Raw genomic sequence first — 41,298 nt, forward strand, 5'->3', positions numbered from 1 at the left:
CGAAGAGGGTGTGTCAGCTACATTCATGTTGACTGACACGCCCTCTTCGCGAGCAAGCCCGCTCCCACATTGGTTCGGTGTGAGGGTGTTAAGGGGTATCTGGCTGATTCGCCGGATGCGCCTTGATGAATGCCGGATGCGTCGCCGCCAACGCCGCCACTCGACGAATCCGCGGGTACGCCTCAAGTGAAATGCTGAAGCGCTCGGCCGCGTACAGCTGCGGAATCAGGTAAACATCCGCCAGCCCAGGCGTCGGACCAAAGCAATAACCCTCATCGCCGATCAACTGCTCCACCGTCGCCAATCCCTGGCTGATCCAGTGCCCGATCCACTCCACCACTTGCGGTTCATCGTGCCCCAACTGCCGCAGCTTGTTGAGTACGCTGACGTTATGCAGTGGATGCACATCGCAACCAATCACCGCCGCCACACCACGCTCATGGGCGCGAGCGGCGAAGTCTTTGGAGAGCAGCGGCACCTGTGGATAACGTTCCTCCAGGTATTCAATGATCGCCGGCGACTGGATCAGCAGTTCGCCTTCATCGGTGCGCAAGGCCGGCACCCGGCCTTGCGGATTGATGCCGAGATACGGCGGCTGTCGATGTTCGCCACCTGGCGGCGCGATCAGGTTGATCGGCAGCGCCTGGTAGTCCAGTCCCTTGAGCGCCAACGCAATACGCACCCGAAAGGACGAAGTCGAACGGTAGTAGGTATAGAGTTCCATGACCCGATCCTCTTACTGTGCCGGCAGCACTTTGCCGCGGCACTCGCCGAAACCGATGGAGGCAAAACCCTCGCGGTTGCAACGGGCACGCAGGATGATTTCGTCGCCGTCCTCAAGGAATTTACGCACCTCGCCAGACGCCAGTTCGATCGGCTTTTTACCGCCCTCGGTGATTTCCAGCAGGCTGCCGAACTGACCGTTCTCCGGTCCCGACAACGTACCCGAACCGAACAGGTCACCGGCCTGCAACTGGCAGCCGTTGACGCTGTGGTGCGCGACCATTTGCGCCACGGTCCAGTACATGTGTTGGGTATTGCTGAGGGTCAGGCGATGGGCCGGCAGGTTTTGTTCGCGCAGGCCTTCGGTGAGCAGCAGCACTTCCAGTTCGATGTCGAAGGCGCCAGCGGCTTGATCGCGTTTGTCGAACAGGTACGGCAGTGGCTGTGGATCGCCTTCCGGACGTGCCGGCTGAGCGCGACGGAACGGCTCCAGCGCTTCAGCAGTTACCACCCAAGGCGAGATGCTGGTGATGAAACTCTTCGACAGGAACGGCCCCAGCGGCTGGTATTCCCAAGCCTGGATGTCCCGCGCCGACCAGTCGTTGAGCAGGCAGAAACCGGCGATGTGATCGGCCGCGTCACCGATGGCGATCGAGTCGCCCATGTCGTTGCCCTGACCGATCCAGATGCCCAGCTCCAGCTCATAGTCCAGACGTGCGCACGGACCAAACGTCGGCTCGGTCTGGCCGGCTGGCAGCGTCTGGCCTTTCGGACGGCGAACCTCGGTGCCCGATGGGCGAATGGTCGAAGCGCGGCCGTGATAACCGATCGGCACGTACTTGTAGTTCGGCAGCAACGGGTTGTCCGGGCGGAACAGTTTGCCGACATTCTGCGCGTGCTCGATGCCGACGTAGAAGTCGGTGTAGTCGTTGATCTTCGCCGGCAGGTGCATCTGGCACTCCGCCGCAAGCGGCAGCAGTTTTGCGCCTTGGGCTTCGATCTTGCCGCGCTGGGTGCTGCCTTCCTTGAACAACTCGATCATGCGTTGACGCAGCGCGACACGAGCCTCGCGACCCAGCTCGAAAAATGCATTCAACTGGCCGCCACGGGTGGCTTCAACGGCGGTCCGCGCAGCACCGTCGTCGAACAGCCCGGCATCGAGTGCCGCTCCCAGATCAAAGATATGGTCGCCGATCGCCACGCCACTGCGCGGCGCGCCGCCCTTCACGCTGAACACGCCCAACGGCAGATTTTGCAGCGGAAAATCCGCGTGGCCGTTGGCGGAGGCAACCCAGCTACGAGTGATGGAAGTCTGAGTCATGGGTTATCTCCGGGTCGGGTCGAAAGTGGCGGGCAGCGTGGCCCAGCAGGCATCGTAGTTGTTTTGCAGTTGCGGGCAATCCAGGGCGAAGCGGCTCGGGCGCAGCACCTGGCTGGTCTCGAACATGAAAGCCATGGTGTTGTCGATTTTCGCTGGTGCGAGTTCGGCGTTGATCGCCTTGGTGCAGGTTTCGCCATCCGGGCCGTGGGCGCTCATGCAGCTGTGCAAGGACGCGCCGCCGGGCACGAAGCCTTCGGCCTTGGCGTCGTACTCGCCCTTGATCAGGCCCATGAATTCGTTCATCAGGTTGCGGTGAAACCACGGTGGCCGGAAGGTTTTCTCGGCGACCATCCAGCGTGGCGGGAAGATCACGAAGTCGAGGTTGGCCAGACCGTGGACGCTGGTCGGCGACGTCAGGACGGTGAAGATCGACGGATCCGGGTGGTCGAAACTGACCGTGCCGATGGTGTTGAAACGACGCAGGTCATATTTGTACGGCACGTTGTTGCCGTGCCAGGCGACCACATTCAACGGCGAATGATCGAGCTCACAGCCCCACAACTGGCCGAGGAATTTCTGCACCAGCGTGGTCGGTTGCTTGAGGTTTTCGTAATGCGCGACCGGGGTCAGGAAGTCCCGCGCATTGGCCAGGCCATTGCTGCCGATCGGCCCCAAGTCTGGCAGGCGCAGTGGCGCGCCGTGGTTCTCGGCAATGTAGCCGCGGGCATGCGGATCGAGCAGTTCGACGCGAAATTTCAGGCCGCGTGGCAGCACGGCGATTTCCAGCGGCTCCAGTTCCAGTACGCCCAATTCCGTTGTGATGCGCAGACGTCCCAGCTCCGGTACCAGCAGCAGTTCGCCATCGGCGTTGAAAAACATGCGCTCCATGGAACGGTTGGCGCGGTAGGTATAAATGCTGATCCCGGCCGGTTTTTCCGCGCCGGAGTTGGCAGCCATGCTCACCAGCCCGTCGATGAAATCGGTTGGCTCGCTCGGGATGTCCAACGGGTTCCAACGCAGACGATTGGGGGTCACTTCACCCAACGGGCCGCCGGCCAGTTGCCGATCCAGTTTGACGAACGCCGGGTGATTGGCCGACGGCTGAATACGGTACATCCAGGTGCGCCGCGCTTCACTGCGGGCCATGGTGAACGCGGTGCCGGAGAACAGTTCGGTGTAGAGACCGTAAGGGGCTTTTTGCGGGGAATTCTGGCCGACGGGCAGTGCGCCAGGCAACGCTTCGCTGCTGAATTCGTTGCCGAAGCCGGACTGATAAGCCAGCTCGGGCGCCGTTGAATCGAGGTTCATGGAGCCTCCTGAACAGGGAGTAGGCATGGCCTGTCGCTCCATTCAAGAGGTCTGGGCACGCCCGGGTTATTTTTATCGTAATTCGATTACGCTTAACGTAATTTGATTGGTATTGACCGTCAAGCTATAAAGACGCCCATTCGTCCCGGGATCAGACCGCCTCCATGGAAACGCCGCGCAGCAACGATAAACAGAAAGTCCGCTCGGCCGAGGTCGGCACCGACATCCTCAAGGCCTTGGCCGAGTTATCGCCATCGACGTCACTGTCGCGCCTGGCCGAACACGTACAGATGCCGGCGAGCAAGGTTCACCGCTATCTACAGGCGCTGATCGCCAGCGGTTTTGCTGAACAGAATGCGGCCACCAACCATTACGGTCTGGGCCGCGAAGCCTTGCGCGTCGGTCTCGCCGCACTCAACAGTATGGACGTGCTGAAAGTCGGCGCCCTGCCCCTGGCTGAATTGCGCGATGAGTTGAACGAAACCTGCTTTATAGCGGTGTGGGGCAACCAGGGCGCGACCGTGGTGCACATCGAGCCAGCAGTGCGCGCGGTGACGGTGGTGACGCAATTGGGTTCGGTATTGCCGTTGCTCAGTTCGTCCACAGGGCTGGTGTTCGGCGCCTATCTGCCCAAGCGTGAAACCGTCGAATTGCGCGAGCGGGAACTGCACAGCAGCGCTTCACATACGCTGGCGGACGATCAGGCCTACCAGGCGTTGTGCGAACAGATCCGCGAACGCGGTCTGCATCATGTGCATGGTTTGTTGATGCCGGGCGTGGACGCCTTGTCGGCCCCGGTGTTCAACGCGGTCGGACAGATCGCCGCCGTGCTGACCATCGTCGGTCCGGCTTCGTTGTTCCACGCCGACGAAAACGGCCCGGCGGCGCAGCGGTTGTTGGCTGCGACGCGGGCCGTGAGTTGGCGGATGGGGTATCAGCCGGAGTAATGGCTAACCCGGCAGGATCAATCTGTGATTCGGGCTTTACTGTCCTGAAGCAGGTACGTGGACGTCACCGCAGTGACATAGTCGACGCCCACCGGAACGCCGCTCGCGGTCGACACAATATCAGAGATGTCTTTGATCCGCGTCAGAAGGCCCACTGCCGAAGTGGATGTGCCAACCCCCGAGACGATGCCAATATACAAGAGGATGGTGCTTCTCCAGGCCGAGGCGAGGTAGGCTTTTCCGGCATCTTCATCGCCCAGGCTGTAGGCAACCACACCTTGAACGATCGAGCGCGTGATACGCAGGATGCTGGCCACCAGAGCGACTGGAGGGACAAACAGCGAGATGACATCCACCACCAGTTCTGCGCCGGTCATCACATTACGCCAGAAGATTTCCGCATGCGTGCTCGTCTGATAGTCGACGTCGTAGATAAGCCGCGACACCATGCTGTTGTATTCGAACCTGAAGTGGGTCACAGGGTAACTGTCTTGCAACCTTGGCGTCGGCAAGGCACCTGAAGCATTGCGGCAGTTGTCGACATAACGTTGCACTACGCCTCTGTCCTCCAACCTGACAAGCCCGACAACATGATTGCCCAGTGAGTATCCCTTCAAGCCCTGAGTCAATGACTCAATGGGACGGAATGTCAGGCCATCCGGTGCTTTCGGAATGTAGATCAGGTATTCCAACCTGCCAGCCACGTTGCGCCCAAACGTATAGGCCCCCTCCAACCGTCGCCCTTCGAGCGCCAGCGTATACACGCCTTCGCCTGGCGCGGCACCCGTCAGGAACGGAACCGGATTGTAAGAACGATCATGATCCAGCCCCTCGATCAGCCCCTTGAGCCAATTGAAGTGTTCACCGGAAAGAGAGCCCTGAAGTTTTTGTGTCAATGCTGCCCTGAGCATTTCGTTCTGCACGATCTTGCAGTAAAGCTTCGACTTCAGATCATAAGAAGGCGTTGCCAGAAAATCCTGCTGCAGATACTGCTCATATTTTTCTCCCGGCAATAAGTCGATCAACGCAGTGACGGTGGCCTCATTCAAGCGCCCCAGCGACGAGTTATCCATGGAGCCGAACCACACCGTTCCATCAGCGCGCCAAATCTGCCACTGAATGAACACATTGGTGAGCGTCATATAGTCGTATCCACGCAACTTGACTCTCACCCGATCTGGATCGATTTCCGGATGCGGGCCGGATAGACGCAGATAATCGTTCAGCGCCTTCATGACCAATTTTCGTGAGAAGGCAGCAAACGTTTCAATATGCAGTGGTTCTTTTGATACCTGGTAGATGGCTTTGAAGTCTGTGTTCAGCCTTGTGAAAAGTTCGCGATCTTGTGCCGCAGCCTTTCTGTACCAGTTGGGTGTAACCACCTGTTCTTCGGCAATTTCCCAGTCGACAATGTTATGGATGGCGCCCATCAGCGGTCCGTCTTCCACTCCGCTCGTCCATTTCACCAAAGTGACACCGCCCCACCACCATGGCTGGAGCACCCGCTCCGGCTCGTCATAGGAGAGATAGTCCTTCACGAACTCCGCACGATCCGTGCTGAAAGCCTGCCCGATCAGGAAGTCACTGTTGCGCTGCCCGAAACCCCACGTACCGAACTGTCGCTTCAATGCCGTCAGATCGGGAAACTCATACCATTGCTGGCCCGTCGGTGCACCAGGCGCATAGAGCACATGCATCGAAAGTTCAGGAGTTGTACCTCTGGCACGGTAAACGATCATATTTTTGAAGGGGCGGTAGTAGTGGACAAAAGCAACGCTGTACGCCTCCATTCCAGGATCGCCAAACAGATAGCGCTGCATGATGTCCTGTGCTTTCGGGCTGATATGTTTTTGAAGTATCGCGGCGTAGTTACTGAGTGCAGTCTGTTGACTTAATACTTCCCGCATGGCGTCTTTAACTTGCGGATTGCTGAGGCGATAAGTTCGCTCATTGGCATATTTCAAACGAAGATCAAACTGCCGGATGGCGAATTCGATATTGGAAACTGTCAGTCGTGGATTGTAATGATGCTCTTCAAACTGAATGGTGTATCTCCCGGCAACATCATGCACACCGTACATAAACAGCTGTGTCAGATTTTTACGCTGGACATGCTCGATGTTCCTGGCGCCCATACGTACCCGATGCGTTACCTTCACCCAAACGGTATCCGGATCAACGCGATTGGCATCGCCCTGGGAAATATGTTCTTCGACGACACGCCGCACATACTCCTGGAATGAGGACAGTCCCCCCATCACCTCATGCAATTTCACCTGGCTACTGAGCAACGCCTGTTCCAAAGAGGCAAAAACTTCCTGTTCGGTGGTGGAAGTTTCCTTCAGCCATTGTGGCCTGGCATTCTTCGTCACCAATGCGAGCAGACGTGCGGTGCGGTGCTTGGCATCATCGCCCAATTCGCCCAGACGTTGACTCTGCTCAATCGATTGAATGATGGCGGGCAGATCCGCATCCGGCTCCAGCAAACGGCGAATTCCATGAGCAACTTCATGCCATTGTTTATTCAACAGATTGTCGATGACGATCTGGAAAACTTCGCCATAGATTCTGAAATAACGGATATCGGGAACACTTTTTACCTGTTCAGCGTGCTGCTGTGAAATACCTTTGAGCAACTGCATTCGGCTTTTCGGGTCGCTCAGGCGTAGCTCAAGCGAGCGATGCATTATTGCCGACGTCTGGAACGTTTCCAGCCCGTTTTCAGGGGTATAAAGAATGACCCAGTCATCATTGGCAGGCACAAGCTCATCGATGGTCCGGCCACTTGAATACATGACAAAACAACAAGCCAGCGTTGCAAATCGTCCGTTTTCCAGTTCCACAGAAAGACTGCAAGCCGGCGTCTGGAGATTGCCCCTGATATAAACTTCGCAGCTCTCTTCTACTTCCGACCTCACCCCTTGCATTTGTACTGTTGCTTTCAACTCTTGCCAGAAAAGCGCCGCATACAAGTCCCGCAGATCACTGCGGCGAGAGGCCAGCTTACTACTGTTGACGTCCTTGCCCAGAGGTGTCGTCCAGTATCGTTCCAGACCTAGCGTGTATTTTTGTTCCAGCGTACCCAGCACATCGCCGATCAGCTCCCCTAGAGCAACCACATCCAGACCGTCAACCCGGTCCGATTCATCCACGGAGTTATGCACGTCATAAACGCCGTACTGAGTCACGTCATAAACAGGAGCACGCCCACGGCTCAGACACTCCATGAACACGTCCGTGAACAGACCGGTCGGCTCCTGATTCGCAATGCCTGAACGTCGGGCATTGATGTAAGTCCTGCTGATGAAGACCTCCGGCAACAGCTGCTGAAGTTCCTTCAACAAAACCTCTTGCAGGATTAGTTTAAACGACGGGCTTTTCTTCAGCGCTTCTTCCAGCGCGGTAAAACTTTCAAACACCGGCCCCAGATGCGCCTGTGTCAGCGATACTTCCTGAACACTCATATGCATATTCCATTAATGCACTTTAAAAAATCAGACAACGAACGTTGCCTGAACCAGTGCAATTAACTTAACGTAATCAAAACCAATAAAGACACCCGCCGTCCTTTACAAAACATTAATTACCCAGAACATAAAAACAGGTTAATAATTTTATTAAATAACCATTAACCGCACAAACCCAGCATTCTTGCCCTTGCCACGGCATGCGTCCTGCGCTCAACCCCTAACTTTCCATGAATCCGCCGGACATGTGTTTTAACAGTATGCAATGAGATGAACAACTTATCAGCTATTTGCCGGTTAGAACTTCCCGACGCAATTAACTCAAGCACTTCCAACTCTCTCAGACTCAGTGGGCTTTCATTAGTCTCCCTGTCGGAACATGGCTCGTTATTATCGACAACGTGCAGTTCCGACAAGAGGCTGGGGCAACGTCTGTATAACTGCGTCAACAACTGCGGCAAGTTACAACGGCTCGCCTTCGTTTCGCCCTTTTCGAAAAACTGCCGGGCACTCCCCAGTTCGCCCACCATGAACGCCGCCTCGGCCATTGCCAGCAGAAGCTCGGCTTCCAGGCTGACCATTGCGTTCACTTGTGTATGCTCGAGTAGAGCGGCGAGTCGAGCCAAAGGATTCTCCACCCGTTGCAGTTTGACCTCGGCCAGAATCAACAAATACTCAATCCGCGGAATCAGCTCCAGTGTCGCCGGGGGAGCCTGCCGGGCCTGTGGCCCCCGATAATGTTTGAGCACCCGACTCAACGCCTCACGGGCCAGTTCGGGACGCCCCTGTTGCAACCAGCACTGACTGCTGACCTGCAGCAGAGCACCACGGTAGACCGTGTCCGGAATCTGCCGCTGTTGCATCAATCGCTCGGCATCGCGCAGACGGACGAAGGCTTGGGCGTAGTCGCCCTGATTGGCGGCCAGTTGTGCCTGCCCGAGAAACCCGTACAGCGCACGTTTATCTTGATTGCGAACACAGTCCTCCAACCCGGAGTGAAAAAAATCCGCTGCCTGTTCATCCAGCCCCTGACACAGGGCCAACCGCCCACGACGCAATGCAATTCGTCCCAACAAGGGTGCGGGTCGATCCGAACGCTGACGGAGCAGTTCATCGATATTGCAGAGCAGGCTTTCAGCGCGAGCCGGGGCACCCCGCTGCTCCAGCCATTGCGCATGATCGAGTTCCATCAGGCCTTCGAACACCAGCGAACCTTGTGCCCGCGCCAGGCACAGCGCGTCGCGGTTGTGGGCTTGCGCCACGTCGAGTTCGCCCCTTAGCAATGCCTGTTGCGTCAAACCGGACAAACACATCAAGCGTGCCGTCCAACATTCAGGATCGAGCACGCTCAACGCGTCAAGAAAGTGCGCGCGCGAAGCCTCCATTCGTCCCTGTAAATGCAGCAACCAACCCTGCAGGGCCTGCCAACGTGCAATCAGTTGACGCTCAAGCACCGCCGAGGGTTGAGGCGTGAAATGTGCCAAATGCGCGATACAGGCGGTCGCCTGTTCGAAACGTCCGGCGAACAACAGCGCAGCGGTAATCAATCCGACCAATTGCGGGCTGCCCAGCGTCAGCTCTTCACCTTGCTGCTCATGCAAACGCAACAACAGCACCACCGTTTGCTCCTCGAACAAATGCTCGAAACTGAAGTGCTGCAACAGGCTGACCGCCACTTCGTACTCCTCGGCGAGCAAGGCCTGTTCGAAGGCCGATTTCCAGTCCTGTTCGGTACAGAACCATTGGCAGGCACGCCGATGCCAGGAGCGTCCCGCCGGCCATTGCTCATCGCGCAACAACTGGGTGAACGGGGTGAATATCTGCAGCCAATCGGTGGAGTCCCCCCAAGGTTCGATAAAACAGCCCAGCGTTTGCAAGGTCCGCAAGTACTGAGCGCCCTCTCCGGCCCCGAACAGGTGATCGCACAGCCGGGCATTGAAGCGGGGCAGGTGGGCCAGCACGCGCCAGGCTTCGCTCAACTCAGGCGTCAGCGAGTTGAACAACTCATGCTCCAGGTAATCGAGCAAGGTGTCCGCCCGTCCCAGGGGTTTGTCCTGACGCGACCAGTCGCATTTCTGCAGCAATGCAATCCGCACACCGGCACACCAGCCGCCGGTGCGCAGGATGATCCGACTGGCCACTTTGCCGGCATGCTCCGGTACCCAGGGCTGCACGATCTGCTCGACTTCATTGGCCGTAAAAGCCAGCGAAGTGCTTTCGCACTCGTACAACTCATCGTCGAGCAGCAACCTTGGCCAGTTGCAGGGTGGCCGGCGGCGAGCACCCAGCCACCAGGTCAGCATCGGACTGCTGGTCGCCAGCATGCGATCGAGCAACAGGTCCAGCTCCGGATCAGGCAGGCGGCAATAATCATCCAGAAACAGCCAGGTCGGCGTCTGCAATCGCGCCAGATAGCCCAGTAGCTCCGTTTCACTCGACGTAGCCAGCCCCAGCGTCTCTGCCAGACGCTGACGAAAATCCACCGCGCTCAACACCACGCCAGACAATGGCAACCAGAACACGCGGCACTGCAGCGGGGCTTGCAACAGGCATTCGGCGAGCAGCGCAGTCTTGCCACTGCCGGCCGGCGCGCAGAGTAATTTCACCCGTGCCGTAGAGGCCAGTAACGGCTCGGTCAAGCGAGCCCGTGACAAGTGATGAGTGGACAGACGGGGCAGAAATCCAGGACGGTCCAGACACGGGATCATGGCGGTCATTGCGGCGTGCCTTTTTATAATTGTTCGGCAACCCTAGCCCTCTCTAACCCGCTTGTTGAGAAGTATTCAGCACGCTGATTGGCAGCCATAAAAAAGGCGACCACCCGGTCGCCTTTTGTACTGCCAATGTATCAAAACCCTTACCGAACGCCCTCGGCGCGTAGGGCCGATGGGGTGTAGTCGGCGGCCTTGGCTTCGAAGCCGAATTCGAAACTGTGCTTCTCTTCGTTCTTCATTCCCAGGGCAATGTATCGGCCGGCAATGATGTCGTAGAGCGCTTCGAGGGTGTAGGCCGGAGTCTGGTGATCGTAGTAGTACTGAGCGTGACCCTCGGCGACTCGCCACAGCTGACCGCGACCGTCGTAGTGGTCCGCCAGCGCCACTTGCCAGCTGTCTTCGTCGAGGTACATGTGGCGTTTGGCGTAGATGTGCCGTTCACTCGGTTTGACCGTACCGATCACTTCCCAGACCCGGTGCAACTCATAACGGGTCAAGTCCTGATTGATGTGCCCGGCCTTGACGATGTCGTCGTACTTGAGGCTCGGCGAGTCGAGTTTGTAGCTGTTGTAAGGGATGTACATTTCCTTCTTGCCGACCAGTTTCCAGTCGTAGCGATCCGGTGCGCCGGAGAACATGTCGAAGTTGTCGGACGTGCGCAGGCCGTCAGCCGCAGTACCCGGCCCGTCATAAGCCACTTGCGGTGCGCGACGCACACGACGCTGGCCGGCGTTGTAGATCCACGCCAAGCGCGGTTCTTTCACCTGATCGAGGGTTTCGTGCACCAGCAGCACGTTACCCGCCAGACGTGCCGGGGCCGTCACCGATTGCTTGAAGAAGGTCAGCACGTTGGCGGCTTTTTCCGGGTCAAGGTCCTTCATCAGTTGCGGTACGGCGATCTCTTCCTCGAAGCGGATCGGCGTGTAGCTGCCGTTCGTTTGCGGGGTCACCTGAGTGATGATGCGTCGCAGGTTGCCGCCGTGATAGCGGGTGATGTGGTTCCACAGCACCTCGACGCCGGTCTTCGGAATCGGGAACGCGTAGTAGCGGTTGCCGGTGAAGTTGGCCAGGCCGTTACCGTCGTTGATGCTGTTCACGTTCAGTGCGGAGCGCTTGGCCGACTCGTAAATCTCCGGGGGTAGAGCCACGGTGCGGTGGGTCGGGTAGACCGGGATCTTGTAGGTTTCCGGATAGCGCTTGAACATCGCTACCTGGCCATCCGAGAGCTTGTCCTTGTACTTGTCGACCGTAGCCGCGGTGATGGTGAACAGTGGTTTTTCGCTGGCGAACGGGTCAGCCAGGAAACCTTTGCTGTCGACTGCGCCAGCGTTTTTCGGGATGCCACCGGTCCAGGCCGGGATCGAGCCGTCGGCGTTGCCGGCCTTCTCGGCACCCAGCGGCGTGAGGCTGGTGCCGAGCTTGTTGGCTTCTTCCGGCGAGACCACCGCCATCACGTTGGCAGCCAGCAGACTCAAGGCCAGGGCGCCGCATTGCAGAATCATCTTGCGCATTAAATTCATCCTTCTCAGCCAGATCAGAAGTTCACGCCGAAACTCAGCGCCAGGAAGTCGCGGTCTTCCAGGGTGTTGTAGTCACCGCCGAAGAAATCGGTGTAACTGAGGCTCGCGGTATAGGTGTTGCGGTAGTCGGCATCGACACCGACGCTGACGGCCTTGGCGCCTTCGTTGAACAGACCGTTGGGGCCGTAGCCGGCGACGTCGTGGGACCAGGACAGGTTGGGCTTGAGGTTGATCCCGCCGATCACGTTGGCGTAATCGAGAATTGCCCGGGCGCGGTAGCCCCAGGAGGTCGAGGTGACGAAACCGTCGGTATCGCCGCCAAAACCGTATTGGCCATAGACCGAGTCACGGCCGTAACGCAGCTTGGTTCGCGACTCCAGGCCACCGACGTGCACCACCGCCGCCTCGCCAACCAGGGTCAGCCGCTGGGCACCCAGCACTTGGTCGAAAAAGTGCGTCAGGGTGCTCTGGACCTGGGTCACTTCCTTGCGGCGGTAGCCTTTGTTGTCGGCACCTGGCGTGGTGGCGATAGGCGATGCCGCGCCGCCTGCGATCGGGTTGAGCAAGGCCAGCGTCAGGTCGTTGGTGTTGACTTGCACCGGAGCGTTGGGGCGATAGCTGATCTCGCCGGTCCACGCCGTGCCGGTAGGCAAGGTGGTGGAAAAGCTCGCGCCGTAGAGACGAATGTCTTCCGGGTACTCAAGGTAATACTGGCCACGACCGAGCATCACACTCTGAGCCAGTGCCGACCCGGTGCCGGGCGCGATTCTGTTGGCGGCACCGACGATGGCCGGAATCCGTGCCAGCGTTGTCAGACCGGCAGTGGTGGTGCCGACCGTCGGGGAGCGACTGTGATAGTTCATGAAGTACAGGCCGTACTCGGTATCGTCGCCGAGCCAGCGCAGCGCCGTTCCCCACTGTCCCGAATCGCGGGCATCGCGGTCCCCACCGCGCGGGACGATCACACCTTCCCTGCTGACTTCGAAGCCTTGGCCAAACGCTGCAGCGATCGGTTGCAACGGTGCAATCGCCGGGCTGGCCACCGTGTAATTCTTGTTGCAGCCGTCTGCCACCACGTCGTTGCCGAAGAAGGTGCCGCAGTTGTCGACGACAGTCTGGTCCCACTCCAGTTGATAGAAACCTTCCACCGAGAGTTGGTCGGTCAGGCTTTGGGAGGCGAACAACATGTTCACCGGAATCAGGCCTTCCTTGATTTCGGCGCCAGGACGGCGGAACGCTGAAACGTCGATCGGGTTGATGCTGTTGATCGAGTTGCCGATGAAGGTACTTTCACCCCAACTCACCACCTGCTTGCCGGCGCGCACCGTGCCCGGCAGTTCAGCGATGGAATAGTTGTGATAGACGAAGGCGTCGAGCAGCTGCGCCCCGGAAGACTTGGCGCCTTCTTTACGACCGCTATCACTGATCGGTTTGAACTCGCGATCCTCGTCCTTGAGTTCGAAGTCGTACCAGTACTTGCCTCGCACGAACACCCCGGTGTCGCCGTACTTCAATTCGAGGTCATGAATACCCTTGAAGATCTTGGAGAAGGTTTCGCCCTTCTTGAAGTTCAGCCGCCCGTCATCCCCGGTCGAAGACTGGCCGGTACCGCCGTTGACCGTGCCCACCAGAGACTTGTCGGCATCGCGCATGCCCCAGCTCGCGCCGACGGACAGCGAAGAGTCAAAGGTCCCCTCGATTTCCCCAATGTTGAATGAAACAGCCTGCGCCTGGGCGCAGCAACCCAAGGCAACCGCAGCGGCCAGCGCTTGCGGCGTGAAGATGGCGCGCATTGTTGTTTTTGTCATGCGTCTTCCCCGGTGAGTGACAGAAGGCCCCACCCTACTGCCGCACGTTGGGAGCGATAAGCGCACCAAGGAGGTATTCGCGGTGTACCTCCAAAGGATGAATGCCCGCATGGGACGGGGATTTGCGCGGGTTATGGATGGGCTGGATGGGGGGTTATCAACGCAACGCATGGCGTGTGGGAGGGGTCTGTCAGCACTGTTACTCATGCTGCAACAGTTCATGTCATGAATCGCTATTTTTCCTTTTGGCTCAAAGCCTTATTCTTGCCGGGCTTTCACGGCAAACGGCCGGAAAGCAGGAAGCAATGGCGGTGTCTAGTCCACGCCATTGGTGACAGATTTCAGAGGAGTTGAAGATGTTCGACTCATCGCCCCGTGTTCACTGACGTTGATTTATTGCTCCTTGATCAATCGTCTTACTTTGGCCGCTGCGTTTGCAGCGGCCTTTTTTATGGGGGATGGTTTTGTAGCGATGGCAAAGATTTGCAGAAGTAAAAGTGGTGCAAACTACTTAATCCACTCTAAGTTTCTATTACCTACCTACTTCTCGGAAAGCGACTACATAGATCTGTAATCACGCGAAGCACCCTCGCGATTAAGGTTAAAAACAAGTCAGCCATTCTTTTGCACGCTGACTCTAACCAAATTAATTGCGAGTAATCTGTTCATGAAACCCATTGACTACAACAAATACCGAGCCACTAAAAACATCATCACCCCCGTACGTTTTCTGATCTTCCACTACACAGCCGGCAACTTCTCCAGTTCGATAAATACGCTCACCGGCCCGAATGTCAGCGTCCACTATCTGGTTCCCGACATCACCGATCCGAGCTACTTGAAAGCAGGTTATACCAGGCAGGAAGTCTTCAACCTCGTCGACGAAACCAAGCGGGCGTGGCATGCGGGCGTCAGTGCCTGGGGCAATCGAAGTAATCTGAACGACACGTCCATCGGCGTTGAAATCGTCAACCTTGCAACGTTTAGCCAAGGGGTTTTCAACTTTCCGCCGTATCAGCCGGAACAAATTGCTGCCGTAGAAGAGCTGGCGTTGGACATCCTCGAACGCTACCCGGACATCAGCCCGACCCAGGTTCTGGGGCATTCGGATATTGCGGTTGGCCGCAAGAGTGACCCTGGGCCGAAGTTCCCCTGGCATGCCCTTTACTTGAAAGGGGTGGGTGCCTGGTTCGACGAAGTCACCCGAGACACTTATCTGCAGCAATACAACGAGAGCGGCATTCCAGCCCGAAGCGACTTGCTCAAACTGTTCAAGACTTACGGATACGACGTTTCCGGCGCGTCAACCGAACAAGGCTTCGCACATCTGGTCAGGGCCTTTCAGTTGCACTTTCGCCCGGAAACTTACAACGGGATCATGGATGCGCAAACGGCCGCGAATCTGGCGGCATTGGTTCACAAGTATTTTCCTTGATGACCGCTGCAAACCAGATGTCGGGGCCGGCTATCAAGAACCGGCAAGGTCAAGAACGATGACCTTGCTGGCTTGATTAAATCGAATACTTCTGCAAATTCGCCATCATTTCCTTCAACGCTTCCAGGTTGTCCTGCGGATGCGCCGCACCTTCAAAGTCGCAGATCTGTTGCCAATGCGCCGCCACATCTTCGGGTGAGAACCCAATCCGCGGATCAAACCCCGCGCCCAGGCTTCGTTCCCAGCGCACCTTGCCCATCCAGCCGCCACCGACTTCAAACAGTCCGGAGGTTTCCTGGCAGTTCTCGCTGGCGAGGTACACCACCAGCGGGCTGACCAGTTCCGGTTTGAGTTGTTCGAAGACTTGCGGCGGGATCAGGCCTTCGGTCATGCGCGTGCCGCCAGTAGGCGCGATGGCGTTGACCAGGATGTTGTTCTTGCGGCCTTCGATGGCCAGGGTGCGGGTCAGGCCGTAGAGGCCGAGTTTGGCCATGCCGTAGTTGGACTGGCCGAAGTTGCCGTAGATGCCCGAGGTCGAAGCGGTGAAGATGACGCGGCCATAATTTTGCTCGCGCAAGTGCGGCCAGGCGGCGCGGGTGACTTTGTAGGCGCCTTCGACGTGGACGCGGTAAACCAGATCCCAGTCGCCGTCTTCCATTTTGTGGAAGGTTTTGTCCCGCAGAATCCCGGCGTTGTTGACCACTACATCGACACGACCGAAGGTGTCCAAGGCGTTCTGAACGATTTTGTCGCCGTCGGTGACGGAGTCATGGTTGGCCTCGGCGATGCCACCGGCCTCACGAATTTCCGCCACTACCCGGTCGGCTGCCGAAGCGTTTGCGCCTTCGCCCTGAGCCGAGCCGCCGAGATCGTTGACCAGCACTTTGGCGCCCTGTTTGGCGAACAACAGCGCGTGGGCCCGACCCAGGCCGCCGCCTGCCCCCGTGATGATCACGACTTTATCTTCGAAGCGCACAGACTCATTCATTGGGGGACTCCAGCAGGCCAGGGACAATAAGCTGGAGTGTCAGGCACGACAATGCGGGCCACAATGAACTGAGGTGAGGCTGAATGGTGCGCGATAAGTCAGGGGGATAATCAGGAACAAGCGACCTTGCGCGGCGGTGAAACCAGCTGATCGCGAAACTCCAGGTAATGCTTGAGTACCTGCCCCGGCGCCTCGGTCTGAGGGTAGTGACCAATACCGGGCAACAAGACCGTGTCCGGATTCGGGATCAGTTCCCGATAACGCTTGACCATGTGCGCGCCGGAGATCGGATCGACCTCACCATCGATCACCCGCAACGGCACTTCACCACGCTGCATCGCGCTGACCCAACGCTCGCGCTGAGCACGCCGTTCAGGGATGTAGGCGATCAATTTGTGCATGATCCGTGGCCCGTGATTGCTCTCGATCAGGCTCCAGAAATCGTCCATCTCGCTCTCGGTGGGGCGGCTCTGGGGGCCGAAGACCTGCCGGAAACTCTTCACCAGGCTGTCACGGGAAAAAGCTCGACCGATCATCCAGCCCAAGGGGCTGAGCAGGAGTTTTTGCATCAGTATCGGACGATGGGTTTCAGGAAAGAGGCCGCCATTGAGGAACACACAACTGGCGATATCAATGCGCGCTTCGTAATGCCGGGCCAACAGTTCCTGGGCCACGCTGTCGCCATAATCGTGGGCCAACAGGTGCACCGGCTGCTCGACCTTCACGTGCGCCAGCAAAGCCTGTTGCAGATCGGCCTGCTCCAGCAGGCTGTATTCGTGGTTCACCGGTTTGGCGGAGTCGCCAAAGCCGAGCATGTCGCAGGCAATCACCCGATAGCGCTGGGTCAGCGGTTGCCACAGGAAATGCCAGTCCCAACTGGCGGTCGGGAAGCCATGGATGAGCAACAGTGGCTCACCCTGCCCCGCCGTCCAGTAACGGATGGTCTGGCCACGGAATACGAACGTCTGGCCGCATTTGCGCCAGACACACAGTGGGATCTCGGCGAGAGGCATTAGAGTTTATAACCCGGGTCTTGTTTATCGAGTTTGCGCAGCAGCGCTGGCCAGGCCAGTGCGCCGCCCATCCCTTGAGCACTTTTGGTGACGCCGGCGATCATCGCCTTGGCGCCCGCCAGAATCTGCGGTTCGATGGCGATCAACTCGGCGCCACCGTTCTGCGCCAGCACCTGGATATCGCAGGCCCGCTGGAAGGTGAACATCATCAGGAACGTGTCGGCGATGGTGCCGCCGCAGGTCAGCAGACCGTGGTTGTGCAGCATCAGGAAATTGTTTTCGCCGAGGTCGGCTTGCAGTCGCGCTTTCTCTTCATGGTTAAGCGCAACCCCTTCGTAGGCGTGATAAGCCAGACTGGACAGGACAAATAATGATTGTTGGCTGATCGGCAAAATGCCTTGCTTCTGCGCCGACACGGCGACACCGGCAGCGGTGTGGGTGTGCAGCACGCAGACGACATCGTGACGAACCTCGTGCACCGCGCTGTGGATGGTGTAACCGGCCGGGTTGATCTCGTAAGGGCTGTCCATCAGCTTGTTGCCGGCCTGATCGACCTTGACCAGGCTGGACGCAGTAATCTCGTGAAACATCAGCCCGAACGGGTTAATCAGAAAGTCTTCGGTACCGGGGACCTTGGCCGAGATGTGGGTAAAAATCAGGTCATCCCAGCCATGCAGAGCGACCAGACGATAGCAGGCGGCAAGATCGACGCGGGTCTGCCACTCGGCGGCGCTGACCTGATTTTTGACACTGTGTGGCGGTTGGGCGGGGGCTACGTTCACGGCAAGGAACCTCTAATTTTTATTCTTGGGGTTTCTATTGTTTACCGACGTTACACCAGTCTAGTCACGCCCCGGGGATCGTGTAGTTGCATTGGCAGCCAGCTTGATGGCCTAGCGAGTCAGTACGCCGATGAACGTGGATCCATGTCAAAGTACTGCCGCCAACAAGGGTGCGGCGAACAGATTCAGCAGCCCCGTCAGAACCATGACTAACCCCGCCACCGAGCCCTCTTCACCCCCCACTTCATGTGCTCGACTGACCCCGGCACCGTGAGCACCGACACCGAACAGCGCCCCTCGAGCCAAGGCACTGCGCAGGGGCAACCACTTGAGCAAAATGCCGCCGAGCATAGCCCCGAACACCCCGGTGAACATCACAAACACCGCGGTCAGTTCCGGTACGCCGCCCAGGTCATGGGCCAGCGGCATGGCAAACGGCGTGGTGATCGAACGCGGCACCAGCGACATCGTCACCGAACTGTCCAGCGCCAGCGCCTTGGCCAGCCCGAACGAACTGCCGATGGACGCCGCGCTGCCCGCCAGCATTCCCAGCAACAACGCCGACCAATGCCGCATCAGCATCTGCCGCTGCTGCCAGATCGGTACTGCAAAAGCGACGGTAACCGGCCCCAGCACCAACATCAGCCAATGGGTGTTGCTCGAATATTCGGCATACGCGGTGTGCAGCGGCACAGCGAGTGCCAACAGCAAGGCTGGAACCAGAATCAGTGGCGACAACACATAGCGCCCGGTGCGCCGATAGATCCAGCGACTGAACAGATAGGCCAGCAGCGTGAAGGCCAGCCAGAACATCGGCATCAGCTCAAGCTTCACGAGACCTCCTCAACCGCACCACCAGTTCCACGGTAAAAGCGGTCACCAGCATCACCATCAGCGTGCTCACGCCGATCACCAGCAAAATTCGCCAACCGTCGCTGCGCAGCAGGCCGCCGTAATCGAGCAGGCTCATGAGCGCCGGAATGAAGAACAACAGCATCTCGGCCATCAACAGGCCGGCGCCCATTTGCAGCGCTGCCGGTTTGACCACACCCAAAGCGAACGCCAGCAGCAACAGCACCATGCCGATGACACCACCGGGAATAGGCCAGGCAAACCACACGGCCATCTGGCAGCCGAGCAGGTAGATGGCCAGCAGCACGGCCAATTCGGTCGCCAGTCGAGCCAATTTTTTTAAGGTTGATGCGTTCATGTCTTCGGTCCTCACAGGTGCTCATTTTAAGGAGCGGGCTGCCATACCCGAAGCGAATTGTTAGACTCGAAGCCATTCCAAAATGGAATCAGGCAGATGGAATTCAAACAGCTACGCAGCTTCGTCGAGGTCATGCATCAGGGTGGTTTTACCCAAGCCGCCAAGACCCTGCACATCAGTCAATCGGCGGTGAGCAAACAGGTCGCTCAGCTGGAACAGAGCCTCGGCACTGTGCTGCTCGAACGACAGGGTTCGCAGCTGCGCCTGACCGCTGCCGGCAGCGTGGTTTTACAACGGGCCGAAGGCATGTTGCGGCTACGCAACGAACTGCTCATTGAGCTGGATGACTTGAGCCAACTGGCCCGCGGGGAATTGCGCCTGGGTTTGCCGCTACTGGGCAGCGACGCGCTGTTCGCCGGACTGTTCGCCGAATACCGGCGACGCTACCCGAACATCAGCATTCAATTGCTTGAGGGCGGTAGCCTGAACATCGAACAGGCCGTTTTGAGTGGTGAGCTGGAATTGGGTGGCGGCCTGTTGACGAAGGACCCGCAGTTCGCCTTCCAGCCTTTCTGCGATGAACCGCTGGACGCCCTGCTGCCGGCCGATCATCCGCTGGCGTCGAAGACTGTGATTGGGCTGGAGGAATTGGCCGACACGCCATTCCTGCTGTATCAGCGCAGCTTCGTGCTCAACGACCGCTTGCTGCAAGCCTGCCAGCAGATGGGTTTTACGCCCAAGGAAGGTGGTCGCAGCGGCCAGGCTGACTTTCTTGCGGCACTGGTGGCGGCCGGTCAAGGGGTGGTGCTGTTGCCGCGCGTGGTGGCACGCGGGCTGGTGCGGCCAGGCGTGGTGCGCCTGACCTTGAACGCGCCGAGCTATCTGCGTTGGGATATCGCCTTCATCTGGCGTCAGGGCGCGTACTTGTCAAAAGCCGCGCAAGCCTGGCTCGCCTTGCTGCGCGAGCGGCCGGTCAACCCCGCAGAGCGCTGACCAACTCCGCCAGCCAAGGCTCGGCGTCGGTTTCCGGCGTCACGCTTTCGCTGGCGTCCAGGCGCAGCATGGGCAGGACTTCGCGCAGGCCCAGTTCGCCGAACAATTCGCGCATCAACTCGCCGCCGCCGCAAAACGTGTCGCCGTAACTCGCATCGCCCAGACCAATCACGGCGCCCGGCAAGCCACGCCAGGCCGCCGGCAACTGGTCGCGAATGGCGAAATACAACGGTTGCAGGTTGTCCGGCAACTCGCCCATGCCGGTGGTCGAGGTCACCGCCAGGAAGGCTTCAGGGCCAAAGGCCTGAACATCGGCGAGGCTCGCACGCGGGTTGTGCCAGGTTTCGAAACCCGCTGCTTTTAAAATAGTTGCGGCGTGGCGGGCGACTTCTTCAGCAGTGCCGTACACCGAGCCGGAAAGGATGGCGACTTTCATCAATCTGATCCTGAAGCTGAGTAAAAAGACGGGGGATATTAACAGCCGTGGCAAAAAAGCTGCGATTGACTCTCAATTAACCCGGGTGACCAGTAGAAAGTTCTCACTGTTCTTTTAGAATGCATCCCACAATCAAATTGGAAAGGACTCTCCGATGATTAACGCCCAACTGCTGCAAATGGTGATCAACGCTTCCAACGACGGCATCGTGATTGCCGAAAAGGAAGGCGAGCAGGACAACATCCTGATTTACGTCAACCCGGCATTCGAACGCCTGACGGGTTACACCAGCGAAGAAATCCTCTACCAGGATTGCCGTTTTCTTCAGTCAGGGGACCGCGACCAGGAAGCTCTCCCGTTGATTCGCGAAGCGTTGAGCAGTGGCGGTTCCTGCCGGGAAATCCTCAGAAATTATCGCAAGGACGGCACGCCGTTCTGGAACGAACTGTCCCTCTCGACGATGAAAAACCCTGATGACGGACAAACTTATTTCATCGGTGTGCAGAAAGACGTCACCCTTCAGGTCAAGGCGCAGCAGCGAGTCGCACAGTTGGAAGCGCAACTGGCCGAGGTCCAGACCGAGCTTGCCGCACTAAAAGCGACGAACGGCAAAAACAAAACGAAGAATTGATTGTCATTAACTACAATCACCGGTGACTTCGTAATTTTTTCTGTCGAGCAGATCATGCAACGCGACGCACTCCTGACGCAGGATGAGCTGGATTTTATCCAGAAAATGCAACACAACCCGCAACTCAATGTGCGGGATGCGACGTCGAGCCTGCTCGTCAACGGTGGTTCACAGATCCGTGACCTGCTCACGCGCCTTGCCGCTCATGAGCAAGTCACCATCCAGGCCAACTTCGAAAATCAGCAAATGACTTTCCCGCTGCACCTGGTGGAAGACGAATTTCACGCAATGCATTTACGCCTTGGCGTTCCCAGCATCTATGAAGACGGACCGATGGTCCGGCCATGGCGTCTGGTACTCGAAGAACCGGTTGCACTGGAGAATGCCAGTGGCCAGTCCGGTACGATGTGGGTGCACGAAGTGTCGTTCAAAGGGGTTTTGCTGGAAGTTCGCAACAAGACCAAGCCGCCAAAACATTTCGCCTTGTGGTTCAGCCCGTCTGGCTACGAGCGCATCGCGTTGCGCGGCACCTTCGAGAGAGAAACCGAGAACGGCTTCTATGCCTATCAGTTGAATCAGGATGACAAGGACGAAACCGAACGCCTGCGCCAGTACATTCTTCAACAGCATCGGCTGACGCATCCGGCCATGCATCTCTGATTCAGGTGTCCAAATTGCCTGTCAGGAACTGTTTCAAACGCTGACGCATGACCGAACCTTCGTTACCCAGACATCCAATCGACGATCCCGCCAGGCTTTCCTGCACCAGATCGGACGCATCCCCCGCCAGCAACAACTGACAGTCAAGGCTCAAGGCCAGGCGCTTCAGTCGCCGCGGCAACTCGAGCGCAGGCGCGTGATTGGAAATCAGCACCAGCGCCTGGGGCTTGACTCTTTCGCAGACCAGCGCCAATTCATCGAATGGCTGACCGATAGCCAACACTTGAATAGCCGAATCGACACTGCTCAAAAACAGCGCGGTTACCAGCACATCGAGTTCACGACACTGATCGCTCAGGGCGCAGACAATCACCCGTCGAGGTTGCAGGACACGCACCAGCAGCAGGCGTTGCAACACTCGAGAACGCAGAAAACCATCCAGGAAAAGCCACTCACTGGCCTGGCCGAATGCTTCATGGCGCTGGCGCAGTTGCTTCCAGAGTGGAAGCAGAATGTCCTGAAACACGACAGTCAGGGGATAACTGGAAAAGATCTGTCCATAGACCTGCTCCAGTTGAACCTCATCAAAGGCACTCACCGCCGACTGAACTTGCTGCTGCCATTGGGTGTGGTCAGCGTGTACGAGTTCATTGGGGATGATGTGTGACAGGGCCTGAAGCGGCGCAATCCTGGCCAGGATCTTGCCGACTTTACTGACAGCAACACCACGCTCAATCCAGCCAAGGATGCTGCGGACACGATCGATATCGGTCAACGAATACAGTCTGTGCCCACTTTCGGTGCGCGCGGGCTGGATCAGTCCATAGCGGCGTTCCCATGCTCGTAGCGTCACTGGGTTGACCCCTGTCAGGCGCGACACTTCGCGAATCGGAAACAGTTCTTCCTGCTCGAGTGGAAGACTGGGCTGCAATCCAGGGACAACGTCAGTCAAGACAGGCATTTAATTCTACGTCCATGTATAAATTGGATCCCATTCTAACTCTCCTCCCCCCACACCATTCAAGACGTTGATCGCGGCGACTATCACTGACGTACCCGACCGAATCAGGAATAATCCTTGCTTGTTCCAAGACGCAGCCCAACACCCCGGCGCTGCGCCTGGCGAAACTCCTACCCGGAGCGACGCGATTGTCATACGGAGATACACAATGTCTACCTCACCCGTCACGCTGATGGTTGCGCGCCGCGTCGCCGATGGGCGCTATCAAGACCTGATCGCCTGGTTGCACGAAGGCGAACAACTGGCCACTGATTTTCCCGGCTATCTCGGCTCTGGCGTGCTTGCTCCGCCGCCCGACGATGACGAATTCCAGATTATTTTCCGCTTCGCGAACGAGCAGACTTTGCACGCCTGGGAGCATTCCGCCTCGCGTACCGCATGGCTGGCACGCGGCAGTGACTTGTTTGCCCATCCAACGGAACACCGAGTCAGCGGCATCGAAGGCTGGTTCGGCGCTGCCGGCCAACGACCACCACGCTGGAAACAGGCCGTGGCGATCTGGTTGGCATTCTTTCCGGTTTCCCTGCTGTTCAACTTTGTCCTCGGGCCGTTGCTGAGCGATATGGGTTTGCTGAGCCGGGTGTTCATCAGCACCTTGTGCCTGACCCCACTGATGGTCTACTTCTTCATTCCGCTGTCGACCCGCCTGCTGGCCAGTTGGCTGAACACCACGCCGCAACGGCCGCTGCCCGCTGCACCCTCCCCCCAAAATCACTAATTTCCATGTGGGAGCGAGCCTGCTCGCGATGAGGCCATAACATTCAACATCTTTGTTGGCTGTAATACCGCCATCGCGAGCAGGCTCGCTCCCACAGGGAAAGCCCCACGGTAGGTGAATGCCGCCGCGCGCTGGTATAGTTTTGCTCTTACCGCGACGCGAGCCGTTCATGACCTCTTTCGCAGCTCCAATCCTCATCACCGGTGCCGGCCAACGTGTCGGCCTGCACTGTGCGCAGCGTTTGCTCGAGGATGGCCAGCCGGTGATCTTCAGCTACCGCAGTGAGCGCCCCGGCGTGCAAGTCTTGCGCGACCTGGGGGCAACCGCGGTGTTTGCAGATTTCTCCACTGAGGCCGGGATCTTCGCGTTTATCAGCGAACTGAAAAACCACACCGACAGCCTGCGGGCAATCGTCCACAACGCCTCCGAATGGCTGGCCGAAACCCCGGACACCGACGCCGCAGCCTTCATCCGCATGTTCAACGTCCACATGCTGGCGCCCTATCTGATCAATCTGCATTGTGCCGACTTGCTGCAACGTTCAAGCCCCGCCGACATCGTGCACATCAGCGACGACGTGACACGCAAGGGCAGCAGCAAGCACATTGGCTACTGCGCCAGCAAAGCCGGGCTCGACAGCCTCACCCTGTCCTTCGCCGCGAAATACGCGCCGACAATCAAGGTCAACGGTATCGCGCCAGCCCTGCTAATGTTCAACCCCGACGACGACGCGGCGTACCGTGCCAAGGCACTCGCCAAATCCGCGCTGGGCATCGAACCCGGCAGCGAAGTGATCTACCAGAGCCTGCGTTATTTGCTCGACAACCCTTATGTCACCGGCACGACCCTGACCGTCAACGGCGGACGGCACATCAAATAAGCGGCCCCCGCGAGGATGTTCCATGACGTTATCCCTGCACCAGAACGCCCTGTCCCAGAGCTACCGCGAGATCCTCATCGGCCTCGGTGAAAACCCCGACCGAGAAGGTCTGCAAAACACCCCGGTTCGCGCGGCAAAAGCCATGCAGTACCTCTGCCGTGGTTATGAGCAAAGTGTCGAAGAGATCGTCAACGGCGCGCTGTTCGCGTCCGACAACGATGAAATGATCATCGTCGACAACATCGAGCTGTACTCGCTCTGCGAACATCACATGCTGCCCTTCATCGGCAAGGCCCATGTGGCTTATATTCCAACGGGCAAAGTGCTGGGCCTGTCGAAGATTGCACGACTGGTGGACATGTTCGCCCGTCGCCTGCAAATCCAGGAAAACCTCACTCGGCAAATCGCCGAAGCTGTACAGCAAGTGACCGGCGCGGCGGGCGTCGCGGTGGTCATCGAAGCCAAGCACATGTGCATGATGATGCGCGGCGTCGAGAAACAGAATTCGACCATGAACACCTCGGTGATGCTCGGCGCCTTCCGCGAGTCGAGCAATACCCGCCAGGAGTTCCTGCAATTGATTGGACGGAGCAAGTAGCAATGCCACAACTTCAACCAGGAACGGCACGCATACGGGTCAAGAACCTGTGCCTGCGGACCTTCATCGGGATCAACGAGGATGAAATCCTCAACAAGCAGGATGTGCAGATCAACCTGACCATCCTGTATGCCGCTCAGGAAGCGGTGCGTGACAACGACATCGATCACGCGCTGAACTACCGCACCATCACCAAGGCGATCATCGCCCACGTGGAAGGCAATCGCTTCGCCCTGCTCGAACGCCTGACTCAGGAAATTCTCGATCTGGTCATGGCCAACGACTCGGTGTTGTACGCCGAGGTCGAAGTCGACAAGCCCCACGCCCTGCGTTTCGCCGAGTCGGTATCGATTACCCTCGCCGCGAGCCGCTGACCGCGTCTGGCACATTGCTCGTCAGACTTTTATCATCCGCGCCACGATTTGATTGCACAGAGCCCGCCATGACCGATCAACAACGCCTGGAACTCGAAGCCGCCGCCTTTCGCCGGCTGGTCGCCCATCTGGACAGCCGCAAGGATGTGCAGAACATCGACCTGATGAACCTCTCCGGTTTCTGCCGTAACTGCTTGTCCAAGTGGTACAAGGCCGCTGCCGATGAACGCCAGATCGAGGTCAGCCTCGATGACGCCCGCGAAGTGGTTTACGGCATGCCGTACGCCGAGTGGAAAGCCCTATACCAGCAAGAAGCCAACGCCGAACAACAAGCGGCGTTCGCCAAAGGAAAACCCAATGAGTGATTTGAACACCCTGCGCGCCAGCCTCAAGAGCGGCGAACACGTTTTTGCCGACACCCTGGCCTTCATCGCCGCCGGCTACGACTATCAGCCTCAGGCTTTCAACAACGGCGGCGTGGAAAACGCTGCCGGGCAGAACGAAGGTTCGTGCAAGACCCTGGGCCTGGCGCTGCTGGAAGGCTTGAGCGATGAAGAAGCGCTGTTGGCGTTCGGCGAGCATTACCGTTCGGTGGTGGCAACGCCTGAGGGCAGTGACCACGGTAATATCCGCGCGCTGATTGCTCATGGGTTGGCTGGCGTGAAGTTCTCGCAGCAACCGCTGACTCGCCGCTGAAAAAACAGTAGGAGCACGGCTTGCCGGCGATAGCGCCCTGGAGATCGCCATCGCCGGCAAGCCGTGCTCCTACAGGCGATGGCGATCTCAAGAACGCCATCGCCGGCAAGCCATGCTCCTGCAAGGGGCGCAACACATCCCGACTTTTAAGATTGACCCGGCAACTTTATTTCGTTTGCCGGGCACCGCTGCTCACGGCTTAGATAAAAAGAAGCATCCCTTCTTCAGAGTCGGTCATCCATGAGCAGCGAAACCATCAGCCAGTCGATCAACATCGTTCATCCCGTCACGCTCAGCCACGGCAAAAATGCCGAGGTCTGGGACACCGATGGCAAACGCTACATCGACTTCGTCGGCGGCATCGGTGTATTGAACCTCGGCCATTGCCATCCACGCATCGTCGAGGCCATTCGCGAACAAGCCACCCGGCTGACCCACTACGCGTTCAACGCCGCCCCGCATGTGCCCTACCTCGAACTGATGGATCGTCTCACCGCGTTTATTCCGGTGGAGTACCCGGTCAGCGGCATGCTCACCAACAGCGGCGCGGAAGCAGCGGAAAACGCCCTGAAGATCGTACGTGGTGCCACCGGTCGCACGGCCGTCATCGCCTTCGACGGCGCCTTCCATGGCCGCACCCTTGCCACACTCAACCTCAACGGCAAAGTCGCGCCCTACAAACAGAAAGTCGGCGTGCTGCCGGGTCCGGTTTTTCACCTGCCCTTCCCGAGCAAGGACAACGGCGTGACCTGCGCCGAGGCTCTAAAAGCCATGGACCGGCTGTTCAGCGTCGAGATCGACGTCGATGACGTCGCCTGTTTTATCGTCGAACCGGTGCAAGGCGAATCGGGCTTCCTGACGCTGGACGTGGAGTTCGCCCAGGCGCTACGTCGCTTCTGTGATGAAAAAAACATCCTGCTGATCGCTGATGAAATCCAGTCCGGCTTCGGTCGCACCGGCCAGCGCTTTGCATTTTCGCGACTGGGTATTGAGCCCGATCTGATCCTGCTCGCTAAAAGCATTGCTGGCGGCATACCACTGGGTGCGGTGGTCGGGCGCAAGTCGCTGCTCGACACCTTGCCCAAGGGCGGACTGGGCGGCACCTATTCGGGCAACCCGATTGCCTGCGCCGCGGCACTGGCAACCCTGGACGAGATGACCGATGCGAACCTGCACGCCTGGGGTTCGCAACAGGAAGAAGCCATCGTCAGCCGCTACGAGGCCTGGCGCGCCAACAAGCTGTCCCCGTTTCTGGGCCGCCTGACCGGCGTTGGCGCGATGCGCGGTATTGAATTGGCCAATGCCGACGGCACACCGGCATCGGCGCAGTTGACACAACTGCTCGCATTGGCACGAGACGAGGGTTTGCTGCTGATGCCCAGCGGCAAGTCGCGCCACATCATTCGGCTTTTGGCGCCGTTGACCACTGAGGCAGCAGTGCTGGAAGAAGGGCTGGATATTCTCGAGGCCTGCCTGGCGAAGCTTTCCTGAAAAGCAAACTGCGATCCGGGACTGACATAGCGAATTATGTTCGCTTGTAGTCCCCGATTTCGCGTCGCAATACTCACCCAATACCCCTTTTACCAAGCGAGATCACTACCACTTACAAGCCTGAGGCATTCATGTATCACGACAATATAATTTATAAAAAAAAGTCCAATGATCCTCAATTCCTGCTTGGCGTAGCCGTGGTGCTGTTTCTCGGCTCCTACCTGATGAACCTGGGTAACAGCGCCCTCAGTCATTTCCTGCATCCACTGTTGGGCAATGCCCCGGACAGCCTGACCGCTCGCAATATCACCATCGGCCTGGCGATTGCTGCACTGGGCACGCTGAACTTTCACGTCCTCGGACGCTTGAAATTCAAGGTGCAGACCACCGTGGTATGGATCGAACTGCTGATCCTGTTCCTGGCGTTCTTCGACACCTTCGACCTTTCCTACAGCTTCATCCTCGACAAGATCGGTTTCCTGATCATCCAGGGCGCCGCGACCACGCTGTACATCTCCGCCGTGGCGATCGTGATTGCCTTCGTGCTGGCGTTGATCGGCGCCGTGGCCAAGCTGTCCAACAATGGCCTGGCCAATGCCATCGCCTCGTTCTACACCTCGTTTTTTCGCGGTGTTCCGCTGCTGATCCAGATCTACCTGATTTACCTCGGACTGCCGCAACTGGGTTATGTGGTGGACGCCGTGCCGGCCGGCATCCTCGCGTTGTCGCTGTGCTACGGCGCCTACATGACCGAGATTTTTCGTGCAGGCATCCAGAGCATTCCGGTGGGTCAGTGGGAGGCTTCACGAGCCCTGGGCATCAGCCCGTTCAAGACCCTGAGCCGGGTGATCATGCCGCAGGCCTTGCGGGTGATCATCCCGCCCACCGGCAACCAGTTCATCGCCATGCTCAAGGACAGTTCGCTGGTGTCGGTGATTGGCGTCTGGGAATTGATGTACCTGGCCAAGACCCAGGGCCGCGCGGATTTCCGTCACCTGGAAATGCTGATCACCGCCGCGATGATTTACTGGGCCCTGTCGTTCATCCTCGAACGGGTGCAGGCGCGGATCGAAAAACGGGTCAACCGATCCATTGCAAGGGGTTGATGAGTGATGACTACGGCAGAACGACTCGACCTGGCACCTGTTGCGCAGGCCAGCCCTTCGATGATTTCCATCACCGGCCTGAACAAGTGGTACGGCGATTTTCACGCGTTGCGAGATGTCGACCTGAACGTCGCCACGGGCGAAATCCTGGTGGTGTGCGGGCCGTCGGGCTCGGGCAAATCGACGATGATTCGTTGCATCAACCACCTGGAGAATTTCCAGAAAGGCCATATACAGGTCAACGGCATCACCCTCACCAGCGAGGCAGAAAGTGTCAGCGCGGTGCGCCGGGAAATCGGCATGGTGTTCCAGAGCTTCAACCTGTTCCCACACTTAAGCGTGATGGACAACCTGACCCTGGCCCCGCAACTGGTGCAAGGCGTGTCGAGCGCCGAGGCGAAAAAACGCGCTCAGGTTTACCTGGAACGGGTACGCATTGCCGAACACGCCGACAAGTACCCTTCGCAACTGTCCGGCGGCCAGCAGCAGCGCGTGGCGATTGCCCGGGCGCTGTGCATGAACCCCAAAGTGATGCTGTTCGACGAACCCACCTCGGCCCTCGATCCGGAAATGGTCCACGAAGTGCTGGACGTAATGGGCGAGTTGGCCACCGACGGCATGACCATGATTTGCGTAACCCACGAAATGGGTTTCGCCAGCAAGGTCGCCGACCGCGTGCTGTTCATGGACCAGGGCCAGGTCATCGAACAAGCCACCCCTTCCGAGTTTTTCAACAACCCGCAAACCGAACGCGCACAGAAATTCCTGTCACAGATCATTGGTCACTGAGCACCGCTTTGCCCCTTCATAACAAAAACGATAAGTGGAGATGGACATGGTCAGCAAAAAACACGTAATCGCAGCCGCAATGTCGCTGGTGTTCGTCGGCGCCGCCAACGCCGGAGCCGTTCTGGACAAAATCCAGAGCAGTAAAACAATGACCGTCGCCACGTCGGCGACCTGGCCTCCCCAAGGGTTTATCAACGACAAGAATGAAATCGACGGGTTTGACATCGACGTTTCCAAAGAGATCGCCAAGCGTCTCGGCGTCGCCGTCAAGTTCATCACGCCTGACTGGGACGTGATCACCGCCGGCAAGTGGAACGGGCGCTGGGACATGTCCGTGGGCTCGATGACCGCCACCAAAAGTCGCGCGCGAATTCTCGATTTCCCCGCGACCTATTACTACGTGCCTTACGTGTTTGCGGTTCACAACAAATCCACACTCACCGACCACAAAGCGCTCAATGGCAAAACGATCGGTGTCGAAGGCGGCACCACGTCCGAGGACTATTTCAGCCAGGCGCTGGCCATTGAAACCACTGACGTGCCACCTGTCGTTTATGACGTAAAGACCACAAAAATGAAGACTTACTCCGGTTCCGTCGGACCGCTGGACGACCTGCGCCTGGGTGACGGTACCCGGCTGGACGCCATCCTCACTCAACGCAGCACACTGGACGCAGCAGTGAAGAGCGGTTACCCGCTGCGGGCCGTCGACAATGCAGTGGCGTTCTACGAACCCCTGGCCATTGCCACCGACAAGGGTGACGCGGAATTGAAGGCCAAACTCGGTCAAATCATCGGCGAGATGCACAAGGACGGCACGCTGACCAAGCTGTCGGACAAGTGGTACGGCGTCGACTACTCGACCATCAAATAACCCCACCTACCCCTGTGGGAGCGGGCTTGCTCGCGAAAGCGGTATAACGCTCAACCCTAAGGTCGACTGTCACACCGCTTTCGCGAGCAAGCCCGCTCCCACCAAAGGCAACACTCAAGGATTGACCATGTCCTTCCCCACCACCTGGTACTCCCAAACCTCGCTGCCCCGCGCGGCCAGATCCGAACTTCGCACTGACGAAAACTGCGACGTCTGCATCATCGGCGCCGGGATCGCGGGCCTTACCGCGGCCCTGGAGCTGACCCGGCGCGGTAAACGCGTGATCGTCCTCGAAGCCCAGCAAGTCGCCTGGGGCGCGTCCGGTCGGAACGGTGGCGTGGTCTCACCAGGCTGGGCTGAGGGTGCGGGAGCGATCCGCAAGAAACTCGGGCTGGAACAGGCCAAGGCGTTATTCCAAATGTCGGTCGAGGGCGTCGATATCGTCCGCCACAACATTGCCGAACTGGCTCTGGCCGGTTGCGCGCCATCGGCAGGCACGATCCGGGTCAAGCGTTACGACGACGGCGCCGAGGTGAAAAACCATATCGAGACCATGCGCCGCGACTTTGGCTATGAACTCAATTTCCTCGACACTCCCCAGGTTCGCGAACGGGCGCACACCTTGCGCTATTTCCAGGGTGTCGAAGATCCGAACGCCCTGCACTTCCACCCGCTGAATTATTGCCTGGGCCTGGCCCTCGCCATCGAAGCGGCTAGAGGGAAGATTTTCGAACACTCAAAAATGCTGGCCTGGCATCGCGAAGGCGACGACAAAATTGTCCAGACCGCTCACGGCACCGTGTGCTGCCAGGACCTGGTGTTCTGCGCTGGCGGCTACGGCGGCCCGGAACTGCAAAAACTCAGCCGCGCCTACCTGCCCATCGCGACCTATGTGGTGCTGACCGAACACCTGGGCGACTCGATCAAAAACGTCCTCGACTCCGGCGCCGCGTTCTCCGACGACCGCCGCGCCTCGGATTACTACCGCGTGGTCGAAGGCGACCGCCTGCTCTGGGGCGGACGCATCACCACCCGCAACGAACAGAACGAAAAGGCCCTCGCCACCATGCTCAAGGCCGACATGGTGTCGGTCTATCCACAACTGGCCCCGGTCAACATCGAATTGGCCTGGTCCGGCCTGATGGGTTACTCCACCAACAAGATGCCCAACCTGGGATTGCTCGAACCGGGCGTCTGGGCCTGCACCTCGTTTGGTGGCCATGGTTTGAATACCGGCTCGATTGGCGGCAGGGTCATCGCCGAAGCGGTGTGCGGGGAAAGTACGCGTTATCAGCTGTTCAAACCGTACCTGCTGGACTGGAACGGCGGACCGTTCGGGCGGATTGCCGCCAATGCCATCTATCAGTCGTTGAAGGTCATGGACTTCGTCCAGGAACGGCTGAAGGGCTGAGAGCACAACATTTCCCCTGTGGGAGCGAGCCTGCTCGCGAAAGCGATTTATCATTAGACATTGTTGTCGACTGACACACCGCTATCGCGAGCAGGCTCACTCCCACAGGGTTGATCGGACATTTCTGCAAGTACAAAAAAACCGGCCGAAGCCGGTTTTTTGTTTTCTACAGAATCAGAATCAAGCGTTCTGCAGATCGTCGAGGTAGCGCTCGGCGTCCAGTGCCGCCATGCAGCCAGCGCCGGCCGAGGTGATGGCCTGACGGTAAACGTGGTCAGCCACGTCACCGGCAGCAAAGATACCTTCGAGGCTGGTGGCAGTGGCGTTGCCGTCACGGCCGCCCTGTACAACCAGGTAGCCGTCTTTCAACGTCAGCTGACCTTCGAACAACGAAGTGTTCGGGGTGTGGCCGATGGCGATGAACACGCCGTCGACGGTCAGCTCGTCGAAGCTGCCGTCGTTGTTCTTCAGACGGGCACCGGTCACGCCCATGTTGTCGCCCAGGACTTCGTCCAGCGTCGAGTTCAGCTTCAAGACGATTTTGCCTTCGGCAACCCGGGCATTCAGCTTGTCGATCAGGATCTTCTCGGCGCGGAAGGTTTCGCGACGGTGGATCAGGGTGACCTTGCTGGCGATGTTGGCCAGGTACAGCGCCTCTTCAACCGCGGTGTTGCCGCCACCGACCACGGCCACTGGCTTGTTGCGGTAGAAGAAACCATCGCAGGTCGCGCAGGCCGAAACGCCTTTGCCCATGAACGTTTCTTCCGACGGCAGGCCCAGGTAACGAGCGCTGGCGCCGGTGGCGATGATCAGGGCGTCGCAGGTGTAGGTCGCGCTGTCGCCGGTCAGGGTGTACGGCTTGGCAGCGAAGTCCACGGCATTGATGTGATCGAAGACGATTTCGGTTTCAAAGCGCTCGGCGTGCTCTTTCATGCGTTCCATCAGCGCCGGGCCGGTCAGGCCGTGGACGTCGCCAGGCCAGTTGTCGACTTCGGTGGTGGTGGTCAGTTGACCGCCGGCTTGCATGCCGGTGATCAGCAGTGGCTTGAGGTTGGCACGGGCGGCATAGACTGCGGCGCTGTAACCGGCAGGGCCGGAACCGAGAATAATCACTCGCGAATGACGGACTTCAGACATGACCTGCTCCTGTTGACCGGCCCGAATCTTCTGGCGCGGAACGCCGGGTTGCCGGCGGGAATAAAAAAGGACCGTTGAAAGCACTTGGGGAAGGCTTGAACTCGACAGTCCTGTAAAAAGTATGGGGTGCAGCGTATCGAGGGGGCGAAGATTAAGGAAATACGGTTTAACAATCCAGCTCATAGGCGGTCTCTATCCCATCACGATGGATGCATAGGCGCTTTTGTTACAGTTAATGTCGATGCTGCTGCCGCGCTTTCGCCCGTCAGGCAAAGCCGGTAAGGTCGGCGCGTTTCCCCTTTGCTCGGAGCACGTTATGCCCGCCCCCGTTCTGTCCGGCCCGCAATACCTGCGCGAAGGCCTCAAATTAGTCCTGAGCCCAAGCCTGCGTTTGTTCGTGCTGTTGCCGCTGGTGATCAACCTGGTGCTGTTCGTCGGATTGATCTACTTGGCCAGCCATCAATTCAGCCTATGGGTCGATACGTTGATGCCGTCGCTGCCCGACTGGCTGAGTTTCCTCAGTTACATCCTGTGGCCGATTTTTGTCGTGCTTGTCGTTTTGATGGTGTTTTTCACCTTCACCATGCTCGCCAACGTCATCGCCGCGCCATTCAACGGCTTCCTCGCCGAGAAAGTCGAAGTGGTGGTGCGCGGCACCGACGACTTCCCGTCCTTCAGCTGGGGCGAACTGATCGCCATGATCCCCCGCACCCTGTCCCGCGAGATGCGCAAACTCGGCTACTTCCTGCCTCGCGCCATCGGGTTGTTCATCCTTTCGTTCATCCCGGTGGTTAACATCGTTGCCGCACCATTGTGGCTGCTGTTCGGGGTGTGGATGATGGCGATCCAGTACATCGACTACCCGGCGGATAACCACAAACTGGGCTGGAACGAGATGCTCGCCTGGCTGCGCGAGAAGCGCTGGCAGAGCATGAGTTTCGGCGGCAGTGTTTATCTTGTGCTGCTGATTCCGGTGGTCAACATCCTCATGATGCCGGCCGCCGTGGCGGGTGCGACCTTGTTCTGGGTGCGTGAACGCGGCGCGGAAAACCTGGTAGTCCAGCGCTGATTCGGTCACAAATTCATCATCCCACCGTCACACTGACGACATGGCCTCAGCCGACACTGAGGTCATGACGACAGCTCTGCATATCACTCTGATCACCGAAACCTTCCCTCCCGAAATCAACGGAGTGGCCAATACCCTCGGCCGCTTGTGTGACGGCTTGCGCGCGCGCGGGCATCAGGTGGAATTGGTGCGACCGCGTCAGGGTTGCGATCAGCAGCAGGGCAGCGATGATGCGTTGTTGCTATGCCGGGGCTGGCCGCTACCGGGTTATCCCGGCTTGCAATGGGGTCAGTCGTCGATGCACAAGCTGCTGCGGCGCTGGAAGCGTCATCGGCCGGACGTGCTGTACATCGCCACGGAAGGACCGCTGGGATTGTCCGCGTTGCGCGCAGCGCGGCGCTTGGGGATTTCCGTGGTCAGCGGCTTTCACACTAATTTTCAGCAGTACTCCAGTCAGTATGGGCTTGGACTGCTGACGCGATTGCTGACCCACTACCTGCGCTGGTTTCACAATCGTTCGACGCTGACCCTGGTGCCGAGCGTGAGTCAACGAATGGAACTGGAGCGCCGGCATTTCGAGCGTCTGGCGTTGCTGTCGCGTGGGGTCGACAGCCAGTTGTTTCACCCGAGCAAGCGGCTGACGTCGCTACGCGAACAGTGGGGTCTGGCCGACAGTGACATTGCCGTCATCCATGTAGGTCGCCTGGCCCAGGAGAAAAATCTCGGCTTGCTCAAGCGCAGTTTCGACAGGCTGCGCACGACTTATCCACAGAAAAACCTGAAGTTGATCGTGATCGGCGACGGCCCGCAACGAGTGGTCCTGGAGAAGGAACTGCCCGAGGCGATTTTCTGTGGCTCTCAACGCGGTGAAGCCTTGGCCAGTCACTATGCGTCGGGAGATGTGTTTCTGTTTCCAAGCCTGACCGAGACGTTCGGCAACGTGGTGCTTGAGGCACTGGCGTCGGGTTTGGGGGTGGTGGCCTACGATCAGGCAGCAGCGGCTCAGCACATTCGCCATGGCTACAACGGCGTACTGGCGATGCCGGGGGACGAAGAGGCGTTTTGCGATGCGGCGTGCTGGCTGTTGGAGGAGCGCGAAACCTTGCGCTGCGTGCGGCTTAATGCGCGTCAGCATGCGAGTCGCCAAGGGTGGGCAGCGATTATCGAGCAGTTTGAGGGGCAGTTGCGCGGGGCTTGTGTTGGTGAGCAAGTGCTGCCGAATGCACCGACGGTACTCTGATTCTTCAGTGTTCTTGAGTCCGCCTTCGCGAGCAGGCTCGCTCCCACAGTTGACCGCATTCTTCAGGTAGAACTCGGTTGAAAGTGGGAGCGAGCCTGCTCGCGAAAGGGCCCTGCCAAGCGCCGCTTAAACCAGCGTCATCAACGCCTCACGGCTGAACGGCAGAATGTCTTCTTCACGGCCGTCGCGCACTTTCTGCGCCCAGTCCGGGTCCACCAGCAGCGCACGACCTACCGCCACCAAGTCGAACTCATCATTGTTCAAACGCTCCAGCAGTTTTTCCAGGCTGGCCGGCTGCGCGATCTTGTCGGTGTTGACCATGAACTGCAGGAACTCGCCATCCAGGCCGACACTGCCCACGGTGATGGTCGGTTTACCGGTGAGCTTACGGGTCCAGCCGGCCAGGTTCAGCTCGGAACCGTCGAACTCCGGCTCCCAGAAACGACGCGTCGAGCAGTGGAAAATATCCACGCCGGCGTCGGACAACGGCTTGAGGAATTCGCCCAACGCTTCGGGTGTTTGCACCAGGCGCGCGGTGTAATCCTGCTGTTTCCACTGCGAGAAGCGAAAGATAATCGGGAAGCCTTCGCCGACCGCGGCACGCACGGCTTGAATCAATTCGATGGCAAAACGCGAACGGTTAGCCAGGCTGCCGCCGTATTCGTCGGTGCGCTGGTTGCTGCCTTCCCAGAAGAACTGGTCCACGAGGTAGCCGTGGGCACCGTGAATTTCCACGCCGTCCATGCCGATGCTCTGGGCGTCTTTGGCGGCCTGGGCAAATGCGGCGATCACGTCCTGGATATCTTGCTGGGTCATGCCGTGAACCACGACCTGACCGTCCTTCAATTTCTCCGACGGACCGTAACCCGGCACGCTGGCGTCCGGCTCGGTGCCGATGCGGCGCACGCTGCCGACATGCCACAGCTGAGGAACGATCTTGCCGCCCTCGGCGTGCACCGCGTCGACCACTTTCTTCCAGCCGGCCAATGCCGCTTCACCGTAGAAATGCGGCACATTCGGGTAACCGTTGGAAGCCTTGTGCCCGATGGTGGTGCCTTCGGTGATGATCAAGCCAACGCCCGCGGCGGCACGACGACGGTAGTACTCGATCACTTTGGAATTGGGCACGCCACCCGGCGAAAACGAGCGGGTCATCGGCGCCATGACGACGCGGGTCGGCAGTTCGAGGGTGCCGAGGTGGAACGGTTTGAACAGGGCTTTGACGGGCATGGGACGCTCCACGAAAACGGTATCGACGGGACAGAGATTTTATGACGGCGATAATATGCGGAGCGGCAAGCGAAGCACAGCACTATTGATTGCGGTGATTAAGGTTCAAAAGGCAGGCATAAAAAATCGCAGCTCAGTGGCTGCGATTTTTTGGTTCAGCTCAGGGCTTTTTCGATCGCATGAACGACAGTCGGATCATCCGGCGCCGTGCGCGGCGAGAATCGCGCCAGCACGCGACCATCCTTGCCCAGCAGGAATTTTTCGAAGTTCCAGGTAATGTCACCGGGAAATTCAGCACCCTCGCCCGCCAGCAGACGGTACAGCTGATGACGATCGTGACCGTTGACTTCCAGCTTACTGGACAACGGAAAACTCACGCCGTAGTTGAGGCTGCAAAACGCCTGGATCTCTTGCTCGGTACCCGGTTCCTGCCCGGCAAACTGGTTGCACGGCAGGCCCAGTACGCTGAAGCCTTTGTCCTTGTATTGCTGGTAGAGGTTTTCCAGCGCCGCGTACTGTGGGGTCAAGCCACATTTGGAGGCGACGTTGACCACCAGCACGACATGCCCCTTGAAGGGCGCCAGAGGTAGCTCCTGACCATCCAGGCCTGTCAATTTAAGGTCGTGAAAAGCACTCATGACGAACTCCAGATTCCCGTGTTCTTCTCGAAACAGCCACTTGGCGGTGTCACCAGGGACAGCCGCGGACTAAAAAAGGCGCCCCTCGGGCGCCTCTCCAGTTCTCGAAAGCTTAGCGCAGAAAATCAGTGGTGATGGCCACCTTCGCCATGGACGTGACCATGAGCGATTTCTTCCTGGCTGGCATCACGGATGTCGATGATCTTGACCTGGAAGTTCAGGCGCTGACCCGCCAACGGGTGGTTGCCGTCGACGGTGACATCGTCGCCGTCCAGATCGCGAATGGTGACGATCTGCATCTGGCCGTCCGGAGCGGATGCGTGGAACTGCATACCCACTTCCAGCTCGTCGACGCCTTCGAACATGCTGCGGCTCAAGGTGCTGACCAGTTCGGCAGCGTATTCGCCGTAGGCATCTTCAGGTTCAACGGCTACGGTCAGCTCGTCGCCGACTGTTTTGCCTTCCAGTGCCTTTTCCAGGCCCGGAATGATGTTACCTGCGCCTTGCAGGTAGACCAGCGGCGCGCCGCCGGCGGAGCTGTCGATGACCTCACCAGCGTCGTTGGTCAGGGTATAGTCGATGGAGACAGCCTTATTGGCGGCGATCAGCATGGGGCGAGACCTTTTGCATAAGAATGAAGAATGGCCAAGTTTAGCGAAGCAATCGCCCGAAAGCGAACACAACCCGGACAGACGGATGACGGCGAAAGGCTCGACGGTCACAGGCTTCCATCAAGATGAGGACGGGCACTGGGTGGCCGAGCTTTCCTGCGGTCACACCCAGCACCTGCGGCACCAGCCACCGTGGCAATCCCGAGCCTGGGTGCTGGACCCTTTGCTCCGTAATGAAAAAATAGGCCAGCCCTTTGATTGCGGTTGGTGCGCACAAGGCTCGGTTAGCGCTAACCTTGGCGACTGAATTTCGGTAGAAGGCCAGTCATAGGCGTTCACCATTGCCATGCACCTCCAGAGAATCCGCATGCAAACTTTTTTTATCGCGCCCACCGATTTTGGTGTGGGTCTGACCTCCATCAGCCTCGGGCTGGTACGTACCCTTGAGCGGGCCGGCCTCAAGGTCGGCTTTTTCAAACCGATTGCCCAGCCGCATCCGGGTGACACCGGGCCTGAACGGTCCACCGAGCTGGTGGCGCGCACTCACGGTTTGAAACCGCCTCAGCCGCTCGGGCTGGCGCACGTCGAGCGCATGCTCGGCGACGGTCAGCTGGACGAGTTGCTCGAAGAAATCATCACCCTCTATCAGCAGGCGGCAGTCGGTAAGGATGTGCTGATCGTCGAAGGCATGGTCCCGACCCGCAGCGCCAGTTACGCCGCACGGGTCAATCTGCATTTGGCGAAAAGCCTCGACGCCGAAGTGATCCTGGTCTCGGCACCGGAAAACGAGGTGCTGACCGAACTGTCCGGCCGAGTGGAATTGCAGGCGCAATTGTTCGGCGGCCCCAAAGACCCGAAAGTCCTCGGCGTGATCCTCAACAAGGTCAAAACCGACGAGAGCATGGAGGCCTTCGCCTCGCGCTTGAAAGAGCATTCGCCGTTGCTGCGCAGTGGCGATTTCCGTCTGCTGGGCTGCATCCCGTTCCAGCCGGAATTGAACGCCCCGCGCACCCGCGACGTCGCCGATCTGATGGGCGCGCAGATTCTCAATGCCGGTGATTACGAAACCCGGCGCATGACCAACATCATCATCTGCGCCCGCACGGTGCGTAACACCGTGGAGCTGCTCAAGCCCGGCGTGTTGGTGGTGTCGCCCGGTGATCGCGACGACATCATCCTCGCCGTCAGCCTCGCCGCCATGAACGGCGTGCCGCTGGCCGGCCTGTTGCTGACCAGCGACACCCTGCCCGACCCGCGCATCATGGACCTCTGTCGTGGTGCGTTGCAGGCGGGCCTGCCGGTGTTGTCGGTGAGCACCGGTTCCTACGACACCGCTAACCAGTTGAACGGTTTGAACAAAGAAATCCCGATCGACGACCGCGAGCGCGCGGAGATCATCACCGATTTCGTTGCCAGCCACCTCGACGCCAAATGGCTGCACCAACGCTGCGGCACGCCACGGGAAATGCGCCTGTCGCCAGCGGTGTTCCGTTATCAACTGATCCAGCGCGCCCAGGCTGCCAACAAACGCATCGTCCTGCCCGAAGGCAGCGAGCCGCTGACCGTGCAAGCCGCAGCGATCTGTCAGGCGCGCGGCATTGCCCGCTGCGTGTTGCTGGCGAAACCGGCAGACGTCGAAGCGGTCGCCCGCGCCCAAGGCATCGAGCTGCCGCCAGGGCTGGAAATCCTCGACCCGGACCTGATTCGCGAGCGCTACGTCGAGCCGATGGTCGCCCTGCGCAAAACCAAAAGCCTCAACGCGCCGATGGCCGAGCAGCAACTGGAAGACACCGTGGTGATCGGCACCATGATGCTGGCGCTGGATGAAGTGGACGGCCTCGTGTCCGGGGTCATTCACTCCACCGCCAACACCATCCGCCCGGCCCTGCAACTGATCAAGACCGCGCCGGGCTGCACGCTGGTGTCATCAGTGTTCTTCATGCTCTTCCCCGAGGAAGTGCTGGTCTACGGCGACTGCGTAATGAACCCGCACCCCAGCGCCAGCGAACTGGCCGAGATCGCCCTGCAAAGCGCCGACTCGGCAGCCGCCTTCGGCATCACCCCGCGCGTGGCGATGATCAGCTACTCCAGCGGTGAATCGGCCAGCGGCGAAGAAGTCGAGAAGGTGCGCGAAGCGACGTTGCTCGCCCACGAGCAACAAAACTCGCTGTTGATCGACGGCCCATTGCAATACGACGCCGCCGCCAACGAAACCGTTGCCCGGCAACTGGCGCCGAACAGCCAGGTCGCCGGTCGCGCCACAGTGTTCGTGTTCCCCGACCTGAACACCGGCAACACCACCCACAAAGCCGTGCAACGCAGCGCCGATTGCGTCAGCCTCGGGCCGATGCTGCAAGGCCTGCGCAAACCGGTGAACGACCTGCCGCGCGGCGCGCAGGTCGATGACATCGTCTACACCATCGCGTTGACCGCGATTCAAGCTGCCAACCGACCTTTGGATCTTTAAATGCTGGACTCCCTACCTGCACCGCTGCGAGGCGTCATTGCCTCGCTGCTGTTGGCGCTGAACACGATTTTGCTTTGCTCGTTTCTGTTCTGCGTGGCGATCTTCAAAGTGTTGCCCTTCGCCCTCACCCAGCGCTTCACGCGCTGGTTGATGAGCCATACCCATGAAGCCTGGATCAGCAACAACAAGGCCTGGATGAACCTTGTCTGCCGCACCCGATGGCACCTCAGCGGCCTTGAAGGGCTGGACTATCGGCACTCGTACCTGATCACCAGCAACCATCAGAGCTGGGTCGACATCATGGTGCTGCAATACGTGCTCAACCGGCGTATCCAGCCGCTGAAGTTCTTTCTCAAGCAAGAGCTGATCTGGGTGCCAGTGATCGGTCTGGCCTGGTGGACCTTGGGCTTTCCGTTCATGAAGCGCTACTCCAAGGCCTACCTGGAGAAGCACCCGGATAAGAAAGGCAAAGACCTGGAAACCACCCGCAAGACCTGCGACAAGTTCCGCCAAAACCCGGTGGGGATTTTCAATTTCGTCGAAGGCACGCGTTTCACCGATGGCAAGCATGCCCAGCAGAAATCGCCGTTCAAGCATCTACTCAAGCCCAAGGCTGGCGGCATTGCGTTTGTGCTGGATGCCATGGGGGAGCAGCTGGAAGCGATCGTCAACGTGACCATTCACTATCCGGCCGGCCGTCCCGGTTACTGGGATTTGCTCTGTGGGAACGTGAAGGATGTGGTGGTGCACTTTCAGGAGCTGAAGATTCCGCCGCAGTTCATCGGCAAGAACTACGACCAGGACGGCGAGTATCGCTTGCAGTTTCAGGGCTGGATCAATCAGTTGTGGGAAGACAAGGATGCGCTGCTGGGGCAGATGCACCGCGAGTATCCCGCCAAACACTGACCCCCTGTGGGAGCGGGCTTGCTCGCGAAAGCGGACTGACATTCAACATTGATGTCGACTGATACACCGCTTTCGCGAGCAAGCCC

The 41,298-nt window shown here is 58.8% G+C and carries 39 protein-coding genes; 21 read left to right on the plus strand and 18 right to left on the minus strand.

Annotated features, from left to right (window positions below; translation table 11 throughout):
• Positions 1 to 88 precede the first annotated feature (88 nt).
• The 3 genes from maiA to hmgA are packed head-to-tail and all read right to left on the minus strand — an operon-like array spanning position 89 to position 3,352.
• Positions 89 to 724 (minus strand): maleylacetoacetate isomerase, encoded by a 636-nt coding sequence (maiA, locus tag KGB03_RS22525; RefSeq protein WP_218538116.1) that lies wholly within the window; start codon positions 722 to 724, stop codon positions 89 to 91.
• Between the two features lie 12 nt (positions 725 to 736).
• Positions 737 to 2,044, minus strand: a complete 1,308-nt coding sequence (gene fahA / locus KGB03_RS22530) for a fumarylacetoacetase (protein WP_223529046.1) — start codon at positions 2,042 to 2,044, stop codon at positions 737 to 739.
• Positions 2,045 to 2,047: 3 nt separating this feature from the next.
• On the minus strand, positions 2,048 to 3,352 hold the full coding sequence (gene hmgA, locus KGB03_RS22535) for a homogentisate 1,2-dioxygenase (RefSeq protein WP_223529048.1): 1,305 nt from the start codon (positions 3,350 to 3,352) through the stop codon (positions 2,048 to 2,050).
• A gap of 164 nt (positions 3,353 to 3,516) precedes the next feature.
• On the opposite strand from hmgA, the gene KGB03_RS22540 reads away from it, so the two are divergent.
• Positions 3,517 to 4,299, plus strand: coding sequence for an IclR family transcriptional regulator (locus KGB03_RS22540; RefSeq protein ID WP_223529051.1), 783 nt, complete (start codon positions 3,517 to 3,519; stop codon positions 4,297 to 4,299).
• A gap of 17 nt (positions 4,300 to 4,316) precedes the next feature.
• Here the strand turns inward: KGB03_RS22540 and KGB03_RS22545 are convergent, their stop codons facing one another.
• The 4 genes from KGB03_RS22545 to KGB03_RS22560 all read right to left on the minus strand — a co-directional run bounded on the left by KGB03_RS22545 (position 4,317) and on the right by KGB03_RS22560 (position 13,808).
• On the minus strand, positions 4,317 to 7,763 hold the full coding sequence (locus tag KGB03_RS22545) for a dermonecrotic toxin domain-containing protein (protein WP_223529054.1): 3,447 nt from the start codon (positions 7,761 to 7,763) through the stop codon (positions 4,317 to 4,319).
• A 164-nt stretch (positions 7,764 to 7,927) separates the two neighbouring features.
• A complete protein-coding gene (locus KGB03_RS22550; protein ID WP_218538111.1) occupies positions 7,928 to 10,483 on the minus strand; it encodes a LuxR C-terminal-related transcriptional regulator in 2,556 nt (851 codons plus the stop codon).
• 140 nt (positions 10,484 to 10,623) lie between these two features.
• Positions 10,624 to 11,991: a DUF1329 domain-containing protein gene (locus KGB03_RS22555; RefSeq protein ID WP_223529058.1), complete on the minus strand. Its 1,368-nt coding sequence runs from the start codon at positions 11,989 to 11,991 to the stop codon at positions 10,624 to 10,626.
• A gap of 23 nt (positions 11,992 to 12,014) precedes the next feature.
• Positions 12,015 to 13,808: a DUF1302 domain-containing protein gene (locus KGB03_RS22560; protein WP_218538109.1), complete on the minus strand. Its 1,794-nt coding sequence runs from the start codon at positions 13,806 to 13,808 to the stop codon at positions 12,015 to 12,017.
• A gap of 667 nt (positions 13,809 to 14,475) precedes the next feature.
• Here KGB03_RS22560 and KGB03_RS22565 point away from each other — a divergent pair.
• A complete protein-coding gene (locus KGB03_RS22565) occupies positions 14,476 to 15,243 on the plus strand; it encodes an N-acetylmuramoyl-L-alanine amidase (RefSeq protein WP_223529061.1) in 768 nt (255 codons plus the stop codon).
• Between the two features lie 76 nt (positions 15,244 to 15,319).
• On the opposite strand, the gene KGB03_RS22570 is transcribed toward KGB03_RS22565, so the two are convergent.
• The 5 genes from KGB03_RS22570 to KGB03_RS22590 form a co-directional block, all read right to left on the minus strand.
• On the minus strand, positions 15,320 to 16,231 hold the full coding sequence (locus KGB03_RS22570) for an SDR family oxidoreductase (protein WP_192410173.1): 912 nt from the start codon (positions 16,229 to 16,231) through the stop codon (positions 15,320 to 15,322).
• 110 nt (positions 16,232 to 16,341) lie between these two features.
• Positions 16,342 to 17,244, minus strand: coding sequence for an alpha/beta fold hydrolase (locus KGB03_RS22575; protein WP_223529064.1), 903 nt, complete (start codon positions 17,242 to 17,244; stop codon positions 16,342 to 16,344).
• Positions 17,244 to 18,026 carry a class II aldolase/adducin family protein gene (locus KGB03_RS22580; protein ID WP_223529067.1) on the minus strand — a complete coding sequence of 261 codons (783 nt, stop codon included), beginning with the start codon at positions 18,024 to 18,026 and terminating at the stop codon, positions 17,244 to 17,246. Before KGB03_RS22580 ends, KGB03_RS22575 begins: the two co-directional genes overlap by 1 nt.
• Positions 18,027 to 18,173: 147 nt before the next feature.
• Complete coding sequence (locus tag KGB03_RS22585) at positions 18,174 to 18,860, minus strand: LrgB family protein (protein WP_033057889.1); 687 nt, start codon at positions 18,858 to 18,860, stop codon at positions 18,174 to 18,176.
• Entirely contained in the window at positions 18,850 to 19,236 is a 387-nt protein-coding gene (locus KGB03_RS22590) for a CidA/LrgA family protein (RefSeq protein ID WP_134096671.1), read from the minus strand. The genes KGB03_RS22585 and KGB03_RS22590 overlap by 11 nt, the downstream gene beginning before the upstream one ends.
• 96 nt (positions 19,237 to 19,332) lie before the next feature.
• On the opposite strand from KGB03_RS22590, the gene KGB03_RS22595 reads away from it, so the two are divergent.
• On the plus strand, positions 19,333 to 20,229 hold the full coding sequence (locus KGB03_RS22595) for a LysR family transcriptional regulator (RefSeq protein ID WP_223529070.1): 897 nt from the start codon (positions 19,333 to 19,335) through the stop codon (positions 20,227 to 20,229).
• Here the strand turns inward: KGB03_RS22595 and KGB03_RS22600 are convergent.
• Positions 20,210 to 20,665, minus strand: a complete 456-nt coding sequence (locus KGB03_RS22600; RefSeq protein WP_223529073.1) for a flavodoxin — start codon at positions 20,663 to 20,665, stop codon at positions 20,210 to 20,212. The two genes, KGB03_RS22595 and KGB03_RS22600, sit on opposite strands and share 20 nt — an antisense overlap.
• A gap of 154 nt (positions 20,666 to 20,819) precedes the next feature.
• Here KGB03_RS22600 and KGB03_RS22605 point away from each other — a divergent pair, with 154 nt between their 5' ends.
• On the plus strand, positions 20,820 to 21,296 hold the full coding sequence (locus KGB03_RS22605; protein ID WP_008150687.1) for a PAS domain-containing protein: 477 nt from the start codon (positions 20,820 to 20,822) through the stop codon (positions 21,294 to 21,296).
• Between the two features lie 54 nt (positions 21,297 to 21,350).
• Entirely contained in the window at positions 21,351 to 21,956 is a 606-nt protein-coding gene (locus KGB03_RS22610) for a hypothetical protein (RefSeq protein ID WP_111450383.1), read from the plus strand.
• A 1-nt stretch (position 21,957) separates the two neighbouring features.
• Here the strand turns inward: KGB03_RS22610 and KGB03_RS22615 are convergent, their stop codons facing one another.
• Positions 21,958 to 22,917, minus strand: coding sequence for a MerR family transcriptional regulator (locus KGB03_RS22615; protein WP_223529078.1), 960 nt, complete (start codon positions 22,915 to 22,917; stop codon positions 21,958 to 21,960).
• A 208-nt stretch (positions 22,918 to 23,125) separates the two neighbouring features.
• On the opposite strand from KGB03_RS22615, the gene KGB03_RS22620 reads away from it, so the two are divergent.
• The 11 genes from KGB03_RS22620 (at position 23,126) to KGB03_RS22670 (ending at position 31,914) form a co-directional block, all read left to right on the plus strand.
• On the plus strand, positions 23,126 to 23,695 hold the full coding sequence (locus KGB03_RS22620) for an antibiotic biosynthesis monooxygenase (RefSeq protein ID WP_111450385.1): 570 nt from the start codon (positions 23,126 to 23,128) through the stop codon (positions 23,693 to 23,695).
• Positions 23,696 to 23,864: 169 nt separating this feature from the next.
• Positions 23,865 to 24,575, plus strand: coding sequence for a dihydromonapterin reductase (folM, locus tag KGB03_RS22625; protein ID WP_111450386.1), 711 nt, complete (start codon positions 23,865 to 23,867; stop codon positions 24,573 to 24,575).
• 22 nt (positions 24,576 to 24,597) lie between these two features.
• Positions 24,598 to 25,173: a GTP cyclohydrolase I FolE gene (gene folE, locus KGB03_RS22630; RefSeq protein WP_223529081.1), complete on the plus strand. Its 576-nt coding sequence runs from the start codon at positions 24,598 to 24,600 to the stop codon at positions 25,171 to 25,173.
• Positions 25,174 to 25,175: 2 nt separating this feature from the next.
• Positions 25,176 to 25,547 carry a dihydroneopterin triphosphate 2'-epimerase gene (gene folX, locus KGB03_RS22635; RefSeq protein ID WP_192410168.1) on the plus strand — a complete coding sequence of 124 codons (372 nt, stop codon included), beginning with the start codon at positions 25,176 to 25,178 and terminating at the stop codon, positions 25,545 to 25,547.
• Positions 25,548 to 25,615: 68 nt separating this feature from the next.
• Entirely contained in the window at positions 25,616 to 25,912 is a 297-nt protein-coding gene (locus KGB03_RS22640) for a DUF1244 domain-containing protein (RefSeq protein ID WP_111450387.1), read from the plus strand.
• A complete protein-coding gene (locus tag KGB03_RS22645) occupies positions 25,905 to 26,243 on the plus strand; it encodes a HopJ type III effector protein (RefSeq protein WP_033057919.1) in 339 nt (112 codons plus the stop codon). The genes KGB03_RS22640 and KGB03_RS22645 overlap by 8 nt, the downstream gene beginning before the upstream one ends.
• A 240-nt stretch (positions 26,244 to 26,483) precedes the next feature.
• Complete coding sequence (locus KGB03_RS22650) at positions 26,484 to 27,734, plus strand: aspartate aminotransferase family protein (protein ID WP_223529085.1); 1,251 nt, start codon at positions 26,484 to 26,486, stop codon at positions 27,732 to 27,734.
• Between the two features lie 131 nt (positions 27,735 to 27,865).
• Positions 27,866 to 28,840, plus strand: coding sequence for an amino acid ABC transporter permease (locus KGB03_RS22655; RefSeq protein ID WP_192410166.1), 975 nt, complete (start codon positions 27,866 to 27,868; stop codon positions 28,838 to 28,840).
• Positions 28,841 to 28,900: 60 nt separating this feature from the next.
• Complete coding sequence (locus tag KGB03_RS22660) at positions 28,901 to 29,629, plus strand: amino acid ABC transporter ATP-binding protein (RefSeq protein ID WP_132834042.1); 729 nt, start codon at positions 28,901 to 28,903, stop codon at positions 29,627 to 29,629.
• Between the two features lie 46 nt (positions 29,630 to 29,675).
• Positions 29,676 to 30,503, plus strand: a complete 828-nt coding sequence (locus tag KGB03_RS22665) for a transporter substrate-binding domain-containing protein (RefSeq protein WP_111450507.1) — start codon at positions 29,676 to 29,678, stop codon at positions 30,501 to 30,503.
• A 127-nt stretch (positions 30,504 to 30,630) separates the two neighbouring features.
• Positions 30,631 to 31,914: an NAD(P)/FAD-dependent oxidoreductase gene (locus KGB03_RS22670; protein WP_223529089.1), complete on the plus strand. Its 1,284-nt coding sequence runs from the start codon at positions 30,631 to 30,633 to the stop codon at positions 31,912 to 31,914.
• 180 nt (positions 31,915 to 32,094) lie between these two features.
• On the opposite strand, the gene trxB is transcribed toward KGB03_RS22670, so the two are convergent.
• Entirely contained in the window at positions 32,095 to 33,051 is a 957-nt protein-coding gene (trxB, locus tag KGB03_RS22675) for a thioredoxin-disulfide reductase (RefSeq protein ID WP_111450392.1), read from the minus strand.
• A 316-nt stretch (positions 33,052 to 33,367) separates the two neighbouring features.
• Here trxB and cysZ point away from each other — a divergent pair, with 316 nt between their 5' ends.
• Positions 33,368 to 34,120 (plus strand): sulfate transporter CysZ, encoded by a 753-nt coding sequence (gene cysZ, locus KGB03_RS22680; RefSeq protein ID WP_111450508.1) that lies wholly within the window; start codon positions 33,368 to 33,370, stop codon positions 34,118 to 34,120.
• A gap of 40 nt (positions 34,121 to 34,160) precedes the next feature.
• Positions 34,161 to 35,360 carry a glycosyltransferase family 4 protein gene (locus tag KGB03_RS22685; RefSeq protein WP_111450393.1) on the plus strand — a complete coding sequence of 400 codons (1,200 nt, stop codon included), beginning with the start codon at positions 34,161 to 34,163 and terminating at the stop codon, positions 35,358 to 35,360.
• A 126-nt stretch (positions 35,361 to 35,486) separates the two neighbouring features.
• Here the strand turns inward: KGB03_RS22685 and KGB03_RS22690 are convergent, their stop codons facing one another.
• The 3 genes from KGB03_RS22690 to KGB03_RS22700 all read right to left on the minus strand — a co-directional run bounded on the left by KGB03_RS22690 (position 35,487) and on the right by KGB03_RS22700 (position 37,839).
• A complete protein-coding gene (locus KGB03_RS22690; RefSeq protein ID WP_192410163.1) occupies positions 35,487 to 36,590 on the minus strand; it encodes an NADH:flavin oxidoreductase in 1,104 nt (367 codons plus the stop codon).
• A 155-nt stretch (positions 36,591 to 36,745) separates the two neighbouring features.
• A complete protein-coding gene (locus tag KGB03_RS22695) occupies positions 36,746 to 37,228 on the minus strand; it encodes a glutathione peroxidase (RefSeq protein ID WP_008150716.1) in 483 nt (160 codons plus the stop codon).
• A 125-nt stretch (positions 37,229 to 37,353) separates the two neighbouring features.
• On the minus strand, positions 37,354 to 37,839 hold the full coding sequence (locus tag KGB03_RS22700; protein ID WP_008150718.1) for a peptidylprolyl isomerase: 486 nt from the start codon (positions 37,837 to 37,839) through the stop codon (positions 37,354 to 37,356).
• On the opposite strand from KGB03_RS22700, the gene KGB03_RS22705 reads away from it, so the two are divergent.
• From KGB03_RS22705 to KGB03_RS22715, 3 genes are read left to right on the plus strand one after another with little or no spacing between them, the layout of a single operon-like run.
• Positions 37,808 to 38,146, plus strand: a complete 339-nt coding sequence (locus tag KGB03_RS22705; RefSeq protein ID WP_192410162.1) for a DUF3565 domain-containing protein — start codon at positions 37,808 to 37,810, stop codon at positions 38,144 to 38,146. The two genes, KGB03_RS22700 and KGB03_RS22705, sit on opposite strands and share 32 nt — an antisense overlap.
• A 60-nt stretch (positions 38,147 to 38,206) precedes the next feature.
• On the plus strand, positions 38,207 to 40,306 hold the full coding sequence (gene pta / locus KGB03_RS22710) for a phosphate acetyltransferase (protein ID WP_223529092.1): 2,100 nt from the start codon (positions 38,207 to 38,209) through the stop codon (positions 40,304 to 40,306).
• Entirely contained in the window at positions 40,307 to 41,212 is a 906-nt protein-coding gene (locus tag KGB03_RS22715; protein WP_218538025.1) for an acyltransferase, read from the plus strand.
• The last annotated feature ends 86 nt before the right edge of the window (positions 41,213 to 41,298 follow it).

Origin of the sequence: Pseudomonas sp. BF-B-26 (genome assembly GCF_019956495.1) — a bacterium.
Classification (GTDB): Bacteria; Pseudomonadota; Gammaproteobacteria; order Pseudomonadales; family Pseudomonadaceae; genus Aquipseudomonas.

Excerpts from the sequence above, each read along its gene's own strand:
- maiA (WP_218538116.1), bottom strand. The coding sequence starts at position 724 with ATGGAACTCTATACCTACTACCGTTCGACTTCGTCCTTTCGGGTGCGT.
- fahA (WP_223529046.1), bottom strand. The coding sequence starts at position 2,044 with ATGACTCAGACTTCCATCACTCGTAGCTGGGTTGCCTCCGCCAACGGC.
- hmgA (WP_223529048.1), bottom strand. The coding sequence starts at position 3,352 with ATGAACCTCGATTCAACGGCGCCCGAGCTGGCTTATCAGTCCGGCTTC.
- KGB03_RS22540 (WP_223529051.1), top strand. The coding sequence starts at position 3,517 with ATGGAAACGCCGCGCAGCAACGATAAACAGAAAGTCCGCTCGGCCGAG.
- KGB03_RS22545 (WP_223529054.1), bottom strand. The coding sequence starts at position 7,763 with ATGAGTGTTCAGGAAGTATCGCTGACACAGGCGCATCTGGGGCCGGTG.
- KGB03_RS22550 (WP_218538111.1), bottom strand. The coding sequence starts at position 10,483 with ATGACCGCCATGATCCCGTGTCTGGACCGTCCTGGATTTCTGCCCCGT.
- KGB03_RS22555 (WP_223529058.1), bottom strand. The coding sequence starts at position 11,991 with ATGCGCAAGATGATTCTGCAATGCGGCGCCCTGGCCTTGAGTCTGCTG.
- KGB03_RS22560 (WP_218538109.1), bottom strand. The coding sequence starts at position 13,808 with ATGACAAAAACAACAATGCGCGCCATCTTCACGCCGCAAGCGCTGGCC.
- KGB03_RS22565 (WP_223529061.1), top strand. The coding sequence starts at position 14,476 with ATGAAACCCATTGACTACAACAAATACCGAGCCACTAAAAACATCATC.
- KGB03_RS22570 (WP_192410173.1), bottom strand. The coding sequence starts at position 16,231 with ATGAATGAGTCTGTGCGCTTCGAAGATAAAGTCGTGATCATCACGGGG.
- KGB03_RS22575 (WP_223529064.1), bottom strand. The coding sequence starts at position 17,244 with ATGCCTCTCGCCGAGATCCCACTGTGTGTCTGGCGCAAATGCGGCCAG.
- KGB03_RS22590 (WP_134096671.1), bottom strand. The coding sequence starts at position 19,236 with ATGAACGCATCAACCTTAAAAAAATTGGCTCGACTGGCGACCGAATTG.
- KGB03_RS22595 (WP_223529070.1), top strand. The coding sequence starts at position 19,333 with ATGGAATTCAAACAGCTACGCAGCTTCGTCGAGGTCATGCATCAGGGT.
- KGB03_RS22600 (WP_223529073.1), bottom strand. The coding sequence starts at position 20,665 with ATGAAAGTCGCCATCCTTTCCGGCTCGGTGTACGGCACTGCTGAAGAA.
- KGB03_RS22605 (WP_008150687.1), top strand. The coding sequence starts at position 20,820 with ATGATTAACGCCCAACTGCTGCAAATGGTGATCAACGCTTCCAACGAC.
- KGB03_RS22610 (WP_111450383.1), top strand. The coding sequence starts at position 21,351 with ATGCAACGCGACGCACTCCTGACGCAGGATGAGCTGGATTTTATCCAG.
- KGB03_RS22615 (WP_223529078.1), bottom strand. The coding sequence starts at position 22,917 with ATGCCTGTCTTGACTGACGTTGTCCCTGGATTGCAGCCCAGTCTTCCA.
- KGB03_RS22620 (WP_111450385.1), top strand. The coding sequence starts at position 23,126 with ATGTCTACCTCACCCGTCACGCTGATGGTTGCGCGCCGCGTCGCCGAT.
- folM (WP_111450386.1), top strand. The coding sequence starts at position 23,865 with ATGACCTCTTTCGCAGCTCCAATCCTCATCACCGGTGCCGGCCAACGT.
- folE (WP_223529081.1), top strand. The coding sequence starts at position 24,598 with ATGACGTTATCCCTGCACCAGAACGCCCTGTCCCAGAGCTACCGCGAG.
- folX (WP_192410168.1), top strand. The coding sequence starts at position 25,176 with ATGCCACAACTTCAACCAGGAACGGCACGCATACGGGTCAAGAACCTG.
- KGB03_RS22640 (WP_111450387.1), top strand. The coding sequence starts at position 25,616 with ATGACCGATCAACAACGCCTGGAACTCGAAGCCGCCGCCTTTCGCCGG.
- KGB03_RS22645 (WP_033057919.1), top strand. The coding sequence starts at position 25,905 with ATGAGTGATTTGAACACCCTGCGCGCCAGCCTCAAGAGCGGCGAACAC.
- KGB03_RS22650 (WP_223529085.1), top strand. The coding sequence starts at position 26,484 with ATGAGCAGCGAAACCATCAGCCAGTCGATCAACATCGTTCATCCCGTC.
- KGB03_RS22655 (WP_192410166.1), top strand. The coding sequence starts at position 27,866 with ATGTATCACGACAATATAATTTATAAAAAAAAGTCCAATGATCCTCAA.
- KGB03_RS22660 (WP_132834042.1), top strand. The coding sequence starts at position 28,901 with ATGATTTCCATCACCGGCCTGAACAAGTGGTACGGCGATTTTCACGCG.
- KGB03_RS22665 (WP_111450507.1), top strand. The coding sequence starts at position 29,676 with ATGGTCAGCAAAAAACACGTAATCGCAGCCGCAATGTCGCTGGTGTTC.
- KGB03_RS22670 (WP_223529089.1), top strand. The coding sequence starts at position 30,631 with ATGTCCTTCCCCACCACCTGGTACTCCCAAACCTCGCTGCCCCGCGCG.
- trxB (WP_111450392.1), bottom strand. The coding sequence starts at position 33,051 with ATGTCTGAAGTCCGTCATTCGCGAGTGATTATTCTCGGTTCCGGCCCT.
- cysZ (WP_111450508.1), top strand. The coding sequence starts at position 33,368 with ATGCCCGCCCCCGTTCTGTCCGGCCCGCAATACCTGCGCGAAGGCCTC.
- KGB03_RS22685 (WP_111450393.1), top strand. The coding sequence starts at position 34,161 with ATGGCCTCAGCCGACACTGAGGTCATGACGACAGCTCTGCATATCACT.
- KGB03_RS22690 (WP_192410163.1), bottom strand. The coding sequence starts at position 36,590 with ATGCCCGTCAAAGCCCTGTTCAAACCGTTCCACCTCGGCACCCTCGAA.
- KGB03_RS22695 (WP_008150716.1), bottom strand. The coding sequence starts at position 37,228 with ATGAGTGCTTTTCACGACCTTAAATTGACAGGCCTGGATGGTCAGGAG.
- KGB03_RS22705 (WP_192410162.1), top strand. The coding sequence starts at position 37,808 with ATGGAGACAGCCTTATTGGCGGCGATCAGCATGGGGCGAGACCTTTTG.
- KGB03_RS22700 (WP_008150718.1), bottom strand. The coding sequence starts at position 37,839 with ATGCTGATCGCCGCCAATAAGGCTGTCTCCATCGACTATACCCTGACC.
- pta (WP_223529092.1), top strand. The coding sequence starts at position 38,207 with ATGCAAACTTTTTTTATCGCGCCCACCGATTTTGGTGTGGGTCTGACC.
- KGB03_RS22715 (WP_218538025.1), top strand. The coding sequence starts at position 40,307 with ATGCTGGACTCCCTACCTGCACCGCTGCGAGGCGTCATTGCCTCGCTG.